At 68.7% G+C, this 48,650-nt stretch carries 42 protein-coding genes and 3 tRNA genes (1 of these 45 only partly in view); 21 read left to right on the forward strand and 24 right to left on the reverse strand.

The window, feature by feature from the left end; all coding sequences use genetic code 11:
• Positions 1 to 912, reverse strand: partial view of an acyl-CoA dehydrogenase family protein gene (locus ON34_RS06050; RefSeq protein WP_040775249.1) — the 5' portion only. Its footprint begins 297 nt before the window's first position; only the first 912 of its 1,209 coding nucleotides appear in the window; the start codon lies at positions 910 to 912; its stop codon lies off the left edge, out of view.
• Positions 913 to 1,074: 162 nt separating this feature from the next.
• Between ON34_RS06050 and ON34_RS06055 the strand changes: the two genes are divergently transcribed.
• From ON34_RS06055 to ON34_RS06070, 4 genes are all read left to right on the forward strand, one after another.
• Positions 1,075 to 1,680: a TetR/AcrR family transcriptional regulator gene (locus ON34_RS06055; RefSeq protein ID WP_040775251.1), complete on the forward strand. Its 606-nt coding sequence runs from the start codon at positions 1,075 to 1,077 to the stop codon at positions 1,678 to 1,680.
• A gap of 369 nt (positions 1,681 to 2,049) precedes the next feature.
• Positions 2,050 to 3,606 (forward strand): hypothetical protein, encoded by a 1,557-nt coding sequence (locus ON34_RS06060; protein WP_040775252.1) that lies wholly within the window; start codon positions 2,050 to 2,052, stop codon positions 3,604 to 3,606.
• A gap of 261 nt (positions 3,607 to 3,867) precedes the next feature.
• Positions 3,868 to 4,476 carry a ClpP family protease gene (locus ON34_RS06065; RefSeq protein ID WP_040775254.1) on the forward strand — a complete coding sequence of 203 codons (609 nt, stop codon included), beginning with the start codon at positions 3,868 to 3,870 and terminating at the stop codon, positions 4,474 to 4,476.
• Positions 4,473 to 5,066 carry a ClpP family protease gene (locus ON34_RS06070; RefSeq protein ID WP_040775257.1) on the forward strand — a complete coding sequence of 198 codons (594 nt, stop codon included), beginning with the start codon at positions 4,473 to 4,475 and terminating at the stop codon, positions 5,064 to 5,066. The genes ON34_RS06065 and ON34_RS06070 overlap by 4 nt, the downstream gene beginning before the upstream one ends.
• On the opposite strand, the gene ON34_RS06075 is transcribed toward ON34_RS06070, so the two are convergent.
• On the reverse strand, positions 5,067 to 5,453 hold the full coding sequence (locus tag ON34_RS06075) for a helix-turn-helix domain-containing protein (RefSeq protein WP_083889174.1): 387 nt from the start codon (positions 5,451 to 5,453) through the stop codon (positions 5,067 to 5,069). It abuts the gene before it with no gap.
• A 176-nt stretch (positions 5,454 to 5,629) separates the two neighbouring features.
• On the opposite strand from ON34_RS06075, the gene ilvD reads away from it, so the two are divergent.
• Positions 5,630 to 7,318: a dihydroxy-acid dehydratase gene (ilvD, locus tag ON34_RS06080; protein ID WP_373291872.1), complete on the forward strand. Its 1,689-nt coding sequence runs from the start codon at positions 5,630 to 5,632 to the stop codon at positions 7,316 to 7,318.
• A gap of 28 nt (positions 7,319 to 7,346) precedes the next feature.
• Here ilvD and ON34_RS06085 read toward each other — a convergent pair whose 3' ends face one another.
• The 3 genes from ON34_RS06085 to ON34_RS06095 are packed head-to-tail and all read right to left on the reverse strand — an operon-like array spanning position 7,347 to position 11,295.
• Complete coding sequence (locus ON34_RS06085) at positions 7,347 to 8,753, reverse strand: aspartate ammonia-lyase (RefSeq protein WP_040775261.1); 1,407 nt, start codon at positions 8,751 to 8,753, stop codon at positions 7,347 to 7,349.
• On the reverse strand, positions 8,753 to 9,814 hold the full coding sequence (locus tag ON34_RS06090) for an asparaginase domain-containing protein (protein WP_051022189.1): 1,062 nt from the start codon (positions 9,812 to 9,814) through the stop codon (positions 8,753 to 8,755). Before ON34_RS06090 ends, ON34_RS06085 begins: the two co-directional genes overlap by 1 nt.
• Positions 9,814 to 11,295: an amino acid permease gene (locus ON34_RS06095; RefSeq protein WP_040775264.1), complete on the reverse strand. Its 1,482-nt coding sequence runs from the start codon at positions 11,293 to 11,295 to the stop codon at positions 9,814 to 9,816. The genes ON34_RS06090 and ON34_RS06095 overlap by 1 nt, the downstream gene beginning before the upstream one ends.
• Before the next feature lie 193 nt (positions 11,296 to 11,488).
• On the opposite strand from ON34_RS06095, the gene ON34_RS06100 reads away from it, so the two are divergent.
• Positions 11,489 to 12,166, forward strand: coding sequence for a FadR/GntR family transcriptional regulator (locus ON34_RS06100; RefSeq protein WP_218003851.1), 678 nt, complete (start codon positions 11,489 to 11,491; stop codon positions 12,164 to 12,166).
• Between the two features lie 16 nt (positions 12,167 to 12,182).
• On the opposite strand, the gene ON34_RS06105 is transcribed toward ON34_RS06100, so the two are convergent.
• The 4 genes from ON34_RS06105 to ON34_RS06120 form a co-directional block, all read right to left on the reverse strand.
• Positions 12,183 to 12,905: an alpha/beta fold hydrolase gene (locus ON34_RS06105; protein WP_040775267.1), complete on the reverse strand. Its 723-nt coding sequence runs from the start codon at positions 12,903 to 12,905 to the stop codon at positions 12,183 to 12,185.
• 46 nt (positions 12,906 to 12,951) lie between these two features.
• On the reverse strand, positions 12,952 to 13,917 hold the full coding sequence (locus tag ON34_RS06110; protein WP_040775269.1) for an alpha/beta hydrolase: 966 nt from the start codon (positions 13,915 to 13,917) through the stop codon (positions 12,952 to 12,954).
• 54 nt (positions 13,918 to 13,971) lie between these two features.
• A complete protein-coding gene (locus ON34_RS06115) occupies positions 13,972 to 14,685 on the reverse strand; it encodes an alpha/beta fold hydrolase (RefSeq protein ID WP_040775435.1) in 714 nt (237 codons plus the stop codon).
• Positions 14,686 to 14,795: 110 nt separating this feature from the next.
• Entirely contained in the window at positions 14,796 to 15,812 is a 1,017-nt protein-coding gene (locus ON34_RS06120; RefSeq protein WP_051022198.1) for a GlxA family transcriptional regulator, read from the reverse strand.
• On the opposite strand from ON34_RS06120, the gene ON34_RS06125 reads away from it, so the two are divergent.
• The 8 genes from ON34_RS06125 (at position 15,811) to ON34_RS06155 (ending at position 22,089) form a co-directional block, all read left to right on the forward strand.
• Positions 15,811 to 16,503 (forward strand): TetR/AcrR family transcriptional regulator, encoded by a 693-nt coding sequence (locus ON34_RS06125; protein WP_245547901.1) that lies wholly within the window; start codon positions 15,811 to 15,813, stop codon positions 16,501 to 16,503. The two genes, ON34_RS06120 and ON34_RS06125, sit on opposite strands and share 2 nt — an antisense overlap.
• An 84-nt stretch (positions 16,504 to 16,587) precedes the next feature.
• On the forward strand, positions 16,588 to 17,349 hold the full coding sequence (locus ON34_RS06130; RefSeq protein WP_373291873.1) for a DUF8020 domain-containing protein: 762 nt from the start codon (positions 16,588 to 16,590) through the stop codon (positions 17,347 to 17,349).
• A 146-nt stretch (positions 17,350 to 17,495) separates the two neighbouring features.
• Complete coding sequence (locus tag ON34_RS06135; protein ID WP_157172189.1) at positions 17,496 to 17,741, forward strand: hypothetical protein; 246 nt, start codon at positions 17,496 to 17,498, stop codon at positions 17,739 to 17,741.
• 264 nt (positions 17,742 to 18,005) lie between these two features.
• A complete protein-coding gene (locus ON34_RS38400; protein WP_308427818.1) occupies positions 18,006 to 18,281 on the forward strand; it encodes a DUF6545 domain-containing protein in 276 nt (91 codons plus the stop codon).
• A 298-nt stretch (positions 18,282 to 18,579) separates the two neighbouring features.
• Complete coding sequence (locus ON34_RS06140) at positions 18,580 to 19,251, forward strand: chymotrypsin family serine protease (RefSeq protein ID WP_245547899.1); 672 nt, start codon at positions 18,580 to 18,582, stop codon at positions 19,249 to 19,251.
• Positions 19,252 to 19,475: 224 nt separating this feature from the next.
• Positions 19,476 to 20,186, forward strand: coding sequence for an SDR family NAD(P)-dependent oxidoreductase (locus tag ON34_RS06145; protein ID WP_040775277.1), 711 nt, complete (start codon positions 19,476 to 19,478; stop codon positions 20,184 to 20,186).
• 245 nt (positions 20,187 to 20,431) lie between these two features.
• On the forward strand, positions 20,432 to 21,082 hold the full coding sequence (locus tag ON34_RS06150) for a hypothetical protein (protein WP_218003852.1): 651 nt from the start codon (positions 20,432 to 20,434) through the stop codon (positions 21,080 to 21,082).
• Positions 21,079 to 22,089: a nucleotidyl transferase AbiEii/AbiGii toxin family protein gene (locus ON34_RS06155; protein ID WP_051022190.1), complete on the forward strand. Its 1,011-nt coding sequence runs from the start codon at positions 21,079 to 21,081 to the stop codon at positions 22,087 to 22,089. The genes ON34_RS06150 and ON34_RS06155 overlap by 4 nt, the downstream gene beginning before the upstream one ends.
• 376 nt (positions 22,090 to 22,465) lie before the next feature.
• On the opposite strand, the gene ON34_RS06165 is transcribed toward ON34_RS06155, so the two are convergent.
• A tRNA-Leu gene (locus ON34_RS06165) sits at positions 22,466 to 22,547 on the reverse strand.
• 385 nt (positions 22,548 to 22,932) lie between these two features.
• On the opposite strand from ON34_RS06165, the gene ON34_RS06170 reads away from it, so the two are divergent.
• Both ON34_RS06170 and acpS read left to right on the forward strand, forming a co-directional pair.
• Positions 22,933 to 32,247: a type I polyketide synthase gene (locus tag ON34_RS06170; RefSeq protein ID WP_040775281.1), complete on the forward strand. Its 9,315-nt coding sequence runs from the start codon at positions 22,933 to 22,935 to the stop codon at positions 32,245 to 32,247.
• A 76-nt stretch (positions 32,248 to 32,323) separates the two neighbouring features.
• A complete protein-coding gene (gene acpS / locus ON34_RS06175; RefSeq protein ID WP_040775285.1) occupies positions 32,324 to 32,761 on the forward strand; it encodes a holo-ACP synthase AcpS in 438 nt (145 codons plus the stop codon).
• A 37-nt stretch (positions 32,762 to 32,798) separates the two neighbouring features.
• On the opposite strand, the gene ON34_RS06180 is transcribed toward acpS, so the two are convergent.
• On the reverse strand, positions 32,799 to 33,422 hold the full coding sequence (locus tag ON34_RS06180; RefSeq protein WP_051022200.1) for a TetR/AcrR family transcriptional regulator: 624 nt from the start codon (positions 33,420 to 33,422) through the stop codon (positions 32,799 to 32,801).
• 297 nt (positions 33,423 to 33,719) lie between these two features.
• Between ON34_RS06180 and ON34_RS06185 the strand changes: the two genes are divergently transcribed.
• Positions 33,720 to 34,949 carry a DUF7159 family protein gene (locus ON34_RS06185; protein ID WP_157172190.1) on the forward strand — a complete coding sequence of 410 codons (1,230 nt, stop codon included), beginning with the start codon at positions 33,720 to 33,722 and terminating at the stop codon, positions 34,947 to 34,949.
• 3 nt (positions 34,950 to 34,952) lie between these two features.
• On the opposite strand, the gene bcp is transcribed toward ON34_RS06185, so the two are convergent.
• Positions 34,953 to 35,426, reverse strand: coding sequence for a thioredoxin-dependent thiol peroxidase (gene bcp, locus ON34_RS06190; RefSeq protein ID WP_040775453.1), 474 nt, complete (start codon positions 35,424 to 35,426; stop codon positions 34,953 to 34,955).
• A gap of 164 nt (positions 35,427 to 35,590) precedes the next feature.
• On the opposite strand from bcp, the gene ON34_RS06195 reads away from it, so the two are divergent.
• Entirely contained in the window at positions 35,591 to 35,812 is a 222-nt protein-coding gene (locus ON34_RS06195; RefSeq protein ID WP_040775299.1) for a DUF3618 domain-containing protein, read from the forward strand.
• An 86-nt stretch (positions 35,813 to 35,898) separates the two neighbouring features.
• Here ON34_RS06195 and ON34_RS06200 read toward each other — a convergent pair whose 3' ends face one another.
• Positions 35,899 to 36,195, reverse strand: coding sequence for an excalibur calcium-binding domain-containing protein (locus ON34_RS06200; protein WP_040775302.1), 297 nt, complete (start codon positions 36,193 to 36,195; stop codon positions 35,899 to 35,901).
• Positions 36,196 to 36,329: 134 nt separating this feature from the next.
• Positions 36,330 to 37,307: a pirin family protein gene (locus ON34_RS06205; RefSeq protein WP_040775305.1), complete on the reverse strand. Its 978-nt coding sequence runs from the start codon at positions 37,305 to 37,307 to the stop codon at positions 36,330 to 36,332.
• Positions 37,308 to 37,365: 58 nt separating this feature from the next.
• On the opposite strand from ON34_RS06205, the gene ON34_RS06210 reads away from it, so the two are divergent.
• The gene (locus ON34_RS06210; protein ID WP_040775308.1) at positions 37,366 to 37,830 is read left to right on the forward strand and encodes a MarR family winged helix-turn-helix transcriptional regulator; all 465 of its coding nucleotides are present in this window, start codon (positions 37,366 to 37,368) and stop codon (positions 37,828 to 37,830) included.
• Between the two features lie 9 nt (positions 37,831 to 37,839).
• Here the strand turns inward: ON34_RS06210 and ON34_RS06215 are convergent, their stop codons facing one another.
• The 4 genes from ON34_RS06215 to ON34_RS06230 form a co-directional block, all read right to left on the reverse strand.
• Positions 37,840 to 38,370, reverse strand: coding sequence for a DnaJ family domain-containing protein (locus ON34_RS06215; protein WP_040775311.1), 531 nt, complete (start codon positions 38,368 to 38,370; stop codon positions 37,840 to 37,842).
• Between the two features lie 93 nt (positions 38,371 to 38,463).
• Positions 38,464 to 38,778: a hypothetical protein gene (locus ON34_RS06220; RefSeq protein WP_040775314.1), complete on the reverse strand. Its 315-nt coding sequence runs from the start codon at positions 38,776 to 38,778 to the stop codon at positions 38,464 to 38,466.
• A 91-nt stretch (positions 38,779 to 38,869) separates the two neighbouring features.
• Entirely contained in the window at positions 38,870 to 39,499 is a 630-nt protein-coding gene (locus tag ON34_RS06225) for a transglycosylase SLT domain-containing protein (RefSeq protein ID WP_040775317.1), read from the reverse strand.
• 716 nt (positions 39,500 to 40,215) lie between these two features.
• A tRNA-Lys gene (locus ON34_RS06230) sits at positions 40,216 to 40,288 on the reverse strand.
• A gap of 302 nt (positions 40,289 to 40,590) precedes the next feature.
• Between ON34_RS06230 and ON34_RS06235 the strand changes: the two genes are divergently transcribed.
• A complete protein-coding gene (locus ON34_RS06235; protein WP_040775321.1) occupies positions 40,591 to 41,823 on the forward strand; it encodes a L,D-transpeptidase in 1,233 nt (410 codons plus the stop codon).
• A gap of 227 nt (positions 41,824 to 42,050) precedes the next feature.
• Here the strand turns inward: ON34_RS06235 and ON34_RS06240 are convergent.
• The 5 genes from ON34_RS06240 to ON34_RS06260 form a co-directional block, all read right to left on the reverse strand.
• Positions 42,051 to 42,126: transfer RNA gene (locus ON34_RS06240), tRNA-His, on the reverse strand.
• 55 nt (positions 42,127 to 42,181) lie between these two features.
• Positions 42,182 to 42,838: an oligoribonuclease gene (gene orn / locus ON34_RS06245; protein ID WP_040775325.1), complete on the reverse strand. Its 657-nt coding sequence runs from the start codon at positions 42,836 to 42,838 to the stop codon at positions 42,182 to 42,184.
• Positions 42,839 to 42,970: 132 nt separating this feature from the next.
• The gene (gene cmrA / locus ON34_RS06250; RefSeq protein ID WP_040775327.1) at positions 42,971 to 43,774 is read right to left on the reverse strand and encodes a mycolate reductase; all 804 of its coding nucleotides are present in this window, start codon (positions 43,772 to 43,774) and stop codon (positions 42,971 to 42,973) included.
• A gap of 132 nt (positions 43,775 to 43,906) precedes the next feature.
• Positions 43,907 to 45,937, reverse strand: coding sequence for an NADPH-dependent 2,4-dienoyl-CoA reductase (locus ON34_RS06255; protein ID WP_040775330.1), 2,031 nt, complete (start codon positions 45,935 to 45,937; stop codon positions 43,907 to 43,909).
• 21 nt (positions 45,938 to 45,958) lie between these two features.
• Positions 45,959 to 46,516, reverse strand: coding sequence for a PadR family transcriptional regulator (locus ON34_RS06260; RefSeq protein WP_040775332.1), 558 nt, complete (start codon positions 46,514 to 46,516; stop codon positions 45,959 to 45,961).
• Between the two features lie 131 nt (positions 46,517 to 46,647).
• On the opposite strand from ON34_RS06260, the gene ON34_RS06265 reads away from it, so the two are divergent.
• Positions 46,648 to 48,024, forward strand: coding sequence for an MFS transporter (locus ON34_RS06265; RefSeq protein ID WP_040775334.1), 1,377 nt, complete (start codon positions 46,648 to 46,650; stop codon positions 48,022 to 48,024).
• Positions 48,025 to 48,034: 10 nt separating this feature from the next.
• Here the strand turns inward: ON34_RS06265 and ON34_RS06270 are convergent.
• On the reverse strand, positions 48,035 to 48,650 hold a 616-nt coding region (locus tag ON34_RS06270), incomplete at its 5' end, for a TetR family transcriptional regulator (RefSeq protein WP_040775336.1).

Below are 48,650 nucleotides of genomic sequence, written 5' to 3' on the forward strand. Positions count from 1 at the left end.
GCGCGCGTTCGCGATGCGCTCCCGATTGCCGCCGAGATTGGCCAGCGGCTTGCCGAAGGCGGTGCGCGAGAGGCTGCGACGACAGGCCAGCTCGAGCGCGCGCTCGGCGAGGCCGATGGCGCGCATGCAGTGGTGGATGCGGCCGGGACCGAGGCGGCCCTGCGCGATCTCGAATCCCCGTCCCGGCCCGGCGATCACGGCGTCCAAGGGAAGCCGCACGTCGGTGAAGGTGACCTCGCCGTGCCCATAGGGTTCGTCCAGGTAGCCGAAGGTGCTGAGCATCCGCTCGATCCGCACGCCGGGCGTGTCGAGCGGGACCAGGACCATGGAGTGGCGCTGATAGGGGTGCGCCGCCGGGTTGGTGAGTCCCATGAAGATGACGAACGCGCAGTTCGGATGGCCGATGCCGGTGCTCCACCACTTGCGGCCGTTGAGCACGATCTCGTCGCCGTCCACCACGGCGGTCGCGGCCATGTTCGTCGCGTCCGAGGAGGCGACCTCGGGTTCGGTCATGCAGAACGCCGAGCGGATCGTGCCGTCCAGCAGCGGCCGCAGCCACTCCCTGCGCTGCTCCGCGCTGCCGTAATGCAGCAGGACCTCGGCGTTGCCGGTGTCGGGCGCGTTGCAGTTGAACACCTCCGACGCCCAGCCGGAGCCGCCCATCGCCTCGGCCATCGGCGCGTAGTCGACGTTGCTCAGACCCGCGCCGAATTCCGGATCGGGGAGGAAGAGGTTCCACAGTCCCGCCGCCCGCGCCTTCTGCTTGAGCTCTTCGACCACCGGCGGGACCGCCCACGGCGATTCCCGCAGGAAGGCCGCGTGCTCGGCCTCGCGCGGCTCGATCTCGTCGCGCACGAACTGCCGCACCTGGTCGGTGAGACGGACGGCTCGGTCGGAATGCGTGAAGTCCATACCCATCCTCGAGGCTGTGCTGAGCATTGCTCAACTCACGGTCGGGTCATTGGTAGCATATTGTTGAGCATTGCTCAATAGAGGGGGCGTGCTGAGGAACCATCGCGCAGCGCCTCATCGCGCCGACCGGGTGCGGGTGTTCCACAAGACGCAGGAGGCTGGATGACCGAGGTTGCCGCGGAGCCCGGCGGCCGTCGCTCGGCGCAGGACCGGCGCAGACAATTGATCGGGATCGGGCTGGGCATGCTGATCGACCGGCCCTGGCATCAGATCACCGTCGACGCGGTCGCGCAGCAGGCCGGTATCTCCCGCGGACTGCTCTTCCACTACTTCCCGACCAAGCAGGACTACTACGCGCAGCTCGTCCGAGCCGCGACCCAGCGATTCCTGCGCGCGACCGGTCCCGACCAGGACGCCGCCGACCCGCTCGCGTCGATGATCGCCAACTTCGTCGGCTACATGCGCAGGCGCAGGGGACCGCTGGTGGGATTGCTGCGTGCGGCGGGGCAGGACCCGGTGCTCGAGTCGGTCATGGAGCAGATGCACGACGAATTGACCGATCGTGTGTTCGCCGCGCTCGGGCGGGACGAGCCCACGACCGCCCAGCGTCTGGTGGTCCGGTCGTGGTGGGCGATGGCGGAAGATCTCACGGTGCAGTGGCTGGCCCGCGACGACGTCGACCAGGACGGGCTGGACCGGCTGCTGTTCGACACGCTGTCTCGGGTGCTGGATTCGGTGGACGCCGATCGCGCGGCGGGTCGGTGCTGATCGCTCGCGCATAGGGCGTCGTCGAAAATGCTCTGTCCGCATGGATGATCGGCGTGCAGGCGGCCCGATGCCGCCGAGGGGCGAATCTCGGCGGCACCGGCGTATCCGAGCGCCCCGGGGGGAGCGCACGCGCCGTCGCGAAGGAAAGCACGCCACCTCAGCATAGAGTGATCAATGGTTCGGCGCTCGGCTCGATGCGGAGGGTAGGCGGTCAGGGCAGACGCGTGTCATCCGCGGCACGCCGAATAGTTTTACGAGATGGCAAATGAATAGGTTTCGCCAGCAGCGGTGCATCGACTATGAATGGGGTGTGCCGTTGCCATTCGTGATCACTTGTCTGCCATCGACTCTCCCGTGCGGGGAGCGCTGATGGTCATCGAACATCCCATCGAGGACGAGGTTACACAGCTGGCGAGACGGGTCGAGAAGGCCCGTGGACGGCTCGCCTACCAGTTCGATCCCGCGCTGACCGAAGCGCTGTCGGAGGACGAACTGCATGCCGAACGTGAGCTCGCCGAACGGATTCGCACGCAGGAGCGCGGACAGCGCTGGAAAGAGGCGCAGGCCGCTGCCGCCGCCTCCGACCGGGCCAGGCAGACCACCGAAGCGATCGAAAAGGCCGACATGCGAGATCTCCTGCTCGCCCGCAAGGCGATTGCCGCGCAGCGACGCGAATCCAGCCCGCACGCCAAGCTGGCCTCGCTGTATCGGCATAGATCCTGGTCGCTGCGCGCGCTGGCCGGTGTCGTCGCGGCGGGCATGCTGTGGTCGGCGGTCAACGTCCAGCACAACATCGCGCCCGGCGGGCCGACCGATCCGCTGTACTGGTTCAGCTATCTGCTCGAAGGCATGATCAGCGTCTGCTTGATCATCATCATGATCGGCACCAACAAGGTGGCCGAGTGGGGTGTGGTCGACAACCGCCGCCAAGTCGCCGCGGCCGAAATGGCCCTGCTGACCCTGACGGTCACCCTGAACACCTACCCGTATCTACGCATCGGCGCCTGGTACGACGCCGCCGTGCACGCCATCGCGCCGGTGATGATCGGTGTCGCGCTGCTCATCCACGACGCCGCCAGCGCCCGCTACGGCCTGGCCATCGCCAGGGCCACCGAGCAGGTCCGCGAGCTCCCCGACCCGGCCGAGCAGATCCGGCTCACGCTGCCCAGGTATCGGATGCCGATCCCTCCGGAGGTGAGCGCGTCCGGCGTACCGCACGAGCAGCCGGTTCCCGACGAGTCTCCGTCGGCGCCACCGGTCGAGGAGGTGGCGGAGGCGGTCGTGGAGACCGAGGTCGAACCGGAACACCCGGCTCCGGTGCAGGCCGAGCCGAAGCGCGCCCCGGCTGAAACGCCCCGCAAGCCAGTGCTGCCCGAGACCATCGAGGCACTGGACGCGATGGAGAGCTTCGAGGTCCGCCCCGCGGCGACGGTGAAGGTCGCGAGCGCCGACGCCGCGGTGGTCGCCAAGAGTGGTGCCGCGACCAACGGCAAGAAGCCTGTCGCGGACAGCGAGCCTGTCGCGCCGACTCCGGTATCCCCGATCAAGTCCGACGACCGGCCGGTGTCACGGGTGCTCGCCGACGAACCCGCCGCGGCGAAGGTGGTCGTCCGGCAGGCGCAGACGCGTCCCTCGGTGGCCGAGACCGAAATCCCGACCGCCGCATTGCCGGAGATCGCGGCGACACGACGCCCGCTCGCCGACGCCAAGAGCGACATGCCCGCGGCCGACGCCAAGAACGGCAAGGACAGCGCCAAGTCCGACCTCGCGCAGCCGCCGACGGCCCGCACGCCGGACATCTACGACACCGGTTCGTTCCGCGTCGCTGACATCCTCGAGCAGGAACTCGCCGAATTGCAGGCAGAACGCCGCCGCGCCCGCACCAACCGGCAGCGGTCCGCCTCGACCGCGGGACGCGAATCCTGACGAGTCGCCTTCCGCGGCAACGATGCCCGTCGGCGCACGCTGCGCCGACGGGCATCGTTGTCTTGCACGCCAGCCATCCATCCAGGCGCACTGGGTTGAGCACTGGTGGCGAACCGGACGCGAGCTGTGGTGTGCTGCTGAGGCTTTTGGCGATTACCACGTCACGGCCTGCGTGCGCGTTCGCGACTCGGCTGCTGAGAGCAGATCTGCCCAGGGCAGCGTGGCACCGGAATCGTGGGGCGCGTGCGGCACGGTGGAGGCATGGCTCACGATGACAAGACCCCGTTGTTCAGCTGGCGGGCCCGGGAGCAACTGCTCAGCCGCCGCGTCCTGGTGTTGGACGGCCCGCTCGACGACGACAACGGCACGCTGCTGATGACGCAGCTGCTCACCCTCGCCGCGGAGGATCCGGAGACGGGCATCTCGCTGTGGATCCATTCCCCGGGCGGATCGGTTCCGTCGATGCTGGCCATCCGCGATGTGATGCGGTTGGTGCCGTGCGAGGTCTCCACGCTCGCCCTCGGATTGGCGTGCAGCGCAGGGCAATTCCTATTGTCGTCCGGCAGTCGGGGTCGGCGTTTCGCGTTGCCGCATGCCCGGGTGCTGATGCATCAGGGGTCGGCGGGGATCGGCGGCACCGCGGTCGACGTCGAAGTCCAGGCCGACGACCTGCGTCACACCGTGGACACGGTGCTCGGCATCATCGCCGAGGACACCGGGCAGCCGTTCGACCGGATCTACGAGGACTCCCTGCACGACCGCTGGTTCACCGCCGCGCAGGCCAAGGAGTACGGCTTCATCGACCACATCGTCGACTCGTTCGGACAGATCGTTCCGCAGCGGCAACGGATCGGAATCTCGGCATCATGAGTACCTACACCATTCCCAATGTGATCGCGCAGCATCCGCGCGGCGGCGAGCGGATCACCGACATCTACTCCCACCTGCTCGCCGAGCGGATCGTCTACCTCGGCACGCCGATCGACTCGGGCGTGGCCAACGCGCTCATCGCGCAGCTGCTGCACCTGGAATCGGAAAGCCCGGAGCAGGAGATCAACCTGTACATCAACTGTGAGGGCGGCGATCTCCCGTCGATGCTCGCGGTGTACGACACCATGCAGCACATCAAGTCCCCGGTGCAGACCACCTGCGTCGGCCAGGCCATCGCGGTCGGCGCCGTCCTGCTGGCGGGCGGGGAGCCCGGCCGCCGTGCCATGCTGCCGCACGCGCGGGTGGTGCTGCACCAGCCCGCCGCCCGCGGTCAGGGTGCGATACCCGATTTGATCCTGCAGGCCGACGAACTGGTGCGGATGCGCGCGGAGATCGAGTCGATCCTGTCGCGGCACACCGGCCAGTCGGCGGAGCGGCTGCGCCACGACACCGATCGCGACCGGGTCTTCACGGCGCAGGCGGCGGTCGACTACGGCCTCGTCGACCAGGTGCTCGGCGCCCGCGACTGATCAGGCCGCCAGCGCCATGAGCGTCGGCCCTGCGCTGGAACGCCGCGCGGGCCGACCGAGGAAGGCGACACGACGCTGGGCGCGCAGGTCATCGGCGACCTGTCCGATGAGCTCGCCCAGCGTAGTGCCGAGCGATCCGGCCAGAGCGGCGATCATCTCACTCGACGGCTCTTTGCGGCCCCGCTCCACCTCGGACAGGTACTGCGGGGAAATGCCCGCCCGCTTGGCGGTTTCCACCAGCGTCTCGCGCCGATCCTGGCGCAGCGCGCGCAAGTGTTCGCCGAGCGCCTCGCGCCAGAGCGGTTCCGGAGCCGTCCGCGGTTGCGGGTCCGGAATCCGGTCGTCGCGTCCTCCCGGGATCGAGTGAAGTCTCGGATGCTCGGTCATGGTGCGAGCGTACGGTCCCGGATCCACGGTCCGCGTGCCATTACGCTCAGGGCGTACGGGTTCCGGCGTGCCGCACGACCGCGGACGCCCCGATCGCAATGATCTGGTTCGGCGTGGTCCCTGCCGTTCGCGCGTCCGACCGAGGATGATAGGGAACCGTGCCGGAGAATCCGAAGGTGTCCGACCTCAAACCGCGCAGCCGCGACGTCACCGACGGCCTGGAGCGGGCGGCGGCCCGCGGGATGCTGCGCGCGGTCGGCATGGGCGACGACGATTGGGAGAAGCCGCAGATCGGGGTGGCCTCGTCGTGGAACGAGATCACCCCGTGCAATCTCTCGCTCGACCGGCTCGCCAGGGGATGCAAGGACGGCGTGTTCTCCGGTGGCGGCTTCCCCATGCAGTTCGGCACCATCTCGGTGTCCGACGGCATCTCCATGGGGCATGAGGGAATGCACTTCTCCCTGGTCTCACGCGAGGTGATCGCCGACAGCGTCGAGACGGTGATGCAGGCCGAGCGGCTCGACGGTGCGGTGCTGCTGGCCGGTTGCGACAAGTCGCTGCCCGGTATGCTCATGGCGGCGGCCAGGCTGAACCTGGCGAGCGTGTTCCTGTACGCGGGTTCGATCCTGCCCGGTATCGCGAAACTGTCCGACGGCAGCGAGCGCGAGGTGACGATCATCGACGCGTTCGAGGCGGTCGGCGCCTGCGCGCGCGGACTGATGAGCCGCGACGATGTGGACGCCATCGAGCGGGCCATCTGTCCGGGCGAGGGGGCCTGCGGCGGGATGTACACCGCCAACACCATGGCCAGTGCGGCCGAGGCGCTCGGCATGTCGTTGCCGGGCAGCGCGGCGCCGCCCGCGACCGACCGCCGCCGCGACGGCTACGCCCGGCGCAGCGGCGAGGCGGTGGTGGAGTTGATCCGGCAGGGGATCACCCCCTCCGACATCCTCACCAAACCCGCCTTCGAGAACGCGATCGCGGTGGTGATGGCCTTCGGCGGTTCCACCAATGCGGTGCTGCACCTGCTGGCGATCGCACACGAGGCGAACGTCGACTTGACGATCGATGATTTCGCCCGCATCGGTCGCCGGGTGCCGCACCTGGCCGACGTCAAACCTTTCGGCAGGCACGTGATGACCGACGTGGACCGGATCGGCGGCGTGCCGGTGCTGATGAAGACGCTGCTCGACGCCGGGCTGCTGCACGGCGACTGCCTGACCGTGACCGGCCGGACGGTCGCGGAGAACCTGGCCGACATCACCCCGCCGGACCCCGACGGCAAGGTGATCCGGGCCATGACGTCGCCGATGCACCCGACCGGCGGCATCACCATCCTCCGGGGTTCGCTCGCGCCCGACGGCGCCGTCGTCAAGTCGGCGGGCTTCGAATTCGATGTCTTCACCGGCACCGCACGGGTTTTCGACGGCGAGCGGGCCGCGATGGACGCCCTCGAAGACGGCACGATCTCGGCGGGAGACGTGGTGGTCATCCGGTACGAGGGCCCCAAGGGCGGTCCGGGCATGCGCGAGATGCTGGCCATCACCGCGGCCATCAAGGGCGCTGGCCTGGGCAAAGACGTCCTGCTCCTCACCGACGGACGGTTCTCCGGCGGCACCACCGGTCTGTGCGTCGGCCACGTCGCCCCCGAAGCCGTGGACGGCGGCCCGATCGCCTTCGTCCGCGACGGCGACCCCATCCGCCTCGACGTCGCCGCGGGAACCCTCGACCTCCAAGTCGACCCCGAAGAACTCGCCCGCCGCCGGGAGGGTTGGAAACCCTTGCCGCCCCGCTACACCCGCGGCGTCCTGGCGAAATACACCAAGCTGGTGGGCTCGGCATCGATCGGGGCGGTCTGCGACTGAGGGCACGGCATCCTGGCAAACATTTCGGCTACGCGGAACCCGAGAGCCCCGCGAGTCGGCGGGCTCCGAGGATCTCCTCGATCGCCTCGGGTGTGAGCAAGCCGAGTTCGATGGCGATCTCGGCGACGGATCGGCCGGTTTGCAATGCTTGTTTGGCGATGCGGGCGCTGGCGGCGTATCCGATGTAGGGGGTCAGAGCCGTCACGATGCCGACGGAGCGCCGCACGCCCTGCTCGAGATGGTCGCGATTGGGGGTGATGCCCGCGACGCACTTGGTCGCCAAGGTGTCGACCGCGGCGGTCAGATGAGTGGTCGTGCGCAGCATGCCGTAGGCGATGATCGGTTCGAACGCGTTGAGCTGGAACTGCCCCGCTTCGGCGGCCATGGTGACGGTCAGGTCGTTGCCGATGGCCTCGAAGGCGACTTGGTTGACGATCTCCGGAATGACCGGATTGACCTTCCCCGGCATGATCGATGACCCGGCCTGCACCGGCGGCAGATTGATCTCGCCGAATCCCGTTGTCGGACCGGACGACATCAACCGCAGGTCGTTGCACGTCTTGGACAGTTTGACCGCGACCCGCTTGACGATGCCGGAGACCTGAACGAAGGCGCCGCAGTCCTGGGTGGCCTCGATCAGGTTGGCCGCGGGTGTGACGAGTTCGCCGGTGAGCTCGGCGAGGTGGGCGCAGGCCAGCGCGGGGTAGCTGGGATGGCCGTTGATTCCGGTGCCGATCGCGGTGCCGCCGAGGTTGCTCTCGCACAGCAGGGCGATGCCCTCCTCGAGCCGGTCGCAGTCCTCGCCCACCATGACCGCGAACGTGCCGAATTCCTGTCCGAGGGTCATGGGCACGGCGTCTTGCAGCTGGGTGCGGCCCATTTTGATGACGTCGGCGAATTCGTCCGCCTTGGCGCCGAACGCGTCCGCGAGCCGCCGGAGCGCCGCGACCAGTTCCCGGATGTGCCGCACCACGGCGAGCCGGACCGCGGTCGGGTACACGTCGTTGGTGGATTGGCCGAGGTTGACGTGGTCGAGCGGGTCCAGTTCGGTGTAGGTCCCGCGGTCGTGGCCGAGCAACTCCAGCGCCCGGTTGGCGATGACCTCGTTGGCGTTCATGTTCGTCGAGGTTCCCGCGCCGCCTTGGATCGGGTCGATCGGAAACTGGTCGTGCAGCGCGCCGCCCCTGATCTCCGCGCAGGCCGATTCGATCGCGTCGGCGCGGCGAGCGTCCAGGATGCCCAGTTCTCGGTTGGCGCGGCAGGCGGCCTGCTTGACCGTGGCGAGCGCGACGACGAGCGCGGGGTAACGCCCGATGCTGTCGCCGGTGATGGCGAAATTGTCCAGCGCGCGTGCGGTGTGGATGCCCCAGTAGGCGTCGCCGGGCACGGTGCGCGTGCCGAGCGAGTCTCGTTCGGTTCGGGTGCTCTCGATCATCATCGGCTCCGGGCGGTCAGGGCGTCTTCGCGGGTTACCAGGGGCGGCGCGGCGGGGTTCGACAGCTCGCCGAGCATGTTGGTCGTCATCCAGTCCCGCAGTTGCCCGCCGGAGAATCCGAGGTCGACGAGGTAGGCCAGTTTGGCGAGCGCCGCCTCCCTGGTCATGTCGCCTCCGCTGATCACACCCGCGTCCAGCAGGGCCCGTCCAGGCAGGTATCGCTCCAGATCGACCGAACCGCTGTCACATTGGCTGATCACGACGACCGGCGTTCCACGCCGCGTTGCCGCCCGGATCGTCTCGATGACGTCGGCTCCGTGCGGCATCGTGCCCGAGCCGTAGCATTCGAGGACCATTCCACCGGGATACTGCCGAATCGCCGCGCCCAGCAGGTCGGCGTGCAGGCCGGGAAAGACGGTGAGCAGCCCCACCGGAAGGCGGGTCGCCGTACTGTGCCGACGCGGTAGCAATGCCGCGGGGGACAGGGGTGGCGTGAATTCCCGAACGGTGGTGAAGGCGTCGTAGTCGTCACACGCGCGTTTGCTGGCCCGCACGGCGGGGTGCAAAGCCGAGCCGAACGCGATGTAGGTTCCCGGACGCGGTTGTGCGCCAATGGAATCCAGTGCGAGATGCAAGTTGCGTTGTGCATCGCTGCCGGGATGACCAAGGGGTATCTGGGCGCCGGTCAGCACCACGGGCACAGCGAGATCGCGCAGTTCGAACGCCACGCGGGCGCCGACATAGGCCATGGTGTCGGTGCCGTGAATGACGACCACACCGTCCGGGCGCTCCGATTCGACGCGGTACCGCACCCACTCCGCGATCCGGAAGGCGGTGCCCGAGTCGGCGGCGCCGCTGTCGATGACGCGGTCGAATTCGGCGTACCGGACCTCGACCGACCGGCCCGTCACCTCCTCGTATCGGGCAATGGCCTCGGCGATTTCGGCGCCGATTCCCGAACGCGGTCCCATACCGGCGCCCTGGTCGGCCATTCCGAACGTGCCGCCGGTGTAGAGGACGTTGACCCGCAATGCCACGGGATGTGTTGTTCCGCGAGTCATCATGCGCTCCGCGTCCCCTCAGCGGCGTCCGGCCGATCCATCGGGGCGAGCACGTCCGGATCGAGGCGGCCCCTGATCCGGAACCATCCCGCGACCATGGCCGCGACGACGACGGTGAACACCGCGAGTGTGATCCGCCCGATCTCGTCGTCGAAGAACATCAGCGCGACGACACCGGCCAGGAACACGAGGGTCAGGATGTTGAGCACCGGAGCGAACGGAAGCCGGAAGGCCGGTCGGCGGTACTCGCCGCGCTGGGACTTCCGCACGAATATCCAGTGACAGATCATGATCGAAGCCCAGGTCCCGACGATGCCGAGCCCGGCAAGGTTCAGCACGATCTCGAACGCTTTCTGCGGTACGAGCAGATTCAGCACGACACCGGCGATGCCCACCGAACTGGTGATCAGGATTCCGCCGTACGGAACGCCATGGCGATTCATCCGGGCGGCGAAGCGTGGCGCCGCCCCGGCGACGGCCATCGACCGCAGGGTGCGACCGGTCGCGTAGAGACCCGCGTTCAGGCTGGACATCGCGGCGGTCAGCACGACCAGGTTCATGACATCGCCCGCGTGCGGGATGCCGATGGAGCTCATCACGGTGACGAAGGGGCTCTCGCTGGCCGAGTACGCCGTCCACGGCAGCAGCAGCGTGAACAGCACCACCGAGCCCGCGTAGAACAGGATGATCCGCCACATGATCGAGTTGACGGCCCTCGGGACCACGGCGGCGGGGTTGTCGGACTCGCCGGCGGCCACGCCGATCATCTCGGTCCCGCCGAACGCGAAGACCACACCGAGCGCGATGGTGAGCATCGGAGCGAGGCCGTGCGGGAAGAAACCGCCGTTGTCGGTGATGGTCGAGAAGCCGGGGACATTGCCGTCGACCGGTGTCCCGGTGACGAGGAACACCACGGCCAGCAGCATGAAGGCGACGATCGTGCCGACCTTGATCAGCGCGAACCAGAACTCGAACTCGCCGAACAGGCGCACCGACACCACGTTGAGCCCGACGACGACCGCCAGCGCGATCAGCGCGAGCACCCACTGCGGTATCGGTACGAACGGGGACCAGAAGTGCGCGTACAGCGCCACGGCGGTGATGTCGGCGACCAAGGTGGTGGACCAATTCAGGAAGTACAGCCAGCCGACGGAATAGGCGCCGCGCTCGCCGAGGAATTCGCGGGCGTAGGAGACGAACGCCCCGGATGACGGCCGGTACATCACCAGCTCGCCGAGCGCGCGCACCACCATGAAGGTGAAGACGCCGCACACGATGTAGACGATGGCCAGCGACGGCCCGGCCAGCGCCATGCGGCCGCTGGCCCCGAGGAAGAGCCCGGTGCCGATGGAGCCGCCGATCGCGATCATCTGCATATGGCGCTTGCGTAGCTGCTTCTGGTAGCCGACGTCGCCGATGTCGAGCTTCGCCGCTGGTGTTGAGGTGGCTGGCCGGGCCGACAGTTCGTCGTGGTGCGTCATGGAAACCTTCCTTGGGCCGAATCCAGCCTGCGTGGCAGCGACCGCCCGAGATAGGTATGGCTGCCATGCGGTCAGGCTGTAAGACAGGTTGCACAGTAACGCGGGTCACATCGCCTGTCAACGTCGATCTCGGCACGAACACGCTGGACCCGGCGTTTTGACGCCCTATCGGCGGATCTCCATACTTGGTCACGTGACAGTCGAAGAAGGCCGGGTGCACCGCATCGGCGCCACGGAAGCGGTCTTTCGTCGGCTGAAGGAGCTGATCCAGAGCGGCGAATACGCGGTAGGCGACCGCTTGCCCGCCGAGCTCGCCTTGGCCCAACAGTTCGGCGTCAGCCGTCCGGTGGTGCGGGAGGCGCTGCACGCCTGCGCGACCCTGGGCCTCACCGAAACGCACACCGGCCGGGGAACTTTCGTCGTCTCCAAGAAGGAGAGCCCGCAGCTGACGTTCGCCGGTGTCGACGCAGGCGATCTGATCGAGGCCCGCCAGCTCATCGAGATCCCCACCGCGGGGTTCGCGGCGCAACGCCGCACGCCGGACCAGCTGCTGCGGCTCTTCGAACTGCTCGACAAACTGGCGGCGGCCACCGACGCCCGTGAGTGGGTCCGTTACGACGGCGAGTTGCACACCGCGATCGCGGCCGCCAGCGGAAACAAGATGCTGACCGCGGTGGTCGCCGATACCCGCCGCGCGCTGGACCCCCAGTCGGAATTCCTCAACCTGACCCAGGACCGCCGCGCCGACTCCGACCGGGAACACGAGGCCATCGTCCGCGCCATCGAGGCGGGCTCACCCGAGGCCGCGCGTCAAGCGATGGCCGACCACCTGGAACGGGTGGCGGAGACGATAGCCCGCATCGGCGGGTAGGCGCGGCGGCGCGGGACTACTGCGCGGCAGCGCGAACGATCAGATCGCTGACCACCTCCGGCCGGGAAACCGCTACCGCGTGCGAGGCGGAGACCTCGACGATCTCCGCGCCGGCGCGGTCGGCCATGAACCGCTGAGCTTGCACCGGAATGTTCTTGTCCTCGGTGGTGACCAGCGCGAACGTCGGGACGTCCCGCCACGCCGCCGCGGTCGCCGGTTGTTGCAAGGCGTCGAGGGCGACCGGCCGCTGGGTCGCGGCCATCAGCTCGGCGGTGGGTGCGGGCACGTCGGCGGCGAACTGCTGATGGAATTCCTCCTGCCGGATGTAGAGCTCGGTGCCGGTGCCGCCGCCGGGGAGCGGATAGGACGCGGGCCGGGTGGTCGGTCCGAGGGTGGATCCGGGGAACTTGTCGGTCAGCTGGAGGGCGCTCTCACCCTTGTCGGGAATGAAGGCGGCAATGTAGACCAACGCCTTGACGCCGGGTTTCGCCGCGGCCGCGACCGTGATGACGCTCCCGCCGTAGGAGTGGCCGACCAGGACGCACGGTCCTTCGATGCCGTCGAGGACCGCCGCGACGTAGGCGGCGTCGCTGTCGAGGCCGCGCAGCGGGTTGGCCGCCGCGATCACGGGATGCCCTTGCGCGCGTAACCGTTCGACGACCCCGTTCCAGCTGGAGGAGTCGGCGAAGGCGCCGTGCACCAGCACGATGGTGGGCGCGACGGCAGGATCGGTGCTCACGAGTGTGGTTCCTTCGAATTCGATGATCGGTACGGATCGGGTCGGGTCAGGCCGGATACAGCGCGGCCCGCAGCGTCGCGACAGCTTGCGCCACCGCGGCTTTGGCCGCGTGGGTGTCGTGCAACGAGTTGACCATCACGAAGTCGTGGACGATCCCGCCGTAGCGCACCTGGGTGACCGGGACGCCCGCGGCGCGCAGCTTGCCCGCGAAGGCCTCGCCCTCGTCGCGCAGCACGTCGGCTTCGGCGGTGATGACCAGCGCGGGCGGAAGCCCGGCCAGCTGCTCGGTGGTTGCCCGCAGTGGCGACGCGGTGATCTGCGCGCGGTCCTCCGGGCTGGTGGTGTACTGGTCCCAGAACCACTTCATGCCTTCGCGAGTGAGGAAGTACCCCTCGGCGAACTGCTGGTAGGAGCCGGTATCGAAGCTGGCGTCGGTCACCGGATAGAACAGCACCTGCTGGACGAACGAGACATCTCCGCGCTCCTTCGCCATCAGCGTCAACGCGATGGCCATGTTGCCGCCGACCGAGTCGCCCGCGATCGCGATCCGGGACGAGTCGAGACCTTTCTCCGCGCCATCGGTGGTGACCCACTGGGCGACCCGGTAGGACTGCTCGTTGGCCACCGGGTAGCGCACGTCCGGCGACCGGTCGTATTCAGGAAACACCACGGCCGCGTGCGCGCCGACGGCGAGATCACGGACCAGGCGGTCGTGGGTGTGCGCGTCGCCGAACACCCACCCCGCGCCGTGGGTGTAGACGATCACCGGCAGTGTTCCGGTGACGCCCTGCGGCTTGACGATCCGGACCCGCACCGAGCCGGTCGGCCCGCCCTCGACGGTGATCCACTCCTCGTCGACCTCGGGCTTGAAGATCGGCGAGTCCTGGACCGCGTCCACGGCCTTGCGTCCCTCTTCGGGCGGGAGCTGGTAGAGGAACGGCGGCTGCGCGGTCGCGTCGACGAACTCCTGCGCCGCCTGCTCGAGCGAGATACCCAGCGGATTTCCTGACATGACGGTTCCTTTTCTTATCGGAAGGTGGGCAGTGGTGGTGAAAAGTGCGGCCGCTCAGGCGGATTCGGTGATCGCGCCGGTGATCACGGCCGCGACATCGTCGGGGTGGGTCTGCATCACAAGGTGCGGTCCGTCGATCTCGACGACCGCCCGCAGCCCGGCTCGCTGATAGCCGAAACGTTCGACGTCCGGGTTGATGGTGCGGTCGGCGCTGGACACGATGCCCCAGCCCGGCTTCGTCTTCCATGCGGCCGCCGAGGCGGGCTCGTTGAACGCGATCGCCGACAACGGCCGCTGCGAGACCGCGAGGACCCTCGCCTTCGCGGGATCGAGGCCCGCCGCGAATATCTCGGGGAAGGCGTCGATGTCGACCGAGACGTCCGTGCCGGGCTCGCCGCCCTCGACCGGGTAGGGCGCGTAGACGAGGTTCGCCGCGAGGTCGGATTCCGGGAATCCGCCCTGGAGTTGTCCCAGGCTCTCGCCTTCTTCCAGGGCGTAGCCGGACACATAGACGAGCCCGACGACATTCTCGGTGACACCGGCGACGGTGATGACGGCTCCGCCGTACGAGTGCCCGGCCAGCAGCACCGGTCCGTCGATCTGCTCCACGAATGAACGGATGTAGGCCGCATCGGCGGACAGACTGCGGTTGAAGACCGGTGGGACGACAACGTGGTGGCCTTGGTCGAGCAACCGCTCGGTCACCGGGTACCAGCTCGAGGCATCGGCGAAGGCGCCGTGCACGAGAACGATGGTCGGACTTGCCACGGAGGACATGAGTTCCTTTCTGCGGGGGAGGCGCACTGCGCTGTGCCCGAGTCAGCTTCGGTCACGGACTCGGTGCCGCGCCCCTCACCACGGGCCGCGAAAGCCTCCGATCAGGACACGGCGCGCTCGATCGCCGGGTCCATCACGGCGGTCGTACCGGTCGACCGGAAGCGCTGCTGATACTTTCGCGGGGAAACGCCCAGCCGGGCCACGAACGCGCGACGCAGCGCCTCGCTGCTGCCGTACCCGGCGGCCATCGCGGCCTCGGTCACGCCGTATCCGGCGTGCAGCATGTCCCTGGCCATGCCGAATCGGATGAACGCGACGTATTCCGCGGGGGACCGTTCGAGCTCGGTGCGGAACAGCCGGGTGAGATGCCGGACGCTGACCCGCGCGTGGGCCGCCAGGGTCTGGACCGTATGCGGGAACGCCGGATCCGCGCAGATCAGGTCCACCACCCCGCGGACAAGGGGACTGCGCGGCGCCGGTCCGCGCAGCGACGCCGAGAACTGCGACTGCCCGCCCGCACGTTGCATGTAGACCACCAGCGACTGCGCCACCCGCCGGGCGACGTCGGCGCCGTGGTCCTCCTCGACCAGTGCGAGCGCCAGATCGACACCCGCGGCCACGCCGGCCGAGCTGTACAGGTTGCCGTCGCGCACGAAGATCGCGTCCGGCTCCACCTCGATGGAGGGGAACCGCCGCGCGAGATCGGTCGCGAATTTCCAATGTGTGGTCGCGCGTCGGCCGTCGAACAGGCCCAGATCCGCCAGCACGAACGCGCCGCTGCAAATCGAGGCCAGGCGTCGGGTAGCGCAGGACAGATGCCGCGCGGCCGCCAATACCTCGGGGGTCACGAACTTCGTCGGGTGCAGTTCGCTGCCGGGAATCACCACCGTATCGAAGCGACCCGCGTCGGCGGCCGCGCAGCTCACCGCGATCCGCGCGCCGATCGAGGTCTGGGCGTCCTTGCCGTCGGCCGAGACCAAGACCACCTCATAACCCGCCAGCGACTGGTTCGCCTCCACGAACACCTCCGCGGGACCGGCGAAGTCGAGCATCTTGACGCCGTCGAAGACCAGGATGCCCACCCGCCTGCGGGGCTGGTCGCGGTATTTGGAAGACATGTCCACCATTATTGTGGAGGCGTGGCTCCAAAACAAGCGGCGTGCGCGACCTCGCAGGTGGATTGGTACGGTGAGGGCCATGGGACGGCCGCGACGGTTCGACGAATCGGACTTGCTCGACGCCGCGACCGAGCTGTTCTGGTCGAAGGGTTTCGACAACACATCGGTAGAAGATGTCTCGCTCGCGACCGGTGTCGGCAACGGGAGCATCTACGCTGCCTACGGCAGCAAGCGCGGCCTTTTCCTCGCGGCGTTCGAACGCTACTGCGAGCGGCGTGCTCGCCTCGTCCGGGAAGCCATCGGGTCGACCTCCGGCCCGGCGCGTTCGGCGGTTCGTGCGTTGTTCCAGGCGATCATCGACGACTGCGCGGCCCATCCGGACCGGCGTGGCTGCCTGATGATCAACAGTATCGCCCACCTCGGCACCCGCATTCCCGAAGTGGCCGCCATCGGCGCCCGCACGACCACGGCGATGGAACAGGGCGTCGCCGAACGGCTGCGTCCCGCCATGCGCCATGCGGGAGATCTCGACGAAGCCGCACTGTCGGCTCTGAGCGCCAATATCGTGGTGGTCGCTCAAGGCCTGATCCAACTGAGCCGCTTGGGGATTCCGGCGAACCGATTGCGCGAGATCGCCGATGTGTCCTGCGACGCCCTGCCGTCGTCGTGGGCTGATCAGCTCGTCCACTGACCGGTCCCGCACATCGTTCGCGACCGTTCCTGAAACGGATTTCAGGGGACTTCAGGCTGCCTTCAGCCACATCCTGCGACGGTGATGACCGACTTCGAGACCACGACTCCCGCAGGAGGTTTCACCATGGATGCCATTTTCGGTCGCGCGCTGGCGGTCGCGGCGATATCGACGCTGGCGATGACCGGCATCACCGCCGGAACAGCTGGCGCAACTCCTCAGGCCGCCGACAGCGGAATCGTCAACTACACCGCTACCACTTCCGAGGAGAGCGTGGTCGTCGACATCGACTCGGGTTCGATGGAGGTCGACAACGGGGTGTTCGAAGTCAAAGCAGCCAACGGCACCGTACTCGCGGGTACCCCGCTGGAGTTCCGTGTCGACGATTTTCTCTTCCCCATCACCGCCGACATTCAGGGCCGAACCGCCACGCTGACACCGCGATTCGACCTGGCGCACGCGGTGTACCGGCCGGTCGCGCTTCCGTTCGAAGACCAGGCTCTGTGGCGAACGCCGTACGAACGCGAAGTCGCCGCGTTCACGCGATTGAAGGACACTATCGCGACCGGTGCCGCGATCGGCACCACCGTCGGCGGTATCGGCGGCGGCATCGTCGGCTGTGTGCTCGGCGGCATCGCCGGCGCCACCATCGCCGCCGCGACCATCGTCGGCATGTTCGGGCCGTTCATCCCGGCCGCCGCCGTCGGCTGCCTGGGCGGCATCCTCGCCGTGGGTGCACTCGGCACCTTGGCAGGCCAACTGTTCGTCACGGCTCCGGTCGCCATCGCCGCCTTGGCCCAATACTTCACCACGATCAATCAGCCGTTCACTCCGGCGCCCAGGTAAGCGGTTTCGTCGTCATGAAGCGCCGGGACCCCGCCAGGGTCCTGGCGCTTCATGCGGCTAGCACCAGCAGCCGGTTGCCGGAGGGATGCCCGCACCGCGGCGACCGAACTGGAAGACCGTAATCGGAATCACCTACCATGCCCATGATGTTGTCGCCGCTTCCCGGCGTCATCGCGTGGCCGGTGATCGGCTATACCGCGGTCCTGATCGCGGGGAGGCTGCTGCTGTTCCGCGACACGATCGCCGATCAGTTCCTGAATCGAATACTGCTGTGGTGCCTGCTCAGCTTGCTGCTGTATCGCTGCACATGGACGCCCGGCATCGCCCACCTCGGCGCGGCAACTGGCCATCTGTTGCCTGGTCGTGATGTCGGTCTACGTGATCGGCTTTGATCGATTCTGGGATGTCGACAGCGACGTCGCGGCGATATGGCGCCGCCAGCGCATCTACCGCCTGATCGGGGTGGTCTGCGTGGTTGCGATACTCCTTCGCGGGGGCCCGCGACCGAGCCGAAGGGCGGTCGGTCGACCTGGGCTTGGATCTCGAGGGGCTGGTCATCGGGATCGCTTTCGCCGCACCGATGGCGACCGGCGCATCGATGTTGATGTGGATCGGTCTTCGGGAGATCCGGCGAGTCGATCGTGACGTTTGCCGCCGTGCCGCTGGGTGCCTGGTTGATCGAAACCGCGGGTCTGGACCGCAACGCACGTGCCTGTCGTCGGCTGCGACCACTGTGGCGAGATCTCACCGCGGCGGTGCCGGAGATCCTGCTGTTGCCGGACACCGACACGCTCCAACCGACTGTTCCGGCCACCCGCCTACGTCGGATAGCGATCGAGATCCGCGATGCCTCTTGCATCTGCGGCCGTACTTCCCGCGGGAATCGGCTGGCGCGAGCGCGGACTGGACGAAATGGCGTTCGGCCCAGCTGATTACGCCCGTCAGCTAGCGTATGCCGTGCAGGCGAGGAAAGCCGGTTGGCCACCGACGAGTTCGGAGGCCATGCCACGTTCATTGCTGGGCGCCCGAGATTTGGACGCCGACCTGCGGCATCTTCTCGACCTCGCACGACTCTGGCCGCCGGATGGTCCAGGACTGGCATAGCCACTGGTAACCGCGCCGGTGATCGGGGAGCGAGGTCCCGTTTCCGCCTGGCCGGTCTGGGTAGGTCCGGAGTGGGAACGCGTGGAAGTCCAGGCCGGACGCTCGCTCGGCCCGCTGGGAGGAACAATGGCTCGTTCGTTGATGAAGGTTGTCGCCGTGGCGGTTCTGGTGTGTGGCCCGGTCTCGGCCGGTGCCGGTGTGGCGGTCGGTGCTCCGCGGTTACCCGTGCCGCCGATAGGCGGTGGATCGGGAATTGTGATCGATGACCAAGCCGAGTGCACCCTCACCACCATCGGCCACGACGCACGGGACAGGTTGGTGGGTTTGACGGCCGGTCATTGCGGCGAACCCGGGGACAGCGTCGCGTCGGTGGCATATCCCGGCTACGGCGTGCTGGGGCGATTCGTCTACGCCGATCACGAACTGGACTACGCGATCATCGAATTCGATGCCAGGCGGGTCGCTCCCGCCCGCGAGGTCGGTGGGTTCCGCATCGACGGTCTCGGCGCTCCCGCGCAATTCCCCGACATCGTCTGCAAGAAGGGCCGGACCACCGGGCACACCTGCGGTGTCGCCTGGGGCGACATGATGGGCGACAGCACCGACACGTGGACCCAGATGTGTGTGCTCAAAGGCGACTCCGGCGCGCCGGTGGTGATCGGGTCGACCTTGGTCGGCATGGTGAACGCCTACCTGGGCATCGGATGTCTAGGACCCGAGGTGGGAACGGACATCAACGCCATCCTCGCCGACATCGACTCCCGAAACAGCGTAGGCGCTGGATTCCGGCCCGTCTGAGCTGCGCGAGTCGATCTTGGGCTGTCTTCCGGCTGACCACCGACAACGCATCCGCCGCCGCATCGGTCAGAACAAAACGCCAACCACCGCAGAATTGCGGGTCCCATTGCGGTAGCGCGGCGGCTGGCCCGATTGCGGGTTGTGGCTTTCTGCGGCGGGATTGGGCAGGCACCGCATTTGCCGCGGCTTGACTTCGAGCGCACTCGAAGTCCTAGCGTGAGGGCATGACAGCAACGCTGATCACCGGCTCGAACAAAGGTCTCGGCTTCGAAACCGCCCGCCGACTCGTCAACGCGGGTCACACCGTCTATCTCGGCAGCAGGGACGCCGAACGTGGGCGTCAGGCCGCCGCACAACTCGGCGCACGGCCAGTCCAGCTCGACGTCACCGACGACGCGTCGGTGGCTGCCGCGGTCGAAACCATCGAGGCCGCTGAAGAACTGGACGTCCTGATCAACAATGCCGGTATCGCTCCGGAGTGGGGTGACGACAACGTCGTGATCGGCGCGGCGGATGTGACAGCCGACTTGATGCGCACGACGTTCGACACGAACGTCTTCGGCACGGTGCGCGTCCTGCACGCCTTCCTCCCGCTGCTGCAACGTTCCGACGCACCGGTCGTGGTGAACGTCAGCAGCGGGCTGGCGTCGCTGACCCGAGTCGCCACACCGGGCACCGCGGCGTATGCCTACCCGGGCCTTGCCTACCCTGCGTCGAAAACCGTGGTCAACATGATCACCGTGCAGTACGCGAAGGCGTTGCCGAACATGCGGATCAATGCGGTGGAACCCGGCTTCACCAAGACCGACCTGAACGGGAACACCGGTACCCAGACCGTCGAGCAGGCCGTGGAAATCATCGTGCGCATGGCGCAAGTAGGACCCGATGGACCCACTGGGGGTTACTTCGACGCCGAGGGAGCCCTTCCCTGGTGATCGAACCCGGATCTTGGCCACGAATCCGATTGCGGCGTCAATGAAACGGCTCGTCGACGCAGGACGTGGTGAGCCCAGCGAAATGCAGTGCAGCCGGGCTCGCGACCTCGATGCCGAACACGAAGAAGTGGGCCGCCGCCTCGCGGTCTCCCGGTACTCGGCGGCGCGGATTCTCCGCCGACCGGCTTCCCGGTGATGGTATGGGTTGCCACGCTGAGGCGTGACCGTCTGGCTATGTTCAATTCGTGGTGATCGAACATCAGTTCGCGGGGGATTTCGAGGTGCACCTGACAGTGCACCCTCGTGCGGACGAATCGCGGTTGGTCGACTGGGCCGCAGCCCGTAGCGTGCGCTACACGCGGATCCTGCTGGATCGTGGAAGCGTGCCGGACCAGCCGATGCTCACATTCGCAGTGCCGGGGACCTTCGCCGACGCGAAGCGGGCGGTCGAGGACTACGCTCTCGCCCTGAGAGTGGCCGGTTTCGCTCTGGTCCGCGCCAAGATCGAGGCGAGTCCGTTCAACGAACAGATTCCGCAGACGGCCGAGCAGGCGGTGGCGCTGCCGACGGGCTGTTACTTCGAGCATCATGTCAAGCTGCTCTTGGGCGGTGAGGCGGATGTACTGCGGGTGCGAGCTCTCGTCGAACCTCATGCCGCGCACGTCTCCCGCAATGCCCGCCGCTCGGCGGGGCACGGGCGACACGAACGGTTCGTGACGCAGCGGGCTCATGGCGTCGGCCTGTCCGAAGCAGGCGACCGGCTCGAGGCACTCCTCGCGGACGTGGCGGCCGCGGGGTTTCCCGTCGTCGAGGTGGAGCGGGAGTTCGTCGTGTACGACGATCGCCCGGGACTCGATGCGGGGTGGATCACCGAATCGACCGCTGTGGCGCCATGATCGTGGACGAGGCGCACCGCGCGGCCCTGGACCATGTGCTCGCTGTCGTCGCCGGTGCGGAGTGGGCCGCCGGGCTGGTGCTGCGTGGCAGCATGACGCTGCAAGCGTGGGTGGGTGAACACGCGCGACCTCCGGCCGATCTGGATTGGATCGCGCCGGGGCTGTCGGCAGCCGATTTTCCGGACCCGCTCGATCCCTTCCCGTACGTCGACGACATCACCTGGGTGCAGCAGTGGCCCGAGGCAGTCGATGGGGCGGCCGAATATCAGATCTGGGCCGAGGACGAGTTCGCCACGTTCGGCAGCCGTCCGGTACTGCCCCCGGAGGGCCTGCGCTGGATGCAGGCCGAGGAGCAGTGGTGGCCGCAGCCGGATAGGGACAGCCCGCCTGCGATTTTGACAGATCTGGTCGAGGCGATCCGGGCCGATCCACATGCGGGCGGCGGTGTCGTCCTCGATGCCGACGCCGCCGAGCATGACGGGAAGTGGGGCTACTCGTATGGATACGATTACGGATACGACACGCCCGGCGTGCGGATCCGGGTGCCGTACCACACCGATAGCGGGGAATCGGGTGCGATACGGCTGGATTTCGCAGCCGAGGAACCGCTTCCCGACGCACCGGTCTGGACAGCCATCCCGCGCGGTGACGGCGGTCCGCCCACACCCGTGATCACCGCGAGCCGTGAGCTGTCGCTGGCGTGGAAGTTGCTGTGGCTGCGCTCGGACTCGATGGAGAAGGACCGCGTCGCGGGCAAAGACCTCTACGACGCTGTGGTCCTCGCCGAATGCCCACAGACACATCTGACACCTCGGCTGCTGCGTACCGTGCTCGGTGAACACGCACACGGGTTCGGCCCTGAGACGATCCGCCGCTGGCGAGTCGACTGGGATTCATTCGCCGTCACCCACTGGGTCTGCTACGAGATGGACATCGACTTCGACGCGAACAGCTGGCTCGAACGGCTCGCTCACGCATTCTCAGCGTTGATCGCCGGATCAGGCTGACCTCACCCCGATCTCGACGCGACCGACTGCTGCGTCGCTGAGAATGCGGCTGACCGTTGACCGACGCGATGGCGGTGGTCATGGATGTTCCTGCACATGCCGTAGACGATGTTCCGGTCCGCAGTGCGCACAACCGGGGTCGCGGACAGCGGGCCGTGGATGAGTTCCTGCAGCGGCGACTGTGGTGGAACGACGAGCGCGATCACCGTCGATCACCCCCGCCAGCAAGCGTTTTCGAGGTCACCGTGACGGCGTGATCCGTCAGGTGTGTCGCATATCGGCGCAGGTCAGCGTAACGATTCGCTAGTCATGCCCGGTGGGTCCGAGTGCACTCGCACACACGGCACCGACACCCAACAGATCTGTTGCGAAGCTGTGCGCGAGAGGGGACTTGAACCCCTACGTCCGTGGACACCAGAACCTAAATCTGGCGCGTCTGCCAATTTCGCCACTCGCGCTTGATGGTACGACCGTCCAAACTCTACCGGGCATTTCGGCCATAGCGAAGCATTGGGTGGGCGTGGCGTACTCGCCAGTAACCTCACCTGGGATTATAACGATTTGGCAACGGCCAACATGAGGAGCACTCATGTTTCCTACGTGTTGGTAACCCATGGACCAGCGCGTTCAAACATGAGGCTGGGTCATGTTTCTGACCATTCTGGTACGGACGTACTCGAATACGCCGGAGTAGGGGGCTCGCCGGGGGACAAACGTGAGGATTTCCTCATGATTTTGTGCCATCCTCGCCGGTATCAGGCCGATCGCCCGCGAGCGCCCGCGTACCGAGAGGGACCGGCGTGTCGCCGAGGCATGTCGCATGGAAAAGGAAGTCGAAGCGCCTTGACGATCAACGAGAGCACCAAGACCGGGACCGGACGGAGCACGAAGGTGGTCGCGGCCGCCGGGAAGGCCGCGCCGGACGGGGTGCGGTCGCCGCTGTTGGATCGTCTGCTCGGCGGCGTGCCGTACGCGCTCGCCTTCGGGGGCCAGGGTGCGCAGTGGCTGAACGAGCTGGAGGAGATCGGGCGCGACAGCGCTCTGGAGCCGGAGCTGACCGCGCTGGTCAACGAGGCGGCCACGCTGCTGGAGCCGGTCGCGGCACAGTTGCTGGTGGTCCGGCCGGTGGGCTTCGACCCGATCGGCTGGATGCTGGAGAACGAACTCGCCGACACCGACGAGGGCGAAACCTCCGCGGCGCCGTCCGAGTACGTGCTGCGCTCGGCCGCGGTGTCCATGCCGGGTGTGCTGCTGACCCAGGTGGCCGCCGTGCGGGCACTGCGGCTGCAAGGTCTGGACGCGGCCGAGCACGCGCCGGCCGCGATCGTCGGGCACTCGCAGGGACTGCTGGCGGCGGCCGCGGTCGAGTCGGGCGGCACGCGTGACGCCGAGCTGCTCGCGATCGCCCAGATGATCGGCGCCGCAGCCGGTTTGGTCGCGCGGCGGCGCGGACTGATGCCGGTGGGCGATCGGTCGCCGATGGTCGCGGTGTCGAACGTCGATCCTGAGCGGCTGCGCGATGTGGTGGCCCAGGTGTGCGAAGGACTCGACCCGTCCGCGTCGGTGGTGGTCTCGATCCGCAACGGACGCCGTCGCGCGGTGCTGTCGGGCCCGCCCGCGCAACTGGAGCGGGTGCGCCAGCGGTGCGCGCGGATCCACGACGAGGAGGCCCGCGAGCGGGACGCCAAACTGCGTGGTGGCTCGGTGTTCGCCCCTGTCTTCGAGGACGTGTCCGTCGACGTGGCGTTCCACCACCCGGCCCTGGCCGACACCGTCGACCTGGTGAGCAGCTGGGCCACCCAGTGCGGCCTGGACGCCGAGCTGGCTGGCGAGCTGGCGCGACAGATCCTGGTGGACCCGATCGACTGGGTCGACACCATCGAGAGCGTCGTTTCGGCCGGGGCGCAGTGGATCCTGGACCTGGGTCCGGGCGATCTGCTCTCCCGCATCACCTCTGGCACGCTGAAGGGCACCGGCGTCGGCATGCTCGCCGCCGCCACCCGCGCCGGACAGCGCAGCCTGCTCACCCCGGGTGCGGCGCCCGAACCAGCGGCACCGTGGTCGGCGTTCGCGCCGCGACCGGTCCGGCTGCCCAACGGGCGCATCGTCGTCGAGACCGCGTTCACCAAACTGACCGGCCGCTCGCCGATCCTGCTCGCGGGCATGACACCGACCACCGTCGACGCGAAGATCGTCGCCGCCGCGGCCAACGCGGGGCACTGGGCAGAGCTGGCGGGTGGCGGTCAGGTCACCGAGCAGATCTTCGCCGACCGGGTGACCGAGCTGAAGAAGCTGCTGCACCCGGGTCGCACGGTGCAGTTCAACTCGCTGTTCCTGGACCCCTACCTGTGGAAGCTGCAGCTGGGCGGCAAGCGACTGGTGCAGCGCGCCCGTGCGGCGGGCGCTCCGTTCGACGGCGTCATCGTGACCGCGGGCATTCCCGAGCTGGAGGAAGCCGTCGCGCTCATCCAGGAGCTCACCGAGGTCGGCATCGCGCATGTCGCGTTCAAGCCGGGCACCGTCGCGCAGATCCGCGCGGTGCTGCGCATCGCCGACGAGGTGCCGGACTACCCGGTGATCATGCACATCGAGGGCGGCAAGGCCGGTGGCCATCACTCCTGGGAGGACTTGGACGACCTGCTGCTGGCCACCTATGCCGAACTGCGCAACCGCGCCAACGTCGTGGTGTGCGTCGGCGGCGGCATCGGGACCCCCGAACGCGCGACCGAGTACCTCACCGGTGAATGGGCGGTGCGGCACGGTTACCCCGTCATGCCGCTGGACGGCGTGCTGGTCGGCACCGCGGCCATGGCGACGCTGGAGGCCACCACCGCGCCGGAGGTCAAGCAGCTGCTGGTGGACACCCCCGGCACGCCGGATTGGGTCGGCGCGGGCACCGCGTCCGGTGGAATGGCTTCCGGCCGCAGCCAATTGGGCGCCGACATCCACGAGATCGACAACGCCGCCTCACGCACCGGCCGCCTGCTCGACGAGGTCGCCGGTGACGCCGACGCGGTCGCCGCGCGCCGGGACGAGATCATCGCGGCGCTGAACGCGACGGCCAAACCGTACTTCGGCGACCTGACCGCCATGACCTACCAGGAGTGGCTGGAGCGCTACGTCGAGCTCGCGGTCGGCTTGGACCACCGCAAGGACTTCGACTGCGGCAGCGACCTCGGCGACGCGATCGCCGAGGCCACCCGCTCGGTCTGGCTGGACATCACCTGGCGCGACCGATTCGCGGAGATGGTGCGCCGCACCGAATCCCGCCTGCACCCGGCCGACCGCGGCGAGATCCCCACGCTGTTCTCGAGCGACGACGACTTCGAAGACCCGGTCGCCGCGCTGTGCACCCTGAAGGACCGGTACCCCGCCGCGGCTCGGACCGTGCTGCACCCTGCCGACGTCCCGTTCTTCGTGTCGCTGTGCAAGACACCGGGCAAACCAGTCAACTTCGTCCCCATTGTCGACGCCGACGTGCGCCGCTGGTGGCGGTCGGATTCGCTGTGGCAGGCGCATGACCCGCGCTACTCGGCCGATCAGGTGTGCGTCATCCCGGGCACCGTCTCGGTCGCGGGCATCACCCGGGTCGACGAGCCGGTCGGCGAGCTGCTCGACCGCTTCGAGCAGGACACCGCGTACTCGCTGGTGCGCGCCGGCGTGGTGCCCACCCCGGTGGACGCGCGCCGCACCGCTGGCATCACCACCGGCCCCATCGACGCCGTCCTGGCCGCGCCGGACGTCCAGTGGGCCGGGCGCACCACCATCAGCCCGGTGCACCGGCTCGGCGATCTGTCCGAATGGGTGGTCGACGGGAAGGGCGCGGTGCACCCGCCCACCGGCGCGACACTCGTCGAGACCAGCGGACCCGAGCCGGAGCATTCCTACCTGGAACTGACCGTTCCGTTGCTCGCGGACAACGCGGTGCGCATCCGGATCACCGTGCCGACCACCGTCTACAACGGCGGCTCCCCGGTCGTCACCGAGGCCGACGCGGACGAGGCCATGTCCGCGCTGCTGGCCGTGGCGGCCGGGCAGGCGCTGCCGGAGGTCAAGGGCAAGGTCGCGCACGTGAACCTGGCCTGGACCCCGGATCTCATCGCCGATCACGCCGGAGTGACCGGCTCCGGCCTGCCCGCCGGGTTGAGCACGCTCGGCCGCACCGTGCCCGACGTGCTGGTCGGCGCCTGCTGGCCCGCCGTGTTCGCGGTACTGGGCGCCACCCGCACCGCCAAGGGCGAGAGCGTCATCGAGGGCATGCTGGACCTGGTCCACCTGGACCACCAGATCCACCTCGCCGGGCAGCTGCCCGCGGAGACCAGCGTGCTGGCGGTGCGCGCGGAGGCCGGGGAGACCCTCGACACCGATCTCGGCCGCGTCGTCGAGGTCACCGTGCGGATCACCGCCATGCTGGACAAGCCCGAGACCGGCATGTCCATGCCGGTGCTGGCCACGCTCACCGAACGGTTCGCGATCCGCGGACGCAACGGCACCGGCGAACTCACCGATCCGCCGCGCGCGGCGGGCACGCTGTCCGACGCGGCCACCGACACCCCGCGCAGGCGTCGTCGCGACATCACGATCGTGGCGCCGCGCACCATGCACGCCTTCGCCGCCGTCTCCGGTGACCACAACCCGATCCACACCAGCGATTCCGCCGCGAAGCTGGCCGGGCTGGGCAGCCCGATCGTGCACGGCATGTGGCTGTCGGCCGCCGCGCAGCACGCGGTGTCGGCGGTCGACCCGGCCGCTTCCGTCCCTGCGCGGACGCTGACCGCCTGGACCACCCGTTTCCTCGGTATGGTCCGCCCCGGCGCGGAGATCGACGTGCGCGTGGAGCGCGTCGCGGTCGACGCGGGCAGCGAGATCGTCGAGGTCTCCTGCCGGACCGGCGGCGAGCTGGTGATGACCGCGACCGGTCGCACCGCGGCCCCGAAGACCGTCTACGCCTTCCCCGGACAGGGCATCCAGCGCAAGGGGATGGGGCTGGACGCCCGGGCCCGGTCGAAGGCCGCCAAGGAGATCTGGGAGCGCGCCGACAAGCACACCCGTGCCGCGCTGGGCTTCTCGATCCTGGCCGTGGTGCGGGACAACCCGACCTACCTGAAAGCGCGCGGCGTCGAGCACCGGCACCCGGACGGCGTGCTGCACCTGACCCAGTTCACCCAGGTCGCTATGGCGACCCTCGGCGTCGCCCAGGTGGCGGAGCTGCGCGAGGCGGGTGCGTTCGTGGACGGCGCGATCTTCGCGGGTCACTCGGTCGGCGAGTACAACGCGCTCGCGGCCGTCGCGGGCGTGCTGCCGCTGGAGGCGGTGCTCGAGGTCGTGTTCCAGCGCGGATCGGCGATGCACGAACTGGTGCCGCGGGACGCGCAGGGCCGCAGCGACTACCGGATGGCCGCGATCCGGCCCTCCCAGATCGGGCTGCCCGACGAGGACGTGGTCGACTTCGTCAATGGCGTCGGCGAGCGGGTCGGCGAGTTCCTCGAGGTGGTCAACCTGAACCTGCGCGGCTCGCAGTACGCCATCGCGGGCACGGTGGCCGGGCTGGACGCGCTGGAGCAGGAGATCGATCGGCGCCGTGCGGAATTCGGCGGCAAGCGGGCGTTCATCCTGGTCCCCGGCATCGATGTGCCGTTCCACTCCACCGTGCTGCGCAAGGGCGTTCCGGAGTTCCGGAACAAGCTCGAGCAGCTGCTGCCCGTGGACTTGCGCCCGGAGATCCTGATCGGCCGCTACATCCCGAACCTGGTGCCGAAGCCGTTCTCGCTGGAGCGCGCGTTCATCCAGGAGATCGCCGATCTGGTGCCGTCGGAGCCGCTGGCCGCGGTGCTGGCCGACTTCGACAGCTGGGCGGCCCGCCCGGCCGACCTGTGCCGCGTCGTGCTGATCGAGCTGCTGGCCTGGCAGTTCGCCAGCCCGGTGCGCTGGATCGAGACCCAGGACCTGCTGTTCACCGAAGCCGAGCAGGGCGGCCTCGGCGTGGAGCGGTTCGTGGAGATCGGCCTCGGCGCGACGCCGACGGTGGCCAACCTGGCCAGCCAGACCCTGAAGCTGCCCGCGTTCGGCGGCGCGAAGGTCGAGGTGCTCAACGTCGAGCGCGAAGCCGCGATCGTGTACGCGACCGACACCGACCCAGCGCCGGTCGACGAGCCGGTCGAGGAGCCGACGGCTGCCGCGGCCCCCGCACCCGCCGCCGCGGCTCCGGTCGCCGCGCCCGCCCCGAGTTCGGCGGGCCCGCGTCCGGACGACATCGCGTTCACCGCCGCCGACGCCACCCGCGTGCTGATCGCGCTGTGGACGAAGCTGCGGCTGGACCAGATCGGTCCGGTGGACACCATCGAGGGCCTGTGCGACGGCGTGTCCTCCCGGCGTAACCAGCTGCTCGTCGACCTCGGTTCCGAGCTCTCGCTCGGCGCGATCGACGGCGCGGCCGACGCCGACATGGGCGCGCTCTCCGCGACCGTCGAGCGGCTCGCCCGCACCTACCGTCCCTTCGGGTCCGTCCTCACCGATGCCATCGGTGACCATCTGCGCAAGGTGTTCGGCCCGTCCGGCAAGCGTCCGGCCGCCATCGCCGAGCGGGTGAAGAAGGTCTGGGAACTCGGCGACGGGTGGGCCAGCCACGTGACCGCCGAAGTGTCGCTCGGCACCAGGGAGGGCACCAGCGTGCGTGGCGGCGATCTCGGCGGGCTGGTCTCCGGCTCGCTGAGCGACGCCGCCTCCGTAGACGCGGCCATCGACGCCGCCGTGCAGGCCGTCGCGGCCCGCCGCGGTATCGCGGTGTCGCTGCCCGCCGCGGGCGGCGGTGGCGGCGGGACCGTCGACGCGGCCGCGCTGGGCGAGTTCACCGAGCAGATCACCGGCCGCGACGGCGTGCTGGCCACGGCCGCGCGTGTGATCCTCGATCAGCTGGGACTGTCCGAGCGGGTCTCCGCGCCGGATGCCAGCGACGACTCGCTGGTCGACCTGGTCTCGGCCGAGTTGGGTTCGGACTGGCCGCGTCTGGTCGCGCCGGTGTTCGACGCGCGCAAGGCGGTGCTGCTCGACGACCGGTGGGCCACGGCCCGGGAGGACTTGGCCAGGCTCTGGCTCGCCGACGACGCCGGAAGCGGGAACGGACCGGTCACCGGATTCCTCGGGGCAGGCGAAGCCGTTGCCGCGCAGGCGGATTGGTGGCGTCAGCGCGCGATGCACGAGGCTCGGTCGGTGCTGGCCCGGCTGTACGAGCGGATCGCGGAAGCCGCGCGCAGCGTCGCGGAGCCGGGGGTCTGGTCCTCGGACATCGCCGTGATCACCGGCGCGAGCAAGGGATCCATCGCCGCGGCGGTGACCGGCAGGCTGCTCAGCGGTGGCGCCACGGTGGTGGTCACCACGTCCACGCTCAACGACGAGCGTCTCGCCTTCTACCGGAAGCTGTACCGGGACAACGCCCGGCACGGCGCGGCCCTGTGGGTCGTGCCCGCCAACATGGCGTCCTACCAGGACATCGACGCGCTGATCGACTGGGTCGGCACCGAGCAGGTGGACAACGCGGGCGGCGCGAAGGTCAAGGTCAAGGACGCGATGACGCCGACCCTGCTGCTGCCGTTCGCGGCGCCGCGGGTGGCCGGTGACCTCGCCGACGCGGGTGCACGCGCCGAACTGGAGATGCGGGTACTGCTGTGGTCGGTCGAGCGGCTGATCGGCGGGCTGTCCACGCTGGGCGCCGACCACGACGTGGACGCGAAGCTGCATGTGGTGCTGCCCGGTTCGCCCAACCGCGGCATGTTCGGCGGTGACGGCGCCTACGGTGAGTCGAAGGCGGCGCTGGACGCGGTGGTCGCCAAGTGGCGGGCCGAGAAGTCGTGGTCGGCCCGGGTCACGCTGGTGCACGCGCTGATCGGCTGGGTGCGCGGCACCGGCCTGATGGGCCACAACGACCCGATGGTCGCCGCGGTCGAGAAGGCGGGCGTGCAGACCTGGTCCACCACCGAGATGGCCGACGAGCTGCTCAAGTGGTGCACCTCGCGGGCCAGGCAGGTGACCGTCGCCGGTCCACAGCAGATCGACCTGACCGGCGGGTTGGCCAGGGCCAAGCTGGACCTGCCCGCGCTGGCCAAGCAGGCCGCGGAGCTCACCGAGCCCGAGACCGCGGCGGACGCGGAGAAGACCATCCCGGCGCTGCCCGCGCCGCCGACCATGTCCTCGGCGCTGCCGGTGCCCGAGTGGGGCGAGGTGACCGCGGATCCGGCCGACATGGTGGTCATCGTCGGCGCGGGCGAGCTCGGCCCGTACGGCTCGGCGCGCACCCGCTTCGAGATGGAGGTCTCCGACGAGCTGTCGGCGGCGGGCGTGCTGGAGCTGGCCTGGACCACCGGCATGGTCACCTGGGAGAACGACCCCAAGCCGGGCTGGTACGACACCGCCTCCGGCGACTACGTGCCGGAGCACGAGCTGGCCGAGCGCTACCACGACGCGGTGGTCGCTCGCTGCGGTGTGCGCCGCTACGAAGACGACGGCGCGATGACCGACAACTCGGCTCCGCTGATGACCTCGGTCTTCCTCGACCAGGACCTGTCGTTCACGGTGGGCGGCGAGGCCGAGGCCCGCGCCTTCCACGCCGCCGATCCCGAGCACACGGTGATCACACCGGTCCCGGATTCCGGCGACTGGACGGTGACCCGCAAGGCGGGCACGGAGATCCGCGTGCCGCGCCGGGCCAAGCTGTCGCGCACCGTCGGCGGCCAGATCCCGACCGGCTGGGATCCGACCATCTGGGGCATCTCGCCCGATATGGCCGCCTCGGTGGACCGGGTGGCGCTGTGGAACGTCGTGTGCACGGTGGACGCGTTCATCAGCTCCGGGTTCAGCCCCGCCGAGCTGATGAGCTGGGTGCACCCCTCGCTGGTGGCCAACACGCAGGGCACCGGCATGGGCGGCATGACGTCGATGCGCTCGCTCTACATCGACAACCTGCTGGGTGAGCCGCGGCCGAACGACATCCTGCAGGAGGCGCTGCCGAACGTCGCGCTGGCCCACGTGGTGCAGTCCTACGTCGGCAGCTACGGCGCGATGGTGCATCCGGTGGCGGCCTGCGCCACCGCCGCGGTGTCGGTCGAGGAGGGCGTGGACAAGATCCGGCTCGGCAAGGCGGAGCTGGTGGTCGCGGGCGGTTACGACGACCTCGGCATCGAGGGCATCGTCGGCTTCGGTGACATGTCGGCCACCGCGGACTCCGCGGCCATGAGTGCCAAGGGCATCAGCGACCGGTACTTCTCCCGCGCCAACGACCGCCGCCGCGGCGGGTTCGTGGAGTCGCAGGGTGGCGGCACCGTGCTGCTCGCCCGCGGCGATATCGCCCTGGAGCTCGGTTTGCCGGTACTCGGCGTGGTGGCCTACGCGCAGTCGTTCGCCGACGGCGTGCACACCTCGATTCCGGCGCCCGGCCTCGGCGCCCTGGGCGCGGGCCGCGGAGGCCGCGAGTCGCGGTTCGTCGCGGAGCTGCGCAAACTCGGCGTGCGGCCCGACGACATCGCGGTGGTCTCCAAGCACGACACCTCGACCGCGGCCAACGACCCGAACGAGTCCGAGCTGCACGAACGCCTGGCCGCCGCGATCGGGCGGTCGGACGGCGCTCCGCTGTTCGTCGTCTCCCAGAAGAGCCTGACCGGCCATGCCAAGGGCGGCGCGGCCGCGTTCCAGCTGATCGGTCTGTGCCAGGTGCTGGAAAGCGGTGTGGTACCGCCGAACCGGAGCCTGGACTGCGTCGACGACAAGATGCGCGAATACCCCCACCTCGTGTGGGTGCGTGAGCCGTTGCGCTTCGGCGACCGGTTGCCGCTCAAGGCGGGCCTGGTGACCTCGCTCGGCTTCGGGCACGTGTCCGGTCTGCTCGCGGTGGTGCACCCGCAGGCGTTCATCCAGGCCATCGAGCCGGGCAAGCGGGAGGAGTACCAGCGCAGAGCGCAGCAGCGGCAGCTGGCCGGTCGGCAGCGGTTCGTCGAGGCCATGTGCGGCGGCGCGCCGCTGTACGAGCGGCCCGCGGATCGCCGCCTCGGCGGGGAGGGAACGCCCGCCAAGCGGATTCGGCAACTCGAGGCGGACGTGCTGCTCTCGCCGGACGCGCGTCTGGCCGAGGACGGGGCGTACCGGGCGAAAGGGTTCGGATGCGCGTAACCGGAAGCGCGGCGGGGCAACTCGCCGCGCCGGGTCCCCGCACGCCGTCGTGGACAACGTCGTAGGCTGCGCGCCTATGACGATCCTCGGTATCGGCTTGGACTTGGTGACCATCTCCGAGTTCGCCGAACAGCTCGAACGCGCCGGAACCACCATGCTCCGGGAGAGTTTCACCGCGGGCGAGCGGCGCTACTGCCAGAGCAAAGGGACCGACCCGGCGCGCAGCTATGCGGCGCGGTGGGCAGCCAAGGAGGCGGTGCTCAAAGCGTGGGCATCCTCGCGGTTCGCCCGCCGCCCGCAGATCGGGGACAACCCGTATCCGCTGATCGAGGTGGTCAACGACGCCTGGGGGAGGCCGAGCATCAAGCTGCACGGCCTCGCCGCCGAATTCCTGCCCCGGGTACGGGTTCACCTGTCGTTGACCCACGACGGCGACACCGCGGCGGCGATGGTCGTGCTCGAAGACCCGGGTGAGCTGGCCGATCTCATCGAAGGACGCGACAGCGTCGGCTGAGCGGTGCGGTGGTCCCGGTTCGCGCCGGGACCACCCTCTACCTCTTCTCGCTGCCGGTGCGCGATTCCTTCTCCGCGACGAGCAGGTAGGCGACCATCAGCCGCTTGAGTTCGGCGACCGCGTCCGCGCTGCTCTGTTCGTCCTGGACGGAGAAGTTCAGCATCGAATAGACCACGTGCACCAGCACTTCGGCCATCATCGTGCGCCGCGCCCGCGGCGTGCGCGGGGTGAGCGGGCGCAGCATTTGCGACACGACCTCGGCGAACTGCTTCTCGTGGATCGCGCCGGTGGCCCGGGTGGACGGCGTGGACTGCATGGCGAGCCAGACTTCGCGCCGGGACGGGTCGGTCATCCACAGGTTTGCCAGATGGTCGACGAACTGGTTCATGTGCCGCAGCCAGTCCAGTGACGGGATCTCGCCGTGGAAGTCGGCCAGCTCTTGGGAAACGGCCACCAAGTCTTGGCGATTCAGCTCGCAGACGATGACGTACTTGTTGGCGAAGAACTGATACAGCGTGCCGATCGGCACCTCGGCCCTTGCCGCCACCTCTTCACAGGTGAACGACTCGAAACCGACCTCGACGAGCAGTTCTCTGGATGCCTGGAGTAAGGCGTCGAATTTGCGTTTGCTGCGTTCCTGCGTCGGCCGGCGTCGCGGCATGAGCTCCTGTGGGTCGTCCTGCAGCTCCAACGCAGGGTCCGGACGGTGCTTCGACCTGGCCTCCGCGCGTACTTCCACGCATCAAGGCTAGCGGTATGGGCACGTCGGCGGCACGCGCGTTCGCTGTTCGAGTTCAGCCCGGTTGATTTTCCGCACCCATCCGCGCGGCGATGTGGCGCCGAACACACTCCGAGCGCGCGTGTCTCGCGTCGTGTGCTCCGAGCAGGGGAATCCATGCGGCTCATGGCTTTCGGTAAGCGCGTGAGCTCGGTCAATGCCTAGAGGGAGGCGTGATCAGTGGTGGCTGAATCTGTGGTGACTCTCGGCGTTTCCACCGAACGAGGTGCCGTGTACGCGGTGGCGCTCGCCGATGGCGAGAAGCTCGCGGATCGTGTGCTGCTGCGCCGGGTGGGACGGACCGATGGCGACAGCACAGCGGATGTGGCGGCGTCCGTGGAGGCGGTGTTGAACGCTGTGGCCGCCGGACTCGGTTCGGATCGGGAGATCGGCGGCGTCGCGGTCGCCTACCGGGACGCCGCGGAGCGGCGTGCCATCGTGACCCGGCTGGCGACGGGTCCCTGGCACAGCGCTTCCATGGTCTCGGCGAAGTCGGCCCATCTGAGTGTGGCGGGCATGCTGACCTCGCTCGATATCTTCGACAACCTGCTGGTCTGCGAGGTGGTCCCCGGATACCAGGCGTTCACCCTGGTCGATCGCGGGCGCCGCCGGGTGCTCGCCGCGGTGGGGCGGGCGGGCCGGACGACGCCGCAGTCGCTCCGCGGCGCCGTGACGGCGGCGTGGGAGCAGCTGGAGGCGGCGGCGACCAGGCCGGACGCGGTGGCGTTGATCGGTTCGGCCGCCACGGAACCGGCGGTTTCGGCCGCTGTCGAGGACTTCGGGGTGCCGGTGATTCCCTGCACGATGGCCGCTTTCGCCTGCGCGGCGGGCGCAGCGTCGAGCGCGCGAATGGAATCCGACCGCCATGTCGAGCCGGTCGAGGAGCCGCACCGGGCGCGTGGCGGGGTGGCGTTGTTCGCGGCGGCCGGTGTGCTGGCCAGCGGAATGGTCGTCGGCGGCGGTTACGTGCTCAATGGTTTCTCGCGCCCGATGCCGACCGTGGTCGCGGACGCGCAGCGCGACGGAGCCGGTGCGGAGGATGTCTCCGGAGGGCTGGATCGGACGCACGGCGCCGAAGCGGAGGGACCTTTCGCCGCCCCGCTCGGCTCGACCGGTGCCGCGAGCGGATCGCAGCTTTCGGGCGAGCACTGGGGCGATGCTCCAGAGAGCGACCCGTTGCCGTTGTCGGTCGTCGAAACCGCTGGCCACGAGGAGTCGGATGCCCAGGACCCGTTGATGCCGGGCACCGGCGTCCCGTCCCATCGCAAGGTGGGCGCGCCCAACGAAGCGCTGCTGTTCCCCGGTGAGTCTCCGCCGCCCGCCGCGTTCACCCCGGAAGCGGCGGACTGGTGGGACGAGCATCTGCGCTTGATGGCGCAATGGGCCGCGCAGCAGGTGATGCCGGGTTGAGCGCTACACCGACAGGTCGCGGCGCAGCTTGGCGACGTGGCCGGTGGCGCGGACGTTGTACTGCGCCGCGGCGATCTTGCCTTGCTCGTCCACCAGGAAGGTGGACCGGATGACGCCGACGACCGTCTTGCCGTACATGGTCTTCTCGCCGTACGCGCCCCACGCGGTGAGCACGGCGCGCTCGGGATCCGACAGCAGCGGGAAGGTCAGCCCTTCGGTGTCGCGGAACTTGGCCAGCTTGGCCGGTTTGTCCGGCGAGATGCCCACGACGTCGATGCCGGCGCCGTTCAGCTCGGCCAGGTTGTCGCGGAAGTCGCAGGCTTGCTTGGTGCAGCCCGGCGTGCTCGCGGCGGGGTAGAAGTACACGATCACCTTGCGGCCGCGGTAGTCGGCGAGCGAGACGTCTTTGCCGTCGGCGTCGGGCAGCGTGAAGTCGGGGGCGGTGTCGCCGGGGGAGAGTCGTTGGTTTGTGGTCACCTTCAGCACGGTAACCGAACACTCGGACAGGACATCCTCGCGTGGCCCGATCGCGGGCTGCGGGGCGGATAGACTCGTCCGCGTGCGCTGGGCGCTCCGCGAACGGCCGAGCACTCGGCGTGTTCGTGCTCCCGGCGCGGCAATCGACAACAGGAGGGTGGAACGTGGCAAGGGATACCGAGCGGATCGAGCGGGAGATCGAGGCCGCCCGCACTCGGCTGGCGAGCACGCTCGACGAACTCGCGGTACGCGCGGATCCGCACCGGATCGCGGACGACACCAAGCAGATCGTGGTCGCGAAGCTGAACGAGCCGAAGGTGAAGTACAGCCTGATCGGCGCCGCCGCCGTGTTCGTCGGGTTGGTGCTGCTGAAGGTCTTCCGCTAACGCCGCGCGAGATCTTCCGCCGAGCTGGAAAACGACGACACCCGGTGTGGCGATGCCCACCGGGTGTCGTCGTTGTCGCGGTCGGTTCAGACCGTCGGGCAGGCGAAGCCGTCGCCGTCGGGATCCAGGTGCGGACCGAAGCCCGGTTCGCCGCGGACCAACGGTGCCCGTCCGGCGGCGCGGGCCTCATCGCAGTTGGCGAAGGCGCCACCAGCTGAACCGGTCTGCGACAGGTTGGCCGAGCCGGTCGCACCGGAGCCGGTGTCGACGGCCGAGGAGCCGGTACCGGAGGAACCGGTCGGAGGGGCGGCTAGGGCGGCCGGTGCCGCGAGAAGGGTCATTCCCGCGACGGCCGCGCTGACGGTGAGCCGGCGAACGTTCATGTATTCCTCTGTTGTCTGCTGCGGTGGTTTCGGCGTCCGACCGGACGCCGCATCCACTGTTGTGACGGCTCGCTCTCTTGTCAACCGTAGGGGGACGGAATTAGGGCATTAGGGGGTGGCGGATACGGCGGGCGTCACACTGTCGGCGCGGCGCCACCGAGATGCTCGGCCGGGATGTTTCCCATCCGCCCGGCCTGGTAGTCCTCGATCGCCTCGATGATCTCCGCGCGGGTGTTCATCACGAAGGGTCCGTACTGCACCACGGGTTCCCTGATCGGCTGCCCGCCGAGCAGCAGCACCTCCAGCGCGCCGGTCCGATTGTCTTGGCGCGCATCGGATGTCACGGTGATCGCGGCACCGTCACCGAAGACCGCCAGTTGTCCTTCGCGCAGCGGCCTGCGCTCGGCGTCCACCGTGCCACTGCCGGACAGCACGTACGCCATCGCCGTGAACTCCTGCGGCCATGGCGTTTCCAGCCGGGCGCCGGGTGAGATCGAGGCGTGCGCGTAGGCGATCGGCGTGTATGTCGAACCGGGACCGGTGAATCCGCCGACCGCGCCGGCGATGAGCCGGACCAGCGCGCCGCCGTCGTGCGAGCTCACCAGGGTCAGTTCGCCCGCACGCAGATCCTGATAGCGCGGCGCCGCGAACTTGAGGGTGCGCGGCAGGTTCACCCAGAGCTGGATGCCGTGGAACCAGCCGCCGGAGGCGACCATCTCCTCCGGTGGGACCTCGTCGTGCAGGATGCCGGAGCCCGCGGTCATCCACTGGGTGTCGCCCTCGCCGATGACGCCACCGCCGCCGTGCGAATCGTGGTGCACCATGGTGCCGTCGAGCATGTAGGTCACCGTCTCGAAGCCGCGGTGCGGATGCCAGGGCGCGCCTTTGGCCTCGTGCGGTTCGTAGGCCACCGGGCCCATCTGGTCGAGCAGGATGAATGGGTCGGCCGCGCGCAGATCCATGCTCGGGAAGGGTCTGCGCACCTCGAATCCAGCGCCCTCGCGCTGTTTCTGGGCGGTCACCACGCTCCGGACCGGCCGCTCGCGCAGCGTGACGTCGGGGCGAGGGAGGCGCGGCAGGACCATGATGTCGGGAACGGTGACGGCGGGCACGGGAACCTCCTGAAGAGTTGGTGTCCATGTCAACCAATCGTGACTAGACTTCATTCCCATGGTCCGGTGGTTGAGCGACGACGAGCAGGAGACCTGGCAGGCCTATGTGCGGCTGCGCCAGCGTTTGGACGGGGCGATTTCGGCCGGGCTGGCCGAGGACGGCCTGTCCCTGGCGGACTACGAGTTGATGGTGGCGCTGTCCGCCGCGCCGGGCGGCTGTCTGCGCGCCAAGGAGCTGGCCACCGAGGTCTGCTGGGAGAAGAGCCGGTTGTCCAAGCATCTGGCCAGGATGGACGCCCGCGGGCTGGTCGAGCGGCGGCCCGCCGAGGAGGATGCCCGCGGCATCATCGTGCAGCTCACGCCGGAAGGGCGCGCCGCGCTGGAGCGGGCCGCGCCGAACCACGTGGATCTGGTCCGCCGCGTGTTCGTCGAGCCGATGACGGCGGCGGAGGCGCGGGCGCTGCGCGCGCTCGCGGACAAAGTGGTCGCCGAGGTGGAGCAAGCGACCGAACTGGACGCCTGAGCGCGCCCGCTACTCGGCGCGGGGGCCGCGGCCCAGCCAGCGGAGCCACCGGCGCCGCCGAGGCGGATGGGCGACGACCTCGTCGCCGCGCGCCTGCGCAGTCGCCCTCGACGATGCCGCGCGGCGCGCCCGCGCGGCATCGCGCGCGGTTCGCCATTGCGCGACGATCTCATCCGCGTTCACCGGCGCGATCGGCACGAACGGTCCCTCCGGCAGGCGCAGCCACTCCACGATGCGTTTGTTCAGCTCGCTCACCGCCGCCCGCACCTGCCGTTCGGCGGTGCAATCGCGCACGGTCTCGGGCAGGCGCTCGATATCACGCCGCAGCAGCAACGAGGGCGGCAGCAGCGCGTCGCCGCTGACTCCCTGGCGGCGGAGGTACCCGCGCAACCACCAGTCCTCGTCGTGGGCCGCACCCGCACCGGGAATCGGCTTGCCGGTGCCCGGCAGGTTCTCGAATTCGCCGCGCTCGGCCGCCTCGTGGATCTGCTTTTCGATCCACGATTCGAAGGTCAACTTCGACGGCTTGCGCTCGGTCATCACGACGGCGGCGTCGGCGGATGCATGGGGCCAGTCTACGGAATCTTGTAGTAGACGTGGAAAGGCTTGCCCCGGAAGGGTTTTCGGTGACGCTCAGGACCAGGGCGTGATCGGCGGCTTGACCCAGAGCAGTTTTTCGTCGGCGTGCTCGCGCCGTGCCGCGGGATGCTCCGGATGCCGGGCGGCCCAGTCGTCCTTCTCCGCCAGCAGCGTCGCGACCGTCACCCAGGTCTCGTCGGTGCTCGGGGGATTGGTTTCGGCCGCCCTGGCCAGCTTTCGTCGCACGGGCGCGGACATCGCGAGCACCTCGGCGCCGGTGATGCCGCGCTGCCAGAGGTAGCCCGCCAGCCGTCGCGCTTTCTCCGCGCGGCTCTTGGCCGCCGCTTCGCTGTGTGCGTAGTCGGTCATGGCGTGTCCCTCGGTCGGGGGTGTGCATCGACCTTAGACCCGCCACAGCCTCCCCGTCGGCGGACGGGGAGGCTGCGTGGCGGTGACGGACTCAGTACGCGCTGTTGACGTTGTCCATCGAGCCGTAGCGGTGCGCCGCGTAGTTGCAGGCGGCGACGATGTTGGCGACCGGGTCCCAGATGTCCCACGACGTGCCCTCGACGTGGTAGGCGCGGAAGGTCGGATCGATCACCTGCAGCAGACCCTTGGACGGGATGCCCGCGGCGGCGTTGGAGTCCCAGAGGTTGATGGCCTGCGGGTTGCCGGAGGACTCGCGCAAGATGTTGCGGTGGATGCCGTTGTAGGTGCCCGGGATGTTGTTGGCCGCCATGATGTCGAGTGCCTGGCGGATCCAGCCGTCGAGGTTGTTGGCGTACACCGGCGCGGGCGGCGGGGGCATCGGCGCGGGGGCGGGCTCCGGAGCCGGGGCCGGGGCGGGAGCGGGCATGGGCGCGGGGATCGCCTCCGCGACCGGTGCGGCGACGGGCGCGGGCGCGGCGGGCGCCGGAGCTGGGGCGGTCTGCTGCTCGGCCACCATGGCGATGCGAGACGGGACGCTGTCGTCGGCCACGGACGCCGCGGAGGAGGCTGCCACGGCCACGACACCCGCGGCGGCGACGGCGACGGTGATGGTTTCGCGAAGGGAGGGGCGACGAAGGGCGGAAAGGCGTCTGTCAGGCATTGCGAATCGGTTCCTTTATCGGGGACTTTCTCGATCCGGCCGCGTTCGGGCAGCACGGATCCTGCGGCGGACGCTCGTTGACGTTCGCCGAAACGGCCATCTGCTGTTGTGTGCTTTGGTTGTGGGGGACTCGTGTCCCCGGAACGCGGCGCGCTTCGTGCGTGCGGCGCCGGTTCGCCCTCGATGGGGCCTGGAGCGCGGTGTGGCGCGGGACTCCGCATCCTGGATGCGAAGAGACGGGCGGAAGTATGGGGATTGCGGGTCCGTTTCCGGATCCGCTCCGCCGATCGCGTTGGCTGACAGCTGCCATCCGTGCGATCGTTACCGAATCGGTGTCTACAACTCCTCGGGCTGACCAAACTTCAGGTCGCTTTGTGACCTGATTGCAGAATGGTCACGCTAGGTGAACAAACGGTGAACGAGCCGTGAATGAATGGGGTGAATGATCTTGGAAAGCCCAGGACAAGGTCATCAAAGCGCACGCTGACCTGGGAGTTTGCTGGTAAACATAATGTGTGCTACATCACAGAAATTTTCGGCCCGGCGACTGGATTCGCCGCTCTCGAAGGCGTAAAGCTGTCCGGATTGAGACCTGTGGTACTTGTGGGAAGCGGCGCAGGTCACGCAAAGGTCACGGGCATTTCGGGCTGCTGGGAGAAGAAAAGACCGTGCCCTTGCCGTCGGGGGACTGGCAAGGGCACGGTCTGTCTGTGCTGTGCGCCATCAGGGACTCGAACCCCGAACCCGCTGATTAAGAGTCAGCTGCTCTGCCAATTGAGCTAATGGCGCGCGGCGTTTTCCGCTGCGGGACAAACCTTAACAGGCTGAGGCGCCAGAAGTGAAATCGTGCCCTGACCGGCGCTGATGTGGTGTCCGCCCGGGCGGTAACGCCGGGGTGCGCCGAGTTGATCTACCGGTTGTAACGCTGCAGTGACGGGCGCGGTGTTCACATTGGCCCAGGCGTGACGTGCTGGCAGAATGTCCGATTGTGGTCCCGACCGCCCGCGACACGGCGGGGTGAACGGCGTGGTGGTTGGTATCCGAAGCCATCGGTGTGTTCCGGGAGCACCGAGACTTGAAACGGGGTTGAAATGAGCGTTGGTAAGGGTCGGCGCAGACCGGCCGGACGGTGGTCGATTCGCACGATCGCCGCACCTGTGATCGTCATGACCGTCGCCGCGCTGGCGTTGACCGGGTGCTCGTCATCCGACGCCTCGCGCGCCGCGCAGGTGGCCATCGATCGCAACCCCATCACGGAGTTGATCAAGCCCAAGCTGCTGTCTCCGGTCAAGGACGGCGAGGTGGGGGTCTCGCCCGGTGTGCCGATGACGTTCAAGGTCGAGGACGGCAAGTTCACCACCGTGAGCCTGGTCAGCCCGCAGGGCAAAACGGTGAACGGCAAGCTGGCCGCCGACGGACGGTCCTGGGAGACCACCGAGGTGCTCGGCTACGGCAAGACCTACCGATTGAAGGCCGAAGCGATCGGGCTCGGCGGCGCGAACTCCACCACGCTGAGCTTCACCACCAGCTCGCCGGACAACCAGACCAAGCCCTACCTGGTGCCCGGCGAAGGCGAGGTGGTCGGCATCGGTCAGCCGGTGGCCGTCCAGTTCGACGAGAACATCCCCGACCGGAAGGCCGCGCAGTCCGCGATCAAGATCACGACCGAGCCGCCGGTCGAGGGCGCGTTCTACTGGATCAACAATCGTGAGGTGCGCTGGCGGCCGGAGCATTTCTGGGCGCCGGGGACGAAGGTCACCGTCGATGTGAACGTCTATGGGCGTGATCTCGGTGACGGTCTCTACGGCCAGGACAACATCCACTCGTTCTTCACCATCGGCGACGCGGTGGTCTTCACCGCCGACGACAACACCAAGCAGGTGACCGTCGAGCAGAACGGTCAGGTGATCCGGACCATGCCGACCTCGATGGGCAAGAACAGCACGCCCACCGACAACGGCATCTACATCGTGGCCGACCGGCACGAGAAGATCATCATGGATTCCTCGACCTACGGCGTGGCGGTCAACTCGCCGGACGGGTACAAGACGCCGGTGGACTACGCGACGCGACTGTCCTACAGCGGCATCTTCTTCCACTCGGCGCCGTGGTCGGTCGGTGCGCAGGGTTACAGCAACACCAGCCACGGCTGTCTGAACCTCAGCCCGGCGAACGCGCAATGGGTGTATCAGAACGCCAAGCGCGGTGACATCACGATCGTGAAGAACACCGTGGGCGGCACGCTGTCGGGCGTGGACGGCCTGGGCGACTGGAACATTCCCTGGCCGGTCTGGAAGGCAGGCAACGCGGACGACAACCGCTGAGCCACAGCACGAGAACGCCGAACGGGCCACCGGGGAATCCGGTGGCCCGTTCGGCGTTCCAGGCCGCACTCGCGGAACGTGGCGCAGCCTGGCCCGGGCGGATTCCGCACTGACCTGAAGCGGCGGTACGCCCACTGTCGGGGTGTTGCGACTGGCGAAGCTCAGCTGTGCTCCGGCGAATAGCGAGCGGGCCAGGTCAGGAACTCGATGCCCTGACCTGGCCCGCATGGGGTGAGCGACGGGACTCGAACCCGCGACAGCCAGGATCACAACCTGGTGCTCTACCAACTGAACTACGCTCACCATCGCCGGTGAAGAACCGGCGGGCTAGATATTAGCGTGTTACCCCGCCGACTCCCTAATCGGCGTCCAGCGAGCCGTTGACCTGGGCTGATTCAGCGACTTCTTCGACGACCCGCTCGGCCACCTCGGCGGCGACGGCGGCGATTTCGGTGGTGGACGGCCCGGGCGGGGCGACGAACGCCGTGCGCCGGTAGTACTCCAGCTCGCGGATGGACTCCTTGATGTCGGCCAGCGCGCGATGGCTCAGGCCCTTCTCCGGCTGGCCGAAGTAGATGCGCGGGTACCAGCGGCGGCACAACTCCTTGATCGAGCTCACGTCGATCATCCGGTAGTGCAGGTGGGCGTCCAGCAGCGGCATGTCCCTGGCGATGAAGCCGCGGTCGGTGGCGATCGAGTTACCGGCCAGCGGCACCGTGCGGGGGGTCGGGATGTACTCGCGGATGTAGTCGAGCACCCGCTGCTCGGCCTCCTCGACGGTGACGGTGGAGCGGCGGACCTCCTCGGTCAGGCCGGAGCGTGCGTGCATCTCGGCGACCACGGCGGGCATCGCGGCCAGCGCGTCGTCGTCGGCGTGGATGACGATGTCCACGCCCTCGCCGAGGATGTTGAGGTCGCTGTCGGTCACGAGCGCGGCCACCTCGATCAGCTTGTCGCTGTCCAGGCGCAGGCCGGTCATCTCGCAATCCATCCACACCATGTATTTGTCGGACACCCGTGCAACATTAGCCGGATCGAATCGCCCGGCCCCGCGGTACGGCGCGTTCGCCGCCTGCGCGCCCGTGTCGGCGGGGCCGTCACAAGCCACCGATGCGTGTGGTGAACCCCAGCGGTGGGGATATGTCGCTCAGCCGCCGAGCTTCTTGTAGAACGCACCCGCGATCGGTGCGGTGAGCGCGCGCGGCCCGTACTGTCCCGCCACGCTCATTCCCTTGCTGATCAGGCCGGGAACCACGCGCATCTTGTTTCGAGCGAGCGCGTCGATGGACACCTTGGCGGTGGATTCGGAGGAGACCCACATGAAGTCGGGCACCATCCGGTCCACGATCGAGGCATCGGCGGGATCGGGGGTCTCGGTGCGGACCGGGCCGGGGGCCAGCAGGGTGACGTGCACGCCGGAGCCCTTCAGTTCGCCGCGCAGCGACTCGGCGAAGGTGTTCGCGAACGCCTTGCTCGCGGCGTAGGTGGCATTGTTCGGGATCGGCATATTCCCGGCGGCCGAGCCGCTGATCAGGATCCCTCCGCCGCCCCTGGCGATCATGCCGGGCAGCACGGCCAGCGTCAGATCGTGCACGGCGACGGCGTTGAGTTCCATCTGCGCGCGTTCGTAGTCGGGGTCGAGGTCGGCGACGGCGCCGAAGGTCGCGATGCCCGCGTTGTTGCACAGGATGGCGATGTCGCGTGCGGCCAGCTCCTGCGCCAGTACGCCGCGCTGGGCGCGATCGGACAAGTCGACGGGACGCACCTCGGCGGTGATGCCGTGGGCCAGGGTCAGCCGCTGTGCCAGCTCGGTGAGCAGCTCCTCGCGGCGGGCGACCAGGATCAGCGAGTAGCCGCGCGCGGCGAGCTCGGCGGCGAGCGCGGTGCCGATGCCGGAGGAGGCGCCGGTGACGACCGCACGGTTCTCGGAAGTGGGGGAGGGCAGGCTCACCCGGTGCAGCTTAGTGGGCGCTGTCGGACGTAGCCCGTCTCCTGTCCGCGCACGGCCGGAGCGAAGGCGGGGGTACGCCCAGGCGCGGCCGTAACGGCGGCCGGGGCGTCGATGCCCGGCCGCCGCAATCGTTCACAGCCGGGCGGCGAGGCGGGTGCCCTGGTCGATGGCCCGTTTGGCGTCGAGTTCGGCGGCCAGTTCGGCGCCGCCGATGAGGTGCGGGCTGACACCCGCGGCGCGCAGCGGGGCCTCCAAGTCCCGGACGGATTCCTGGCCCGCGCAGATCACCACGTTGTCGACCGGGATCAGCTGCGGCCGCTGGCGTTTCTCGCCGAAGCTGATGTGCAGGCCGCTGTCGTCGATGCGTTCGTAGTTCACGCCACCGATCTGCTCGACGCCCTTCGCCTTCAGCGCGGCGCGATGCACCCAACCCGTGGTCTTGCCGAGGTCCTTGCCGAACGGTGTGGTCTTGCGTTGCAGTAGAACGACTTCCCGTGCCGCCGGGGCGGGCGTCGGAGTGGTGAGCTGTCCGGGCACCTGCTCGTCGTCGGACGTGACGCCCCACTCTTCTTTCCACTCGTCCAGCTTCAGCGTGGGATGACCTTCGACAGTGAGGAATTCGCTGACGTCGTACCCGATCCCGCCTGCGCCGATCACGGCGACGCGCTTGCCGACCGGCTTCTCCTCGCGGACCAGCTCGGCGTAGGACAGCACCATGGGGTGATCGATGCCCGGGATGTCCGGGATGCGCGGCTGCACGCCGGTGGCGAGCACCACCTCGTCGTAGCGGCCGGCGATGAGTTCGTCGGCGCTCACCCGCTTGTTCAGGTGCACGGTGACACCGGTGCGCTCGAGCATCCGGTGGTAGTAGCGGATCGACTCGCTGAACTCCTCTTTGCCGGGAATGCGGCGGGCGATGTCGAACTGGCCGCCGATCTTGTCGTCGGCCTCGAACAGCTCGACGCGGTGGCCGCGTTCGGCGAGGTTCACCGCCGCGGCCAGCCCGGCCGGTCCGGCGCCGACCACCGCGACGCGCTTGGTGCGGCGGGTCGGCAGCAGTTTCAGCTCGGTCTCGTGCCCGGCGCGCGGGTTGAGCAGACACGACACGGTCTTGTGCCCGAACGCGTGGTCCAGGCAGGCCTGGTTGCAGGCGATGCAGGTGTTGATCTCGTCGACGCGATCCTGCGCGGCCTTGTTCACCCATTCCGGGTCGGCGAGGAACGGGCGGGCCAGCGAAATCAGCTGGGCATCACCGCGGGTCAGGATCTCCTCGGCCACTTCGGGCATGTTGATCCGGTTGGACGCGCAGACCGGAATGTTCACCTGAGCGGTGATCTTCGCGGTGAACTCGACGAACGCCGCGCGGGGCACGGAGGTCACGATGGTCGGCACCCGCGCCTCGTGCCAGCCGATATCGGTGTTGAGGATGTTCACCCCGGCGGCTTCCAGTTCCTTTGCCAGCGCGACGATCTCGTCGAAGGTCTGGCCCTTCTCCACCAACTCGGCCATGGACAGCCGGAACACGATGATGAAGTCGGGGCCGACCGCGGCGCGCGTGCGGCGGACGATCTCCACCGCGATCCGGCGCCGGTTCTGCGCGGAGCCGCCCCATTCGTCGGTGCGCTTGTTGGTGCGCGGCGCGAGGAACTGGTTGATGAAATAGCCTTCACCGCCCATGATCTCGCAGCCGTCGTACCCGGCGAACTGGGCGAGCTTCGCGCAGCGGGCGTAGTCGTCGATGGTCCGCTCGATGCCCTTGGCCGAGAGCGCGCGCGGCCGGAACGGGTTGATCGGAGCCTTGATCGACGACGCCGAGACGCTGCCGGGCATATAGGAGTAGCGACCGGCGTGCAGGATCTGGATGGCGATCTTGCCGCCATGCTCGTGCACCGCCTTGGTGATCCTGCGGTGCCGGTATGCCTCGGTCTTGTTGGTCAGCTTCGCGCCGAACGGCAGCAGCCAGCCCGCGCGGTTGGGTGCGTAGCCTCCGGTGATGATCAGGCCCGCGCCGCCGCGTGCGCGTTCGGCGAAGTAGGCGGCCAGTTTGTTGATGTCCCAGGCGCGGTCTTCGAGACCGGTGTGCATCGAGCCCATCACCACGCGGTTGCGCAAGGTGGTGAAGCCGAGATCCAGCGGCTCGAACAGGTGGGGGAAGGAGCTCATGGGTGAGGTCGCCTTTCTCCGTCAATCCGCGTGCGGGGCTGCGGCGCGCGGATGCAGTGCTTGCAGAACTTCGTCGCACCATTCGACGAATCCCGACTCCGCGCGGATCCCCGCGCGCAGGACGAGGTACTGGTGCAGGGCGGTCCCTGCGAGCTGACCGGGGGCCGGGAAGTCCCGTTTCTCGATGTTGCGGTACAGCTCGAGCCGCTGGGCGTGCTCGTCGCGGTGGCGGGCCACCTCGGTGCGCAACGCCGTGATGTCGCCGTAGGCGGCGGCGCGGATCTTCACCGCGAGCTCGTTGCGCGGGATGCCGGAGTCGCTCGGTTCGGCGATCCAGCGGGCCAGCTCGGTGCGGCCCGCCTCGCTCACCGAGTACACCTTCTTGTCCGGCCTGCCCTCTTGGACCACGGACTCGCCGTCCACCCAGCCGGACTCCTCCATCCGCTTGAGGACGCGATAGATCTGCTGGTGCGTCGCGCTCCAGAAGTAGCCGATGGACTTGTCGAAGCGGCGCGCCAGCTCGTAACCCGAGCCGGCGCGCTCGCTCAGCGATACCAGCAACGCATGCTCGAGTGCCATGCGCCGAGGATAGCCGTGACATCCGGTACTATGCAACTGGGTGCATAGCGGCGTGGACGGTTCCGCGGCTGCCCAGCCTTCGCAAAGCTTCGCACCCACGTTCCCCGGCCGCGCCCATTAAGCTGCGCGGCATGACCGAGGTGAACGCGCGGGCGACGGTCGGGCAGGCCGCCGGGCGCGGGCAGATGGTGGCGTGGGGGCTGTGGGACTGGGGGTCTTCGGCGTTCAACGCCGTCATCCTCACCTTCGTCTTCTCGGTGTATCTCACCGACAAGGTCGGCGACGACCTGCCCGGCTCGGTCTCCGCCAGCGCCTGGCTCGGCTGGGCGCTGGGTATCGCGGGCCTGATCGTGGCAGTGACCGCGCCGGTCAGCGGGCAGCGCTTCGATGCCTCGGCCAAACGCAAACACTCCCTCGGCGTGCTGACCGCGCTCATGATCGCCGCGATGACGCTGATGTTCTTCGTGCACGACGACTACCACGACTTGTGGCTCGGCTTGGTGCTGCTGGCGTTCGCGTCGGCCTGTTTCGAATTGTCGAACATTCCGTACAACGCGATGCTGCGGCAGGTGTCCACCCCGCAGACGGTCGGGCGGGTCTCCGGTTTCGGCTGGGCCATGGGCTATTTCGGTGGCATCTTCCTGCTGTTGATCTGCTATTTCGGCTTCATCTCCGGCGAGGGCGACAATCGCGGGCTGCTCGGCGTGCCCACCGACGACGGGCTCAACATCCGCTTGGTCGCGGTGCTGGCCGCCGTGTGGTTCGCCGCCTTCGCGCTGCCGGTCATGTTCGCGGTGCCCGAACTGCCCCGGACCGACGCTGATCCCGGCGCGGCGAGCGCCGGGTTCTTCGCCTCCTACCGAGTGCTCTGGCGTGATCTGCGCGAACTGTGGCGCACCGACCGGCGCACGGTCGGCTTTCTGGTCGCCAGTGCCGTGTTCCGTGACGGTCTCGCCGGAGTGTTCACCTTCGGGGCGGTGCTGGCCGTGCGGGTCTACGGCATCGACGACTCGGACGTGCTGCTGTTCGGCATCGCCGCCAATGTGGTTGCCGCGTTGGGCGCGATCGTCGCGGGACGCTTCGACGACGGGGCCGGGCCGAAGATCGTCATCGTGGTGTCGCTGGCGGCGATGCTGGTGTGCGGGCTGGCGCTGCTGGTGGTGTCCGGCCCGCTGATGTTCTGGATCTTCGGGTTGCTGCTCACGGTTTTCGTCGGCCCCGCGCAGTCGGCGGCGCGCTCGTTCCTGGCGCGGCTGGCGCCGCCGGGCCGCGAGGGTCAGTTCTTCGGCCTGTACACCACCACGGGACGCGCGGTGTCCTTCCTGGCCCCCAGCCTTTTCGGGTTGTTCGTCTGGCTGTTCGACGCCGACCGTGCGGGCATCGCCGGGCTGCTCGTCGTGCTCGCGGCCGGACTCGCGGTGCTGCTGCCGGTGCGCTCGCCGGACCCGATGGAAGTCCGCACCGATCAGGTCCCGCGGGATTCCGGATCGGAGGGGATTCGGCCGTGAGCGGCCCCGATCACCGCCGTTTCGGTGGCCGCCACGCGCCCATGCCCAGTGCGATCAGGCGCATTTGCTGCACGGTGCGGTCGACGATCGACTGCTCCTCGCGCGGCGCCGCCGACACGTAGGCGGCGATCCCGTCGGTCACCGTCGTCACCATCAGATCGGCGGCGATCTCCAGGTCTCGCGGCGTCCAGGAGTCCAGGGCCCTGATCCGGGACAGATCGGCGACGAGTTCCCGCACGATCAACTGGATCTCGCGCGCGATCGCCGTGCGCAGCGCCGCCGATCCGCCGTGCCGCTCCCTGGTCAGGAAGCCGAACAGCTCCCGCTTCGGCTCTACTTGCGTGAACACGAATCGCACCGTGTCCGACAGGCTCGCGTCGGTGTTGCGGCGCACTTCGCGCAGCGCGAGGCGCAACGCGGTGACGCCGTCGTCCACCAGTGTCGCGCCGAGGTCCTCCAGCGACGCGAAGTGCCGATAGAACGCCGTCGGCACGATACCGGCCGATCGGGCGATCTCCCGCAGGCTCAGCGCGGGGAAACCCCGGTCGGCGGCCAGCGCCAAGGTGCCGTCCAGGAGTGCCTGCCTGGTTCGCTCCTTGCGTTCGCCTCGGGTCGCTGCCTGCTCA

This window comes from Nocardia pneumoniae NBRC 100136, from assembly GCF_000308755.1.
Lineage (GTDB): Bacteria > Actinomycetota > Actinomycetes > Mycobacteriales > Mycobacteriaceae > Nocardia > Nocardia pneumoniae.

What these genes read in the sequence shown, in the direction of transcription:
- ON34_RS06055 (WP_040775251.1), top strand. Translation starts at nt 1,075, where the DNA reads ATGACCGAGGTTGCCGCGGAGCCCGGCGGCCGTCGCTCGGCGCAGGAC.
- ON34_RS06060 (WP_040775252.1), top strand. Translation starts at nt 2,050, where the DNA reads ATGGTCATCGAACATCCCATCGAGGACGAGGTTACACAGCTGGCGAGA.
- ON34_RS06065 (WP_040775254.1), top strand. Translation starts at nt 3,868, where the DNA reads ATGGCTCACGATGACAAGACCCCGTTGTTCAGCTGGCGGGCCCGGGAG.
- ON34_RS06070 (WP_040775257.1), top strand. Translation starts at nt 4,473, where the DNA reads ATGAGTACCTACACCATTCCCAATGTGATCGCGCAGCATCCGCGCGGC.
- ON34_RS06075 (WP_083889174.1), bottom strand. Translation starts at nt 5,453, where the DNA reads ATGACCGAGCATCCGAGACTTCACTCGATCCCGGGAGGACGCGACGAC.
- ON34_RS06085 (WP_040775261.1), bottom strand. Translation starts at nt 8,753, where the DNA reads ATGATCGAGAGCACCCGAACCGAACGAGACTCGCTCGGCACGCGCACC.
- ON34_RS06090 (WP_051022189.1), bottom strand. Translation starts at nt 9,814, where the DNA reads ATGACTCGCGGAACAACACATCCCGTGGCATTGCGGGTCAACGTCCTC.
- ON34_RS06095 (WP_040775264.1), bottom strand. Translation starts at nt 11,295, where the DNA reads ATGACGCACCACGACGAACTGTCGGCCCGGCCAGCCACCTCAACACCA.
- ON34_RS06110 (WP_040775269.1), bottom strand. Translation starts at nt 13,917, where the DNA reads ATGTCAGGAAATCCGCTGGGTATCTCGCTCGAGCAGGCGGCGCAGGAG.
- ON34_RS06125 (WP_245547901.1), top strand. Translation starts at nt 15,811, where the DNA reads ATGTCCACCATTATTGTGGAGGCGTGGCTCCAAAACAAGCGGCGTGCG.
- ON34_RS06120 (WP_051022198.1), bottom strand. Translation starts at nt 15,812, where the DNA reads ATGTCTTCCAAATACCGCGACCAGCCCCGCAGGCGGGTGGGCATCCTG.
- ON34_RS06130 (WP_373291873.1), top strand. Translation starts at nt 16,588, where the DNA reads ATGACCGACTTCGAGACCACGACTCCCGCAGGAGGTTTCACCATGGAT.
- ON34_RS06135 (WP_157172189.1), top strand. Translation starts at nt 17,496, where the DNA reads ATGTTGTCGCCGCTTCCCGGCGTCATCGCGTGGCCGGTGATCGGCTAT.
- ON34_RS06140 (WP_245547899.1), top strand. Translation starts at nt 18,580, where the DNA reads ATGGCTCGTTCGTTGATGAAGGTTGTCGCCGTGGCGGTTCTGGTGTGT.
- ON34_RS06145 (WP_040775277.1), top strand. Translation starts at nt 19,476, where the DNA reads ATGACAGCAACGCTGATCACCGGCTCGAACAAAGGTCTCGGCTTCGAA.
- ON34_RS06155 (WP_051022190.1), top strand. Translation starts at nt 21,079, where the DNA reads ATGATCGTGGACGAGGCGCACCGCGCGGCCCTGGACCATGTGCTCGCT.
- acpS (WP_040775285.1), top strand. Translation starts at nt 32,324, where the DNA reads ATGACGATCCTCGGTATCGGCTTGGACTTGGTGACCATCTCCGAGTTC.
- ON34_RS06180 (WP_051022200.1), bottom strand. Translation starts at nt 33,422, where the DNA reads ATGCCGCGACGCCGGCCGACGCAGGAACGCAGCAAACGCAAATTCGAC.
- ON34_RS06200 (WP_040775302.1), bottom strand. Translation starts at nt 36,195, where the DNA reads ATGAACGTTCGCCGGCTCACCGTCAGCGCGGCCGTCGCGGGAATGACC.
- ON34_RS06210 (WP_040775308.1), top strand. Translation starts at nt 37,366, where the DNA reads ATGGTCCGGTGGTTGAGCGACGACGAGCAGGAGACCTGGCAGGCCTAT.
- ON34_RS06215 (WP_040775311.1), bottom strand. Translation starts at nt 38,370, where the DNA reads ATGACCGAGCGCAAGCCGTCGAAGTTGACCTTCGAATCGTGGATCGAA.
- ON34_RS06220 (WP_040775314.1), bottom strand. Translation starts at nt 38,778, where the DNA reads ATGACCGACTACGCACACAGCGAAGCGGCGGCCAAGAGCCGCGCGGAG.
- ON34_RS06225 (WP_040775317.1), bottom strand. Translation starts at nt 39,499, where the DNA reads ATGCCTGACAGACGCCTTTCCGCCCTTCGTCGCCCCTCCCTTCGCGAA.
- ON34_RS06235 (WP_040775321.1), top strand. Translation starts at nt 40,591, where the DNA reads ATGAGCGTTGGTAAGGGTCGGCGCAGACCGGCCGGACGGTGGTCGATT.
- ON34_RS06255 (WP_040775330.1), bottom strand. Translation starts at nt 45,937, where the DNA reads ATGAGCTCCTTCCCCCACCTGTTCGAGCCGCTGGATCTCGGCTTCACC.
- ON34_RS06260 (WP_040775332.1), bottom strand. Translation starts at nt 46,516, where the DNA reads ATGGCACTCGAGCATGCGTTGCTGGTATCGCTGAGCGAGCGCGCCGGC.
- ON34_RS06265 (WP_040775334.1), top strand. Translation starts at nt 46,648, where the DNA reads ATGACCGAGGTGAACGCGCGGGCGACGGTCGGGCAGGCCGCCGGGCGC.